Here is a 52,907-nt window from a genome sequence, read left to right as displayed (position 1 = left end):
TCGAAGGCGAAGGCGAGCATGCCGGAACGGGCCTTGTCGGTGTCGCGCCAGATCTCGGAGCGCATCGACTGGAAGCCGTTGAGCTTGCGCTCAAGGAAAGGCGAGGACGCGAACAGGGCCGTGGAGAGCGGCTGCAACGCCAGCGAGACCCGGAGCTTGCGGACCATGTCCGCCTCGCTGGCGAAGTCGAGATTGACCTGCACGGTCGAGGTCCGGAACATCATGTCGAGGCCCATCGTGCCGACCTTCGGCATGTAGTTCGCCATGATCTTGTAGCGGCCCTTCGGCATCACCGGCGTCTCGGCGCGGGTCCAGAGCGGCGAGGCGCCCAGCGCGACGAAGCCGATATCGTGCGGGGCAGCCACCGCCTTCACGTCGGCGAGATGGGCCTGCAACTCGGCCTCCGTCTCGTGCAGCGTCGCCAGCGGCGCGCCCGACAACTCGAACTGCCCGCCCGGCTCCAGCGAGATTGCGCCGCCGCCATCCGGCCCAGCCAGGCCGATGATATGGCCGGCATCCACGATCGGCTCCCAGCCGAGCCGCTGCTGCATGCCTTCGAGCAGGGCGCGGATGCCGCCGGCACCGCCACGACCTTCATAGGGAACGGGAGCGAGATCGCTTCGGTAGAACGGGAATTTCTCGTGCTCGGTGCCGATGCGGAAGGACGAGACCGGTTTCTCGCCGGCGGCGATCCACGCAATCAGTTCGGCCTTGGAACCGATCGGGGTCGAATCGGACACGTCGCGAGCCATGGGCGCTCCGGCAGATGAGTCAGGACAACCGGCCCCCGGCACTGAGCGCGCGGAGGAAGCCGGAAGAGGATGCACAGACATAGGCGAGCGCCGGGCGCTCGACAACGACCGGGATCGTGCATTCGCGCAAAGGCGACCGGCGCTGGCGGCAGGCCTGCCGGTCCCCGCTCAAGCTCTCGGCCAGTCCCCGAGAACCGCCTGGACCAGAGCCAGCGCCGCGACCGCCGCGGTATCCGCCCGCAGGATGCGCGGGCCGAGCGAGATCGGCAGCGTGTTGGGTCGCGCACGGATCAGCATCCGCTCGGCCTCGTCGAAGCCACCTTCCGGGCCGATCAGGACAGCGAGCGGTACGGACCTATGCGCTGCCAATGCCGCGACCGGGCTCGCTTCCGCCATGCCCTCGTCGCAGAAGATCAGCAGCCGCTCCGGTGCCAGGCCCGAAAGCGCGGCTTCGAGCGGTCGCTCGGCCTCGATCGCCGGCAGGCTCAGGATGCCGCATTGCTCGGCCGCCTCGACGGCGTTGGCGCGCAGGCGATCGAGATTGAGTCGCGAAACCTGGGTGCGACGCGTCAGGACGGGCTGAAGCAGGCCCGCTCCCATCTCGACCGCTTTTTGCACCATATAGTCCAGGCGCGCGTGCTTCAGCGGAGCGAACAGGTAATGCAGGTCGGAAGCCGGCGGCTGCGGCTTCGTCTGGCGAAACAGTTCCAGGCTCGCCTGCTTGCGCCCTTCCGGCACGAGGCGCGCGAGCCATTCGCCGTCGCGGCCGTTGAAGACGAGCACCGTGCCGTCGACCCGCAAGCGCAGGACGTTCAGGAGATAATTGGCCTGCTCGCGCTCCAGCGGGAGAATCGCTGCCGGAGCGAAAGGCAAGTCGATGAAGAGCCGGTGCCGGGCGAAATCAGGGACGGACATGGGCGCAGGCGCCTCCAGAAAACGATGACAGCGTCGAGTGCGCCGTGAAAAACGCCACAATCCTCATTTAGCAGCGAGCGCTTCCCAAAAGGCCACCCATAGACTCGCAAGGGTCGTTGGCGTTAACAGCGCCTGCTGTTAAGGACGTATTTATCGATCGGCCAAGTGGGCCGGCAATCCGGAGTAAGGAAACCATGCGGCGCTGGATGGCTTCAGGTGCAATCGCGATGCTCGGTCTTGCCGTGGCTCCGTTCCTGGCGGCTGCTCCCGCAAACGCCCAGGCCTCGGGCTGCGAGCAGCTCCAGAAGCTGATCACCGAGCGCCAGTCGATCGTCTCGCGGCTTGCCGCCGCCCAGAAGGCCAAGAAGAAGATGACGCCGCAGGACGCCTGCAGCACCTTCGGCCGTCTCTCCAACAACGGCGACGCCGCGATCAAGTTTGCCAGCGCCAATCAGGACTGGTGCCAGATTCCGGCATCCTTCATCGAAGGCATGCAGGCCGACAACAAGAAGGTGGCCGGCTTCCGCACGCAGGCCTGCAATGCCGTGAAGCAGCAGGCAGCCATGCAGCGCCGCGCCCAACAGCAGCAGGCGCGCGGCGGCAGCCCGTTCGGCGGCGCCGATTCCATCACCAGCGGCGCCGGCGGCGGGATGCGCGTCCCGCAGGGCGCGCTCTGATCGACGCCCGGCGCCATGCCCGGCCCAACGCCTCCGGGGACGCTGCCGGGGCCTGACGCCCCTCTCCCCGACGCGCTCAAGGGCCATTGGGTCGACACGCGGGCGCCCCTTGCCACCCGGCCATTCCTGAAGCTCGCCCGCATCGAGCGGCCGATCGGCTGGTGGCTTCTGCTCATGCCGTGCTGGTGGGCAGCGGGGCTCGCCGCCATCGCAGCCGGCCAGCCCTACCCCAATCCCTGGCATTGCCTGCTCTTCTTCGTCGGCGCGGTGCTGATGCGCGGGGCAGGCTGCACATTCAACGACATCATCGACCGCAAACTCGATGCGGAGGTGGCCCGCACCCGCGGGCGGCCGCTGCCATCCGGGCAGGTGACGGCGAAGGCGGCCGCACTGTTCATGGTCGCGCAGGCGCTCGCCGGCCTCGTCGTGCTACTGCAATTCAACCGTTTCACGATCATCCTCGGCATCGCCTCTCTGGCGATCGTCGCGGTCTATCCGTTCATGAAGCGGATCACGAACATGCCTCAGTTCGTGCTCGGACTGGCTTTTTCCTGGGGCGGGCTGATGGGCTGGAGCGCCGTGTTCGGCCGCCTCGATCCGCCGGCCTACCTGATCTACGCCGCTTCCATCGCCTGGACGGTCGGCTACGACACGATCTACGCAATGCAGGATCTGGAAGACGACGTCATCGCCGGCATCCGGTCGAGCGCGCGCTATTTCGGCGATCACACACGCGAGGCGGTGGCCCTCTGCTTCGCGCTGGCGGCGGTCCTTACCGGAATTGCGATCTGGCTGGTCCATGGTGGGCCCGTCGCCTGGCTCGGCTTCGCGGCCTTCGCCCTGCATCTCGGGCGGCAAGTCACGCGCATCAACGGCGCGACCGCCCCCGAAGCGCTCAGGATCTTCCGGTCGAACCGCGATGCCGGCCTGCTTCTGGCAGCCGGGCTCGCGCTCGATGCGATGAGCCGCGGCTGGCTTTAGAGGATCAGTCCGTCATCCGCTCGCCGCTGACGATCACCGGCAGTTCGGCGAGGCGGCCGGTCTTGCGGCGGGTCAGGAAGCGCGGGCGGCGGCCATTGAGCAGGCCGTGGCGGCGGCGGATACGAACCGCGCCGAGCGCGACCCGGCCGATCTGCGGATAGGGCTCGCTGACCACGCCGTCGGCAGCCTCGAGCAGGAGCGGCAATCCGCTGCTCCGGCCGAAATCCCGCCAGAGCGCGACAGCGTCTTCCTGATCGACTGAGGCGACCACGATGGAGCGCCCGTCGCCGGCCGTCAAAGCCAGCTCGAAACGTTCGTCGTCGCCGGCCGGATTGGCCAGACGCAGCGCGACGCCGCGCCATTTGGCGGTACCGCGCAGGATCCGCACGGAACCGACGCGCTCAATCGCCGGAGCGACCGGCCGGGCCGGCATCGGGTTGCGGGAAACGATCGCTGTGGTTGTCGGACCGCCGGAGAGAACAGGCACAAAACCGCTCTCTCCGGCGGCCGGCGTGACGCTGGCCATCGGTTGTAACGCCTCTCTGTAATCCCTGCTGCAACGGAGCCCTCTGTCGATGCCGGGGCTCTCGTGCTTGCCTTGCGAGGATGGCCGCCAGCCGTGTCCGAGCGCTTAAGGGGTTGGGTTAAAGGAAGATGATTCCGCCCCAATCCGACCCGAAATGGCCGGTTTCCGGCCGGATGCTTGACGGAATCTTTCGATCCGTGGCCGCATTTTCGGCTTGAAACAGCGACTTTCGCGGCCGATAGGAAAGCCATGAACGCCACCACGCTACCGATCGCGGCCGAGCTGCTGAAGACCGTCGGCGAAAGCTGTCTCGAAGCCGGCACGATCGCGCTCGACCTGTTCCGGCCCGGTGCGGCGACCGCAGCACGGACCTGGTCGAAGAGCGGCGGCTCGCCCGTCACCGAAGCCGATATCGGCGTCGACACCTTCCTGCGCATCCGCCTGTCCGAACTGCTGCCGGAAGCCGCCTGGCTTTCCGAAGAGACGGTCGACGACGCCCAGCGGCTGTCGCACCGCTATGTCTGGGTCGTCGACCCGATCGACGGCACGCGCGCCTTCATGCAGGGCTCGCCGGACTGGGCCGTCTGCGTCGCGCTGCTCGACCAGGGCCTACCCGTCCTGGGCATCGTCCATGCGCCGGCCTGCAACGCTACCTATCGCGCGCTCGCCGGCAGCGGCGCGACGCTCAATGGCGAGGCCATCCGGACCTCTCCCGCAACGAGCCTCACTGGCGCGCGCATCGCCGGCCCCAAGCCGATGCTCGACGCGCTCGCGCAGTTCGAAAACTTCGAGGCGGTCGGCCGGATACCGTCGCTGGCGCTGCGGCTGACGCGCATCGCCGACGGCACGATCGATGCCGGACTGATCTCGCCGGATGCCCGCGACTGGGACCTGGCGGCCGCCGATCTCGTGCTGAGCGAAGCCGGCGGACGGCTGACGGATGGTGAGGGCCGCCCCGTCATCTATAATCGCGAAGTGCCGGTCCATGGCATGCTTGCGGCGAGCAACGGCAAGCTCGCAGCACCGTTGCAGGCTGCGATCGAGCGGCTGCGCGACGGACGGACGCAGCCCGCCTGACGATTTTTTTCATCGCTTCCGGCGCGGCCCGCTCGCTTGGGCCGCCGGGATGGCTTATGGGGGCGCCACGTCCCTCGCAGGAGAGTTCTATGAGCAACGAGCCGGAACAGAAGCAGCTTCTTCACCTCGTGCTGGGCGGCGAACTCGCCTCGCTCGACGGCATCACCTTCAAGGACCTGTCGAAGCTGGATATCGTTGGCGTCTTCCCGAACTACGCCACCGCCCACACGGCCTGGAAGGCCAAGGCCCAGCAGACCGTCGACCAGGCGCAGACGCGCTATTTCATCGTCCATCTTCACCGGTTGCTCGATCCCGAGACCGCCAAGGCCTGAGCCGGGACGAGCTTAGAACGACAGGACTCGACGACAGGACCCATGGGTTTTTCGATCCTCAAGACGCGCGTGGCGCAGGAAACGCTCGGCCGCCTGCTTGCCGGCTACCTGCGCCTCGTCCAGCGCACGAACCGGATCGTCTTCGAACCCGCCGACATCTACGACCATGTCCGGCCTGAACTGCCGGTCATCTTCGCGATGTGGCACGGCCAGCACATCATGATCCCCTTCGCGAGGCCTGACTGGATGCCGGCCTGCTCGCTGGTCTCGCGCCATGGCGATGGCGGTTTCAATGCGGTCGCGCTGCGCGAGCTCGGCATCGGAGCGATCCGGGGCTCGGGCGCGCTCGGCAAGAAGATCCGAGAGAAGGGCGGCGCCAGCGCCTTCCTCGCCATGGTCCGGCGCCTTGCAGCCGGCGATACCATGGTGCTGACCGCAGATGTGCCGAAGCGGGCCCGTGTCGTCGGCCCCGGCATCATTTCGCTGGCGCGGGCGTCAGGCCGGCCCATCCGCGCGGTCGCGGTGGTGACGAGCCGCCGCATCGATTTCAATAGCTGGGACCGCGCGTCGATCGGTCTGCCCTTCGGGCGCTGCGCCATCGTGGTCGGCGAGCCGATCCTGGTGGCGCGCGATGCCGATGAGGCGACCCAGGAAGCCGCGCGCCTCGCGCTCCAGGCCAGTCTCGACGATGTCCATGCCCGCGGCTATGCGCTCGTCGGCAGCCGCGACCCGGGCGCCGGCCTACGCGACAAGCAGCAAGCTGCCGCCGGAGCGCCGGCATGAGCGGCAAGGGCGCGATCCTCCGCAGCTATCGCTATGCGACATCCCTGCTGGAGCCGGCAGCTGCCGGGCTCCTGCTGTGGCGCAAGCGGCGCGGCAAGGAAGATCCCGAGCGCCTTGCCGAGCGGCGCGGCCACGCCAGCATCAAACGACCGAACAAGCCGCTGATCTGGCTGCACGGCGCCAGCGTCGGCGAGACTGTGACCCTGCTGCCTCTGATCGCCAGGTTGCAGAAGCGCGGCTTCGCCGTGCTGGTGACCTCGGGCACGGTCACCTCGGCCAAGCTGATGGCGGCGCGGCTGCCGGGCGGCGTGATCCACCAATATATTCCGCTCGACGTGCCGCGCTACATGCGCCGCTTCATGGATCACTGGCAGCCGGATCTGTGCCTGATCTGCGAGTCTGAAATCTGGCCGAACCTGCTGATCGAGGCACAGCGCCGCGATATCCCCGTCGTGATGGTCAACGGCCGGATGTCGGAGCGCTCCTTCGCGCGCTGGTACAAGACGCCGAAGACCTCGCGCTTTCTGCTCTCCTGCTTCGAGGCCTGCCTCGCGCAGTCGCAAGGCGATGCCGAGCGGCTGGCCCAGCTCGGTGCGCCGCGCGTCAGCGTCGCCGGCAATCTGAAATTCGACGTGCCCGCCCCGCCCGCCGATTCCGATACGCTCGCGATCCTCGACGGTCAGACGACCGGCCGCCCGGTCTGGATCGCCGCAAGCACGCATCCGGGCGAGGACGAGTTGGTGCTCGCCGCCCATCTCGCGATCAAGCCCTATCTGCCGAAGCTGCTCACCATCATCGCGCCACGCCACCCGCAGCGCGGCCCGGAGATCGAGGCGCTGGTGGAGGCAAACGACGTCCCGGTCTCGCGCCGGGCGGCGGGGGGAAGCCCGGACCGGGCCGTGGACCTCTACATCGCCGATACCGTCAACGAGCTCGGGTTGTTCTACCGTCTGTCGCAGGTCGCCTTCCTCGGCGGCTCGCTGGTCGAGGGGATCGGCGGGCACAACCCGATCGAGCCGGCCAAACTCGGCTGCGCCCTCCTGCACGGGCCGCATGTCCATAACGCCACCGAGATCTTCGCCGCGTTCGATCGCGACGGCGGCTCGCGCGAGGTCGCCGATGCGCAGGCGCTGGCCGGCGCGGTCCATCGCTGGCTGAACAACCCGGCCGAAGCCCGGCAGGCGGCGCGCGCCGCCGCACAGACCGCGGCCGAGCTCGGCGGCGCGCTGCACCGCACGTTGCACGCCATCGAGCCCCTGCTGATGCGGGTCGCGATCGGCCAACGCGACAGCGCGTCCTGATGCCACGCGCCCCGCGCTTCTGGTGGCGGGAGACACCCACGCTGCTCGCCCGGCTGCTCCAGCCGCTCGGCTTCCTCTATGGCCGGATCACCTTGCGGCGGATGCGCCAGCCTGGAACCGATGCCGGCCTGCCGGTGATCTGCGTCGGCAATTTCATCGCCGGTGGCGCCGGCAAGACACCGACGGCGATCGCAATCACCCGCCTGCTCGCGGAACGGGGCGAGAAGCCCTTCGTGCTGATGCGCGGCTATGGCGGCCGGCTCGCTGGCCCCGTCGAGGTCGATCCCGACCGGCATCGCGCCGCCGATGTCGGCGACGAGCCGCTCTTGATGGCGCGCCATGCCCGCACCGTCATCGCCCGTGACCGGGTGGCCGGCGCAAGGCTCGCGCGCGGCCTCGGCGCCAGTGTCGTCGTGATGGATGACGGGCTGCAGAACCCGTCGCTGCTTAAGCAGCTCAAGCTCGCGGTGGTCGACGGCTCAAGCGGCGCCGGCAACGGGCTGTGCCTGCCGGCCGGCCCCTTGCGCGCGCCGCTCGTCGATCAGATGGGGGAAGTTGACGCCATCGTCTTGATCGGCCGGGGAGATGCGGGCGAACGCGTTGCCGCCGTTGCCAGGGCGCTGAAGAAGCCCGTTCTTACAGCCATCCTGAAGCCTGCGGACGCCGCCGCCGCACAGTTGCGCGGACAGAAGGTCGTGGCGCTGTCAGGAATCGGCCGCCCGGAGAAGTTCAAGGAGACACTGCGCGGCATTGGAGCAGCCGTCATCGCCGAACAGGCTCATGGCGATCACCACGCCTATGGGCAGGATAATGTCGCCGCTGCACTCGCAGCAGCACGCGAGCATGGGGCGCTGGTCGTGACGACGGAGAAGGACTGGACCAAGCTCGCGCCGCTCTGGCCCGAGGATGCACGCGGGTCTCTGGTCGTGGTGCCGGTGTCGCTGGTCTTCACGGAGCCTGCCGCGATCAACCGGCTGCTTTCAGCCCTCACCAACGCCGGCTGAGAGCGGCCTTCCGTCAGGCGCGGCCGGCCCGGCGTAGCCTCAGCAGCGCGGCTTCCGACGAGGCATAGGCCTCCTGCCATTCGATCGACCAGTAGCGGAGATCGTCGAGGCGGATCGGCGCACCGGTCACCGCGCAGCGCACGAAGGCACCGGGCTTGACGACGCGGAACTCCCCGGGGCCGTAATCGACGACGGCTTCAGGGCCATGAGGCGGAAGGCGCTCGCTGATATTCATCAAAATTGCATCAAATCATTGATCGGGAAACGGAAAGCCGGGATAGTCCGAGGTTTGTGATAACCTTCTGGTCGGCGATGTCCAGTCTTCAGCGCCTCGTGGCGTTTCTGATGAGCCTTGCGCTGCTCGCAGCGCCAGCCGCCCATGCTGGCGGCTACGAGCGTGTCGTCATTCCCAGCGAGCAGGGACCGCTGACCGGCGTCTTCTATCTGCCGGCCGGCCAAGGGCCTTTCCCGGCCGTGATCGCCCTGCATGGTTGCGGGGGCTTGTGGCGCGAGCAAGGCCAACTTTCGATGCGACATGCCGATTGGGGAGAGCGGCTCGCCGGCGCCGGCTTCGCAGTGCTGATGCCGGACAGCTATGGCTCGCGCGGGCTCGGCTCGCAATGCGGCGTGAAGGACCTGACCGTGCGGGCCGGGCGCGAGCGCGTCGCCGATGCTGTGGCGGCGCGGATCTGGCTGCAGCAGCGCAACAATATCAAGCGCGATTCAATCTCCCTGCTCGGCTGGTCGAGCGGCGGCCTGACCGTGCTGACCGCGATCCGCAAGGAACAGGCCCCGACCGACGGCAAGCCGGATTTCAAGCGCGCTGCTGCCTTCTATCCCGCCTGCCGCAGCCAATCCGAATCGCCGAGCTTCTCCGCCCGCATTCCGCTGTTGATCCTGATGGGCGAGGCGGACGATTGGACGCCGGCAGCCCCCTGCAGCCACCTCGCCAAGGCCGCGCAGGCACGCGGCGAGCAGGTCGGGCTCGTGCTCTATCCCGGCGCACTGCATGATTTCGACCATCCGCGCTTGGAGGTGAAGGAGCGCGACAACATCGCATATTCTGCCAGCGGCACCGGCAAGGTCACGGTCGGCACCAATATGGCAGCGCGCGAGGACGCGCTGAAACGGATCAAGGCCTTCCTGACCGCACCCTAGATCACCGCGCGTCCGATAGGACGCGATAACGGTGATCGATCTATTTGTTATCGCATCGGACCGAAAAGTGGATTTCACTTTTCGGTCCGATGCTGTGAACCTTCAGAACAGATCGCCCTGCGTTCCCGGCGTCGGCGTCTTGCGGACGGGACGCGGCGCAGGCGTTTTCGCCCCGCCAGCCTCGCCGCCCGAGACCGTGACGCCGAAGCTGCCATCGGCGAGCTGGACCGAGAGCGCCCTACCCGGCTGAGCCGCCTCGACGCTGCGCACCAGAGCGCCGGCCTCGTCGCGGATCAGGGCATAACCGCGGGAGAGTACGGCCTCCGGCCCGAGCGAGCGGATCAATGCCCAGAGCGAGGCGAGCCGGTCGGCGCGGCGATGCAGCGCCTGACCGAAGGCGCGCTCGGCACGCTCGGCCAGTACCGTACCGCGCTCCCGGCGCAGGACCAGGCTCTGGCCGAAGGCATTGCGCGCCCGCGTCTCCAGCGTCGCGAGGCGGTCGCGGGCATTGGCGATCCGGGTGCGCTCGCCGGCAACGGCATTGCCTCTGGCGGCTGCGAGCGCGCGCCCGAAACCGTCGAGCTGCGTGCGTAGACGAACAAGCGCGAGTCGCGGCGAACGGGCGTCCAGCCGACGCGAGAGAGCCTGCAAGGCCTGCTCATGGGCACGCGCATTACGAGCCAGAGCAGGCGCCAGCCGCGTCGCCGCAAGATCGAGCCGCTGACGCGGGCCGGAGAGCACCGCCTCCGGTCCCGGCAAGGCGCGGGCGAGAGCGCGCAGATCGCTACGGCGCCGGTCCGAGAGGCGAAGCATCGCACCGGCATGGCGACGCGCGAGATCGGCGACGAAGCCCATCAGTTCCGCGCGCACCGGCACGACCTTCTCGGCCGCGCCGGTCGGCGTTGGCGCGCGCAGGTCGGCGGCGTGATCGATCAAGGTCCAGTCGGTCTCGTGGCCGACGGCGGAGACCAGCGGTATCTCCGAGGCCGCTGCGGCACGGACCACGATCTCCTCGTTGAAGCTCATCAGATCTTCGAGCGAGCCGCCGCCGCGCGCAACGATGATGACGTCCGGCCGCGGGATGCGCCCGCCCTGAGGCAAGGCGTTGAAGCCTGCTATGGCGTTGGCGACCTCGGCCGCGCTGGTCTCGCCCTGCACACGCACCGGCCAGACGAGGACATGACGGGGAAAGCGGTCCTCAAGGCGATGCAGGATGTCGCGGATGACAGCGCCGGTCGGCGAGGTCACGACACCGATGACCGAGGGCAGATAGGGGATGAGCTGCTTGCGTTCCTCGGCGAAGAGCCCCTCGGCTGCGAGACGCTTGCGGCGCTCCTCCAGCAGCGCCATCAGCGCGCCGGCCCCGGCCAGCTCCAGCGAATCGATGACGATCTGGTAGCTCGACTTGCCCGCGAAGGTGGTGATCTTGCCGGTCGCGACGACCTCCAGCCCTTCCTGCGGACGCGTCTTCAGGCGACCGAAGACGCCCTTCCAGATCACCGCGTCGATCTTGGCGTTGGTGTCCTTCAGCGAGAAATAGACATGGCCGGAGGCGACCGGGCCGCGATAGCCGGAAATCTCGCCGCGCACGCGCACGAAGCCGAAATTATCCTCGATCGTGCGCTTCAGCGCGCCGGAAAGGTCAGAGACGCTCCACTCGGGCGCATTGCCGGTCGACTGCTGCGATTCGCTGGTCATCGGCGGACCATAGCCGGCCGGACGATACAGCAGAAGCGTTGCCCGCCGGGCGCTGTGCCGCTATTGCGCCCGTGACGGAGCGGAGAGCGCAATGAAAATTCTTCTGATCGGTTCGGGCGGCCGCGAGCATGCGCTCGCCTGGGCGATTTCGGCCTCGCCGCTCTGCGACACACTGTTCATCGCGCCGGGCAATCCCGGCACGGCCCATTGCGGCGAGAATGTCGTGGTCGATATCGCCGACCATGCCGCGGTCGTGGCGTTCTGCCGGCTGCAGGGCATCCACCTCGTCGTCGTCGGGCCGGAGGGGCCGCTCGTCGCCGGCATCGCCGACGATCTCCGGGCGGCAGGGATCAAGGTGTTCGGACCGTCGAAGGCGGCGGCCCAGCTTGAGGGCTCGAAGGGCTTCACCAAGGAACTCTGCGCCGAGTTCGGCATCCCGACAGCCGGCTTCGGCCGCTTCAGTGATGCCGCTTCCGCCAAGGCCTATGTGGCGAGCCAAGGCGCGCCGATCGTGATCAAGGCCGACGGGCTCGCCGCCGGCAAGGGCGTGATCATGGCGCAGACGCTGGACGAGGCGAACGAGGCCATCGACATGATGTTCTCGGGTAGCTTCGGCGCCGCCGGGGCCGAAGTCGTGGTCGAGGAATGGATGGTCGGCGAGGAAGCCAGCTTCTTCGCGCTCTGCGACGGCACGCATGCGCTGGCGCTCGCCTCGGCGCAGGACCACAAGCGCGTCGGCGACGGCGATACCGGCCCGAATACCGGCGGCATGGGCGCCTATTCGCCAGCCCCCGTGATGACGCCCACGCTGACCGAGCGCGTCATGGCCGAGATCATCCGGCCGACGCTCGCCGGCATGGCCAAGCGCGGCACACCGTTCCAGGGCGTGCTCTTCGCCGGATTGATGATCACGGCGCAGGGGCCGAAGCTGATCGAATACAACACCCGCTTCGGCGATCCCGAATGCGAAGTGCTGATGCCGCGCCTCAAGAGCGACATCGTGCCGGCTCTGCTTGCCGCCTGCGACGGCGTGCTCGACCGGGTCGACCTGCGCTGGCGCGACGAGGCAGCTCTGACCGTCGTGCTCGCAGCGAAGGGCTATCCCGCCAAGCCGGAGACCGGCAGCGTCATCCAGGGCGTCGAGAAGGCGGAGGCACTGGATGAAGTGCTCGTCTTCCATGCCGGCACGAAGCTCTCGAACGGCGATCTCGTGGCTAATGGCGGGCGCGTGCTCAATGTCGTCGCACTCGGCAAGAGCGTCGGCGAGGCACAGGCGCGCGCCTATGAGGCGGTCGACAAGATCGACTGGCCCGGGGGCTTCTGCCGCCGCGATATCGGCTGGCAGGCGGTGAAGCGCGAGCAAGGCTGACAGGATCGTCGGCGCGGGGCACAACACCAACCGAATGCAATATTCGTTCGGTGTTGTGATTTCTCTCGCATCGACTTCAGCCGAAAACCGGTTCCCACTTTTCGGGTCGATGCCTATGCTGCCGCGCATGGCGAACATCGACAGTCTCTTCCCCGGCTTCAAGGCGCACTGGATCGACGGACCGGTCGGCAAGATCTTCGCGCGCGTCGGCGGCGAAGGCCCGCCGCTGGTGCTGATCCACGGCTTCCCGCAGACCCATGCCGAATGGCACCGGCTGGCGCCGGAACTGGCCAAGACGCACACCGTCGTCTGCCCTGACCTCCGCGGCTATGGCTGGTCGGCGGCACCGCATGGCGATGGCGGCCAAGAGACCTACACCAAGCGCGGCATGGGCGAGGATATCGTCGCGGTGATGCAGGCGCTCGGCCATATCCGCTTCGGCGTGATCGGCCATGATCGCGGTGCGCGCGTCGCCTATCGCCTTGCACTCGACCATCCCGGCCGCGTCGAGCGGCTCGTCCTGCTCGACATTCTGCCGACCGTCTCGATGTGGGAGGGCATGAACGCCGCCCGCGCCATGCAGGTCTATCACTGGACCTTTCTGGCACAGCCCGAGCCGACCCCGGAAAACCTGCTCAAGGCCGACCCGGTCGGCTGGCTCGACCGCACCATCGCAAGCTGGAGCCTGGCGAAGACTCTCGACCTGTTCGACCCGCTTGCGATGCAGTCCTATGCGGAATCCTTCAGCGATCCCTCGCGCACCCATGCGGCCTGCGAGGATTATCGCGCCGGTGCCACCACCGATATCGAGTACGACAAGGCCGATCTCGCCGCGAACAAGCGCATCCTCTGCCCGACGTTGGTGCTCTGGGGCGAGGCCGGCATTCCGGCCAAGGGCGCAAGCCCGCTCGAGATTTGGCGCGAGACCTTCGCACCGCAAGCCGAAGGGCAAGCGATCGACAGCGGCCACTTCCTCCCGGAAGAGAACCCGCAGGCGACGCTCGCCGCGCTGAAGCCGTTTCTGGCTCGGGCTGTGGCCTGAGCCAGAAACGAGACCAAAGGCATGCCGGGTTCCCGCACCGCCAAATCCGACCAAACCAGCGCGCCCGAAATCGCGCTCGTGCTCGGCGCGGGCGGAGCGCGCGGTTTAAGCCACATCGCCGTTCTGGAGGCTTTCGACGAGCTTGGGCTGAAGCCCACGCGCATCTCCGGCTGCTCGATCGGCGCTATCATTGCTGCGGCCTATGCCGCCGGGCTCTCCGGCCGGGAGCTACGTGAGCATGTGCTGGCAATATTTCGCGACCGGGCGCGGGTGATCGCACGCTTGCTCGATTGCCGCGTCGGCAAGCTCGCCGATCTCGTGCGCGGGCTCGGCAATCCCGTGCTGATCGACGGCGAAAGGCTACTCGACCTGTTCTGGCCGGAAGCCGTGCCAGACCGGTTCGAGGAGCTGGCGATCCCGTTCACAGCGGTTGCCGCGGACTACCACCGCCACGTCGCGGTCGCGCTGCATGATGGACCGCTGACGCCGGCCGTCGCTGCCTCGCTCGCCATTCCCGGCCTTGTGCGCCCGGTCGCACTCGGCGGGCGCGTGCTGATCGATGGCGGCGCGATCGATCCCCTGCCCTATCGGGATTGGCTGGCGCCGGGCCGCATCGTCCTCGCGGTCGATGTCAGCGCGCCGATGACCGAGCCTGGCGAGGCGCGCATTCCCGGCGCGATGGAGGCGCTGGTCGGTGCCTCGCAGATCCTGACGCGGACACTGGTCCAGCGCCTGATCGAGCAGGAGCCGCCGGACATCCTGATCCGGGCCGGCGCCGACGGCATCGGCGGGCTCGACTTCTTCAAGGCCAAGGCGATCCTCGCAGCAGCCGAGCCGATCAAGGACGAGGTCAAGCGAGCGCTGGAGCGCGCTCTCGAACAGCAGGACTGACCGGCTCCGGCGTATCGCAGCGGAAGCCGGGGAGCGCGGCTTCCAGCATCCCTCGCCCCTCCTCGGTCAGGATCACGGCGCGGCTGTCCTTGCGGCGGCGCACCCAATCCATTTCGAAGCAGCGGCAGGCGAGCGACGCCGCGAGATGGCCCGCCAGATGTGGCCGGCGCTCGCTCCAGTCGAGACAGGGCCGCAAGGCGGCACGGCGGCTCCTGGCGGTAGCGTCGGGATCGAGGCCCAGCGCCCCGAAGATCGCCTTGCCCGAGGCAGTCAGCGCATAGCCGCCCTCGCTCGCAGCAAGATGGCCACCGGCCATCAAGGCGTCGTGGATGCCGATACCGAGCCGGCCGGCGAAATGGTCGTAGCAGGTGCGGGCCTGGCTCAGTTCCGCGCCGACGCGGGACGGCAGGCGCCGGCTGGTGCCCTCAAGATTAGCCAGCACCATCAGGCCTTCGAGCGCGGTCGCGACCTCCGGCCCGGCCAGCCGGTAATAGCGGTGGCGCCCTTGCACGGCGACATCGATCAGGTTGCCCTGCATCAGCTTGGCGAGGTGGCCGCTCGCCGTCTGCGGCGCGACGCCGGCGATCCAGGCGAGTTCCTTGGCCGTCAGCGCGCGGCCATCCATCAGCGCGTGCAGCATGTTGGCGCGGGCCGGATCCCCCATCAGATGGGCGATCTCCGCGAGATAGGGACCTTGCGTGCTCATGCCGACATGATGCTCCATCCCGCCATCGCCGCAAGCGGGAACGCTACGGCGACCGCCGTAGCATCGGGTCGCGACAGCCGCCGTCAGCGATGCCACAAGCGAGGCATGGACAACACGACTCTCCTCCTCTTCATCACCGCGACCTTCGTGCTCGCCGGCTTCGTCAAGGGTGTGATCGGGCTGGGATTGCCGACCATCGCGGTCGGCATCCTCGGCGTGGTCATGGCCCCGGCGCAGGCGGCGGCGCTCCTGGTCGTACCCAACCTCGTCACCAATGGCTGGCAGATCGCGACCGGGCCGAAACTGCTGTCTACCTTGCACCGGCTCTGGCCAATGCTCGCCACGATCTGCCTGGGCACCTGGGCCGGAGCCGGGCTATTGCAGCAGCAGAAGGGTGGCAGCGCCACGCTCTGGCTGGGCGCGGCACTCATCCTCTATGCGCTGGTCGGACTCAAGGCGGCGAAGCTGCGCGTGCCCGCGCGTTGGGAAGGCTGGCTCGGCCCCGTCGTCGGTTTCACCACCGGTGTGGTCACGGCTGCGACCGGCGTGTTCGTGCTGCCGGCCGTGCCCTATCTGCAGGCGCTCGGCTTCGACAAGGACGAGCTGGTGCAGGCGCTCGGCATCTCCTTCATCGTCTCGACGCTGGCGCTCTCCTTCGGCCTGATCGGGGCCGGCGCTCTCAACGGCACCGTCGCCTGGCAGTCGCTGCTCGCTCTGGTACCGGCCCTGATCGGCATGGGCGGTGGGCAGTTCATCCGCAGCCGCATCTCGCCCGCGACCTTCAAGATCTGCTTCTTCGCCGGGCTGCTGGCTTTGGGCGCCTATCTCTGCTGGCGCAGCCTCGGCTGATGGTCCGGCCCTTGCTTGGGCAAGCGGGGCGGCATCGCCGGGCTTAACCAAGCGTTCACCATACGGGCGCAGCCTCGACGGGCAGCAACAGGAGCGCCTCGCATGGATGCCTTCACCATGGTCGTCATGGCCTGCGTCGCTGGCGAGGCGCATTGCGCGACCAGCCGCATCAGCGAAATGGATTTCACCACCGTGCAGGCCTGCGAAGCACGGGTCGACGACACCATCCGTTCGATGACGAAAGAATTCGGCAAGCGACCTGAGTTCAAGGGCCGGCAAGTGACCTACGACGTCTCCTGCATGGACCGCGCGCAGCTCGCGGCGAAGTTCGGTATCGCCTCGTCGGATACCTGAGCCTCAGCGCCGCTCGCGGAAGAAATCCCGGAGCAGGGCCGCGGCTTCCGTCTCGCGCAACCCGCCATAAATCTCCGGCACATGGTGGCAAGTCGGGCTCTCATAGAGCCTGACGCCGTTCTCGACCGCGCCGCCCTTCGGATCGCCTGCACCGAAATAGAGCCGCCTGATCCGCGAAAACGAGATCGCCGCCGCGCACATCGGGCAGGGTTCGAGCGTGACGTAGAGGTCGCAGCCGATCAGGCGCTCGCTGCCGATCGCGTTGCAGGCGAGTCGGAGCGCCAGCATCTCGGCATGGGCGGTCGGGTCCTTCAGTTCCAGCGTGCGGTTGCCGGCGCTGGCGAGAAGCGTTCCGTCACGCACCACGACCGCGCCGACCGGCACCTCGCCGCGCAAAGCAGCGGCCTTCGCCTCGTCGAAGGCGAGCGCCATGGCGTCGATCGTGGATGAGTGTTGCGGCGGCGACATCGAAAACCCCGGTTTTGGCGCTCGCAGCAAGGGAAAGCCTCTGCTACAAGCGCCGGTCATAGCGAATAAGCGAGCCAGGCCTTTCCCGCAAAGCGGTTGTGCTCGGCCGGCTCAGGAGCAACCATGAAAGACGACGACAACAACAGAGGCCGCGGCCCGCGCAAGGGTGGCGGCGCCGGCGGCCGTGGCCCCGGCGGCAAAGGCTTCGGTGGCAAGAGTTTCGGCGGTCGCTCCGGCGGCGAGGGCCGCGGCCCTGCGCGCGATGGCGAACGCAAGCCCTTCCGCGGCCATTCGGCCGGCGACGAACGTCCGGCCCGCCGTTTCGAGCGCCCTGCAGGCGCCGAGGGTGACGCTCCGCGCCCGCGCCGCTTCGATGGCGACCGCCCGGTCCGCACCAGGGCCGAGGGCGAAGGCCGCGGCTTCCGCGAGCGTTCGGGTGAAGAGCGTCCGCGCCGCCCGGCCCGCACGGGCGATCGCCCCTTCGCCGGCCGTGATCGGCCGCAAGGCGACCGGCCGCCGCGTGGCGAGGGCCGCGATGGCGAGAAGCGCTTTTCGCGTCCGCGCGGGCCACGCTTCGAGGGCCAGGATGACCGTCCGCGCCGCCCGCGCGAGGCTCAGCCCGAGCGCAAGCTGATCACGGCGGAGGAGCCGGAGCGCATTGCCAAGGTGATGGCGCGGGCCGGCGTCGCCTCGCGCCGCGACAGCGAGGCGATGATCGCGGAAGGCCGCGTCAGCGTGAACGGCACTGTGCTGGAAAGCCCGGCCTTCGACGTGAAGCCGACCGATATCGTGCTGATCGACGGCGAGCCCTTGCCGGCCCGCGAGCGCACGCGGCTGTGGCTCTACCACAAGCCCCGCGGCGTGGTGACGACCAATTTCGACCCGGAAGGCCGCCCGACCGTCTTCGACGTGCTGCCGGAAGACCTGCCGCGCGTGCTGACCATCGGCCGGCTCGACATCAACACCGAAGGCCTGCTGCTGCTGACTAACGATGGCGGGCTGGCGCGCGTGCTGGAACTGCCGGAGACCGGCTGGCTGCGCCGCTACCGCGTGCGCGCCTTTGGCGAGGTCACGCAGGACGTGCTCGACACGGTCAAGGACGGCGTCACCATCGACGGCATCCAGTACGGGCCGGTGACCGCCCGCTTCGAGCGCCAGCAGGGCTTCAACACCTGGCTGACGGTCGATCTGCGCGAGGGCAAGAACCGCGAGGTCAAGACCGTGCTCGAGCATCTCGGGCTGACGGTGAACCGGCTGATCCGCATCTCCTTCGGCCCGTTCCAACTCGGCGAGCTTGAAGAGGGCGAGGTCGACGAGATCCGTTCGCGCGTGCTGCAGGACCAGCTCGGCACCGAACTCGCGGCCAAGGCCGGCGCCGATTTCGAATCGCCGCGACGCGACGCTCTGCCCGCCGCGCCGCGTCCGGCCCCGGCTGGCGACGACCGCCCGCGCCGCCGCCGCGAAGTCGACGAGGATGAACACGAGGCGCGCCGCGATGCCGTGCGCGAATTGCGCGGCGACAAGCCCTGGACCCGCACGACCTGGCGCGATGCCGAGGCCGAGCCGCAGCGCGCCCGCAAGGCGCCGCCGCGCCGCGGCGCCGATCCGAAGCTGGAACGGCAGGAGCGCGAGGCGACCGGCGAGGTGAAGCGTCGCCGCGATACGCCGATCGCCGACCCCAAGGGTCGGCGCGTGCTGGTCGAGCGCGTCAGCGCCCCGGTGGCCGAGGAACGCGACGCGCCCGCCCGCGAGAGCAAGCGCAGGCCGGACCGCATGCCGCGCCAGCAGCGCGGTGCCCAAGAGCGCGGGGGCGACGAGATGCGCACGTCGCGTCCCCTCTCGCGCACCGGCGGTGACGAACGGCCGGCCCGGCGCCCGCGCAGCGAGGCCGGCGGACGCGATCGCGGCGGTGATCATCCCTGGGAAGATCGCGCCCCGCGTGGCGACCGTCCCGACCGCCCCCCACGCGACGGCGCCGAGCGCCCTGCCCGCGCCTTCCGCGAGCGCTCGGCTGAAGATCGGCCGCGCGGCCGCAGCTTCGGCGACAAGCCGGGCGGCAAGGGCTTCGGGCCGCGCTCCTCGGATCGTCCCACCGGCGGCGGGCGGCCCTTCGGCGGCAAGCCGGGCGGTGGCCGCGGGCCGCGCCCCGGTGGCGGCGGCAAGGGACCGCGTCCATCCGGCGGCGGCAAGCGCGACTAAGCGATGCGGATCGTCGGCGGACGCTTGGGCGGCCGGCCTCTGGCCGGCCCGAAACCGGGGATCGGCAGCATCCGGCCGACCTCGGACCGTTTGCGCGAATCCCTGTTCAACGTGCTCGTCCATGCTTATGGCGACACGGTCGAGGGCGCACGCGTGCTCGACCTCTTCGCCGGCACGGGCGCGCTCGGCTTCGAGGCCTTGTCGCGCGGCGCAGGCTTCGCGCTGCTGGTCGATGACGGCACGGAGGCACGCGGCATCATCCGCGAGAACCAGATGACGCTCGGTCTCGCCGGCTTCAGCCGGATCTTCCGCCGCGACGCCACAAAGCTCGGCCCGATCACCGGCATGGCGCCGTTCGGCCTCGTCTTCTGCGACCCGCCCTATCGCAAGGGTCTGGGCGAGAAGGCGTTGGTCTCAGCCCGTGAAGGCGGCTGGCTCGCGCCGGAGGCGCTGATCGTGCTGGAAGAGGCAGCCGATGCCGAGATCGGCCTGCCCGACGGCTTCGGGGAGCTGGAGCGGCGGGCTTATGGCGAGACGCAGGTTCTGCTGCTGCGGGTCGCGTAGGCGAGCGCCGCGAGACCTTATCCCCGGCTGCATTTCCGCGCTTAATCTCCGCATCCGCCGCGGAGACCTAGCGCCGGATGCCAATCCTCCAATCAACTGAACCTTGCGGGCCCGTGCTGATGGCTCGCCGCCGCGCGTTCGCGTGCCATGCCGCGGGCGAGCGCATGATGCGGGCCCTCGCCCGCCTGCGAGCGCTCGTCGAGAAAGGCGGTTTCAACCCTGACCAGCCGCGCGTACCAGCGGGCAGCCCCGAGGGCGGGTAATGGGCCGGCAGCGAAGGCTCCGGCGAGAGCCGACAGCCCGGTATCGGGCACAATCGCGGTCCGGCGCTCAACCTGCCTCAAGCGAGCCCCTCGAAAACACAGGCTGCGAAGGCGCTGGCCCGTGCGATCGCGCTCCAAGCGCTACGACGCGCTGGCCCGGTCGGCGCAATCCTCACCACGATCGGAGTCGGGCATTGGCTTTACTCGGAATACCAAGCCATTCGATCCTATCAGGACGAGCCGAAATCCCTTGGTGAGCTTCAGGAGCATGTCGGCAAGAAGCGGGCTGGCTACGACGACCATCACATCGTCGAACAGGGCGCCGGATCTCGCGAAGGTTTCGCGCGCTCGGATATCGATGGCCTGGACAACGTGGTCAGCATCCCCCGATACAAGCACCATGACATCACGGGATGGTATGCAAAGAAAAACCCCGAATACGGCAATCTAGCACCTCGGGACTATCTTCGAAACCGGAGTTGGGCGGAGCACGTGGAAATCGGACATCGAGCCCTCAGGCGTTTCAAGGTCTTAAAATGACTCCGTCAAAGCTAAAATTACTTACAAATGAAGAGCTTAAAAACCTCTTCGAACAACTTTGCGTCAAACAATACGACGACTTGGAGGGCAATGCGATCGCCAGTTACAACAGGCGATACGATAAAATCCTAGCCATCCAGAGCGAGCTCAAATCCCGCCCAGGAGACCAACGGCGAATCCTTATGAGCTTGTTTGGACACCCCAACATGCAAGTCCGCCTGACGGCCGCGCATGCCAATTTGGCAGTCGATTACATCGCCGCAAGGCGCGAGCTGCAGGCCATCGTTGATTCACAATGGTTTCCACAAGCCGGCGACGCCGGTATGACGCTCGAAAATCTTGATTCCGGCTTCTACCGGCCGACTTGAGCTTCAGCCAGACTGGGAGCGGCACTACGTACGGCAAGCCTTCCTATCCCCCGCCCGGCTCATATCGGAGCATCCCCGCGATCCTCGGCTTTGAACCCGCGGGCATATCGCTAGTATGATTGATGCCGTCCTTGACTTGCAGCTCCCGGAAATCGAAGGGGCTGGCGCCGTCGATGCAGGCGACGTTGACCCCAAGCTCGCCGGGGCTCGAACGCCGCTGGTGATGGGTGTAGATGCCGCAGCCCAGGCAGAAATAGTGCTTCGCCGTCCGGGTGTTGAACTGGTACTCGCCGAGCTTGTCCTCGCCCGCGACGATCCGGACCTCGCTCGCCGAAACGACCACCGCGCCGCGCATGCGGCAGAACGAGCAATCGCAGCGCCGCGCAGTGTTCATGCCGTCGGTTAAGGTCGCTTCGAAGCGGACGCTTTTGCAGTGACAGGCTGCCTGAACGATCGTCTCGCCTGCCATCGCCGTCTCCTCGCTTGCTATTCCGGCGCCTTATACGCGCTCAGCGCCGCCCGAACAGCTTCTCGATATCCGAGAGCTTCAGTTCGACATAGGTCGGCCGGCCGTGGTTGCATTGGCCGGAATTGGGCGTGATCTCCATCTCGCGCAAAAGCGCGTCCATCTCCTCGGGGCGCATGCGGCGGCCGGCGCGGACCGAATTGTGGCAGGCCATCGTCGCCAGCACATGGTCGAGCCGGCGCTCCAATGAGCCGGCCGTGCCGTGCTCGGCCAGCGCGTCGGCGACATCGCGGACGAGACGCTGGAGATTGCCGCCGGCGAGCTGGCTCGGCGCCTCGCGCACCAGAACCGCGCCGGGTCCGAAGGATTCGAGGACAAGGCCGAGGCTTTCGAGCTCGCCGCCCGCCGCGATCAGGCGGTCGGCATCGACTGGGTCGAGCTCGACCACTTCGGGCAGCAGCAGAGGCTGGCGGGCGATGCCGTTGCGGGCGCGCTCGGCCTTGAGGCGCTCATAGACCAGCCGCTCATGGGCGGCGTGCTGGTCGACGATGACGACGCCCTCGCGGGTCTGGGCGACGATATAGGTTTCGTGGACCTGGGCGCGGGCCGCGCCAAGCGGCCGGTCGAGCGCGTCGGGCGAAGGCTCAGCGAGATGCGCGCGGGCATCGGCTGAGGGCGCGGCGAAATCCGAGAAGCCGGATTGCGGGGCGCTCATCGGGAGCGGGGCTGGCGCATTCCAGCTTGACGCCTGGGAAAAGGAAGGACGCGGGATCGCATTGCCGCTGCCGCCCATCGAGAGCACGGCGCGGAAGGCATCGAGCGTGCGGGCGCCGCCCGTGGTGGTGGCGCGATGGCCGGCGGCGGCGAGCGCCGCCTTCAGTCCGGAGACGACGAGGCCGCGCACCAGGGCGGGATCGCGGAAACGCACCTCGCTCTTGGCGGGGTGGACGTTGACGTCGACCGAGCGCGGGTCGCAACCGATATCGAGGAAGAGCACCGGATGCCGGTCCGAGGGCACGACATCGGCATAGGCGCCGCGCACCGCCGAGAGCAGCAGCTTGTCGCGCACCGGCCGGCCATTGACGGAAAGATGCACGCCGGCCGAGGTGCCTCGATGGAATGTCGGCAGGCCGGCGAAGCCGGAGATGCCGAAGCCTTCGCGCTCGGCTTCGATGCGCAATGCGTTCTCGGGGAAGTCACGGCCGAGCGCCCGGCCGAGACGGCGCAGCAACCCCTCCTCGCCGATCGGCTCGGCCGGCCAGTCGAAGGCGCTGATATGCTCGCCTTCGAGCGAGAAGCGGATTTCGGGATGGGCGATGGCGAGGCGCCGGAGCATCTCGGAGACGGCCTGCGCCTCGGCGCGGTCGCTCTTGAGGAATTTCAGGCGGGCCGGGGTGAAGATGAAGAGGTCCGAGACCTCGATGCGCGTACCGGGCGCCGCAGCGACGGGGCGGACGACGCCCTTCTCGCCGGCCTCGACGACGAGGCTGGAGCCCTGCGCGGCATCGCGCCGTCGCGTCGCGATCGAGAGCCGGGCGACCGAGCCGATCGAAGGCAAGGCCTCGCCGCGGAAGCCCAGCGTGTCGATGGCGAAGAGGTCGCCGTCGGGGAGCTTCGAGGTGGCATGCCGGTCGACCGCGAGCTCGAGGTCATCGGGCGTCATACCGGCGCCGTCATCTACGACGCGGATCAGTTCGCGCCCGCCGCCCTGGATGGTGACGGCGATCGAACGCGCGCCGGCATCGATCGCGTTCTCGACGAGTTCCTTCACGGCCGCAGCCGGCCGCTCGATTACCTCGCCGGCGGCGATGCGATCGACCAGAACAGGATCGAGGCGGCGGACGGTCATGGGATCTTCGTCGTTACGGGGCTTCGCGTCAGCGAAGAGCCCGGGATCCATGAACACCGGAGCCCGCCAAGAAGGGCTGCTGCGGTCGAGAGAACCATGCTGGACCTGCGGTTATGGGTTCCGGGCTCAAGCCTGCGGCTTGCCCCGGAATGACGGCGAGGCAGGCCGAACCGACTCAGGCCCGCCCTTCGGCAAGATAGCGCTTGGCGAGGAGCTTCGCCTCCTCCACAGCCGGCTGGTCGAACGGGTCCACGCCCATGGCGTAACCGGTCAGGATCGTCTCCAGCATGAAATGCATCAGCATCTCGCCATGGCTAGTCTCGTCGATGCGCTCGACATGGAAGCGGCGGACCGCGCAGCCATTCTTGGCGAAGGTATCGATCATGGCGATGCCTTGCGCCGCCACCATGTCGCCGATCGTCTTGCCGGCGAAATCGGCCTGGCCGATCTTCTCGGCGAGAGCGGCGTCGATCTGCGGCCCCTTGCCCTTCACACCGGTCGTCACAACCGTAAAGAACTTGTCCTTGGGCCCGGCGAGATAGAGCTGCTGCTGCGAATGCTGGTCGACCGGGCCGAGCGCGCCGACGGGCTGCGTGCCCTGCCCGTCCTTGCCGAGGCTCTCGGCCCAGAGCTGCATCCACCAGCGGGTGAGCAAGGCAAGCTTGTCGGCATAGGGCATGAGCACGGCGATGTTCTTGCCCGAGCGCATGGCGGCGAGATGCAGGGCGGCACCAATTGCAGCCGGCGTCTCGCGAACGTCCTTGCCGGCGAAGAGCGGGGCGACCGCCCGGCTGGCACCGAGCCGAAGCGCTTCGATATCGAGGCCGAGTACGGCAGCCGGCAGAAGGCCGCAATTGGTCAGCACCGAGTAACGCCCGCCGACATCGGTATGATGCTCGAGGAAAGGCGTGCCGAAGGGTTCGAGCAACGCGCGCAGCGGATGCAGCTTGCCGGGCTTGGCCGGTTCGGACAGGCCCTCGAAATGCTGGCCGATCTGCTGGTCGCTGAGATGCGCGCCGCGCAAGGCCTCGATCGCCGCGATCGACTGCAGCAGGGTCTCGCCGGTGCCACCCGATTTCGAGATGGCGACGAATTTGGTGGTCTTGAGCGGCAGCTTGGCGAGCAGGGCCGCGTAGGTCGCCGGGTCGAGATTGTCGATGAAATGGACATGCGGGCCGGGCGTGAACTGCGAGAGGCCAGCAATGCCGTAGCCGGTGAGCTGTGCCAGGGTCTGACCGCCGAGGCTGGAGCCGCCAGTGCCGAGCACCAGGACATCGGTCGTGCCGCCGGATTTCAACCGATTGGCTGCAGCCTTCACGGGGCCGAGATCGGCCGTGTCGCTCGGCAGCTTCAGCAGTGGCAGCGTGCCGTCCTTGGCCTGCCCCTGCAATTTCGCCAGCGCGGGCTTGAGATCGGCCAGCGCAGCCTCGAAGGCCGCGTCGGGAATGCCTCCCTTGCCGACCTTGGATTCGAGCGCGAGATCGAAGCTTTGCTGGAGCATGAACCTATCCGTAGCGACGAGAAGACGAAGTCTATTTCAGACCAGCCCGACGGGCTTGCCAACCGCCTGCACGAGCAGGTCGGGGTTGCCGAAGAGGCGCTGCGCGACGCGCTTGACGTCGGCGAGCGTCACCGCGGCGAAAAGACCGTTGCGGCGGGCGAGGAAATCCGGCGTGTCGCCGCGCAAAGCGAGCGCCAGCAACTCCCCGGCGATCTTCGGCGAGGTGTCGAAGCGCAGCGGGTAGGAGCCGATGATATAGCGCTTGGCCTCCTCGACCTCGTGCTCGGTCGGGCCTTCCTCGGCGAGCTTCAGCATCTCCTCGCGGATCACCTTCATGGACTCAGCCGCGCGGTCGTTGCGAGTGGCGGTGCCGCCGACCAGCATGGCGCTCTCGCGCAACGGCATCAGGCTGGAGGAGACGCCATAGGCGAGGCCGCGCTTCTCGCGCACTTCCATGAAGAGGCGCGAGGTGAAGGCCGAGCCGCCGAGGATATGGTTCAGCACGCTGGCAGTGATGAAATCCGGATCGTCCCACATCAGGCCGGGACCGACGAAGCGCAGCACGGTCTGCGGAACGTCGAGATCGATGACATGGGTCTGGCCGAGCCCCTGGATCGGCAGGGGCTGCGCCGGGCGCTGGCGCGCCTCGCCCTTGGGCAGGCCGCCGAAGAGCGCATCGAGCCGGCCGGCGAGCTCGGCAGCGGTGATGTCGCCGACCACGACGATCCTGAGCCCGGCGCGGTCGAGCAGCACCGGCCGCAGCGCCTTGAGCGCAGGCGCTTCCAGCCGGGAGACGCTGTCGATATCGCCCTTCTCGGGCCGGCCATAGGCATGGCCCGGGAAGGCCGCAGCATAGAGGGCGTTGCGGCACATCACCTCGGGATTCTTCGCCTGGCGCTGCAAGCCGGCGATGATCTGCGCTCGGACGCGGGCGACGGCATCGGCATCGAAGCGCGGCTGGTTGAGCGCCAGCCCGAGGAGCTCGAAGGCGGTGTCGCGATGCGTCGAGAGCGTCTGAAGATAGCCGTGGAAATCGTCACGGCGGGCATCGAAGCCGAGGCTGATGGCATGGTCGGCCATCCGGCCCTGGAAGGCCTCGGCATCGAGATCGCCTGCACCCTCGTCGAGCAGGCCGGAGATCAGATAGGCGCTGCCGGCAGCATTGTCGGGATCGCGGCTGGCACCGCCATCGAAGGCGAAATCGACGGCGATCAGCGGCAGGCTGTGCTCCTCGACCAGCCAGGCCTCGACGCCGCCGGGCGAGCGGACGGTCTGGACGGCGATGGCGGGGCCGGCGGTATTGAGCTTGGGCGTCGGAATCGGGGCGTTCATGTCACTTCCTGTCGGCGGGACGCGAGGCCTCGCCCATTCAACCAAGGGACGGCGGCGTCAGGCCGGGAGCAGCAGGCCGGTGACGCTGCGGTCAGGCTTGAGATAGCGGCGGGCCGCCTCGACCACGGCCTCGCGGCCGACCGCCTCGATGCGCTCAGGCCAGGCGAGCACGTCCGCGACGGTTTCGCCGACCGCCAGCGCCGAGCCGAAGATGCGGGCGAGCGAGGACTGGTTATCGCGGGCGAAGACCGTCTCGGCGACCAGCCGGGTGCGGGCGCGGGCCAATTCGAGCTCGCTCGGCCCATCCGCCAGGAAGGCGGCGAGCGCCGCATCGAGCCCAGCCTCCATCGCCGCCATCTCGACGCCGGGGCGCGGGCTGGCGGAAAGCTGGAAGGCGGCGCGATCGACCATCGAGCCCATGAAATAGGCGCTGGCGCCAGCGGCCAGCTCGTCCTCGACGCAAAGCTTGCGATAAAGCCGCGAGGTGGTGCCGCCGCCGAGGATTTCGGCAACGAGCTCCAGCGCGAGAACGTCCTCACGTTCGCCGGTCGTATAGGTCGGCGTCAGCCAGCCGCGACGCAGCGAGGGCTGCTGCACGCGCGCGTCGTTGAGCTGCACGCGGCGCGAGGCCCGCGGCTCCGGCTCGATCGGGCGGGAACGGACGGGGGCCGCGCCGCGGGCCGCGATCTTGCCGTAAGTCTCTTCGGCGAGGCGGCGGACCTCGGCGGAATCTGTGTCGCCGGCGACGACGAGGATTGCGTTTTCCGGCGTGTAGAACCGTTGGTAATAAGCGAAAGCATCATCGCGGTTCAGCCGCTCGATCTCGTGCTCCCAGCCGATGATCGGCGTGCCGTAGGGGTGATGAAAGAACAGCGAAGCGGAAAATTCCTCGCCGAGCTGGGCCGCGGGGTCGGAATCGACACGCATGCGCCGCTCCTCCAGCACCACGTCACGCTCCGGTCCAACGACGGTCTCGTCGAAGGAGAGGCCGGTCATCCGGTCAGCCTCGTAATCCATCATCGCGCGCAGATGCTCTTTCGGTACCCGCTGGAAATAGGCGGTGTAGTCGAAGGAGGTGAAGGCGTTCTCCTGGCCGCCATAGCCAGCGACGATCTTGGAGAATTCGCCTGCCGGCCAGCGCGCGGTGCCCTTGAACATCAGGTGTTCGAGGAAATGCGCGATGCCGGACTTTCCGGCCGGATCATCGGCCGAACCGTTGCGATACCAGACCATGTGGGTGACGACCGGCGCACGCCGATCCCTTACAACGACGACATCGAGGCCATTGGCCAACCGAAACGTTTCGACCGGATCCGCCAGATCGGTCCGGTGCGCATGACTGTTCACCTCAGGTCGTCTCCACGCTCAAACAAGAAAGGGCGGGCACGATGCGCCCGCCCCTATAGCCAACTTGGTCAAGCCATCGCGTTTCGGCAAGAGGCGGCATCGCCGCCATGCGGCCGTCTCAACGGTTTATCATGGGCTTCTGACCCGTCACGAACGCGCGCTCGCCGGAGGACTGCGTGTCCTCGACCGGGCCGCCCGCGCCGGGGCCGAGCGCGGCGGTACCAGCCGGGCGGCGATAGCCGGTCGGCGGCTCGGTCAGCGTGCGGCGCGGCGGCTCGGAGCCGTAGGAGAGCTGTTTCTCAGCCTCCTCGTTGTAATGCGCGGCCTGTTCCTTGCCGATGCGGATCGGCTGGATGACGTTGCTGTAGACGTCGTTCTCCCGATAGGGAGCGGCGGTCTGCTGCGACGCGGTGGTGCTGCGGCCGCGGCGGATTTCCTCGGCGGACAATAGCGGGTTGTCCTTCACGCCGTCGGCGGGAACGTAGCGGCGGTTCTTGTCTTCCTTGCGGCGCTGCACGTCCGGATCCTTCGGCCAGGCGGCGTTGCGCGTGCTCGCGGGTTGCTGCGGCGGCGGCAGGTTCGAATTCGGCGGAACGACCAGCGGAGCGCGCTCACGATAGTCGATATCGGCCCCGTCGCCCTTGCCGAAGGTGCCTTCCATCAGGTTCTTGAACAGCATGCCGTCCTGCGCAAAGGCGGGCGACGCCCCGAGCATCAGCCCGCCGGCGATGAGCAGATGAGCCACGCGAATGCGTTCGGCCATGTCAAATCTCCCTTCGGACGATCTCGTCCGGTGATTTCGCATCGGCTTCGCCCGAAAACCGCGCCCCACTTTTCGAGCCGATGCTCTAGAACCCAGACGAACGGCAAAACAATGGCGAGGCCGTCGTTAAGCTGTGTTTTCCGCGCTCGGGCGAAAGGACTCATATAGCAGGCCGAGCACCCCGACAACGATCGCGACGTCAGCGATGTTGAAGATATACCAGCTAAAGCTGCCCCAATGGAAATGAACGAAGTCGACGACCGCGCCATAGACGGCACGATCGAGCCCGTTGCCGAGCGCCCCGCCGATGATCAGCGCGAGGCTGAACACCGTGAAGCGCCGCTGCTCGCGCCACATCCAGCGCCACAGCCAGATGGCAGCGACAAAGGAGATGATCACGAGGAACCAGCGGCCGATATCCGTGCCCTGCTGGAACAGGCCGTAGGAGATGCCCCGGTTCCAGGCGAGGACGATCGTCAGGAAGGATGCGAGGTCGAACGGCCCGTTCTGCGCCAACCCGACGCTGTAGAGCAGCCAGCATTTCAAGAGCTGATCGGCGATGAAGACGATCAGCACCGTGGCAAGGCCGAAACGACGGGCAGGCGTCATCAGGCGCGCACTCCCAGCTCCTTCAGAGCCTTGGCGTCGCGCGGCGTCACCTGGGGATAAGCCTTGTCGGCCGTCGCCGGATCGAAATACTTCCAGGAGCGAGCGCATTTGATGCCCCCCGCGCGATGCGGCACGACCGCGACGCCGGGCACATCGGCAAGACGGAAAGCGTCGGCCGGCCCCTCCCCGCTCTCGACGCGGATGCCGGAGGTGATGCTGATCTCGGCGAGATCGGCGCCCGACAAGGCGGCATAGAGATCGCTGTCGGAGACGAAGACCTGCGGCGCCGCTTCAAGCGAGGAGCCGATCCGCTTGGCTGCGCGCTCAAGCTCCAGCGCGCCGGTGACGACGCGGCGCACGCGGCGGATCTTGGCCCAGCGTTCGGCGAGCTCCGGATCGAGCCAGCTCGCCTTCGCTTCGACGAAGCGTTCGAGATGGACCGAGCCCTCGCCCGCCTTCTTCTCGGGATAGCGATCGAGCCAGGCTTCCTCGGCCGTGAAGACCAGGATCGGCGCGAGCCAGGTCGTGAGACACCGGAAGAGATGGTCGACGACGGTCAACGCGCTCTTGCGGACATGGCTGGAGAGCGGATCGCAATAGAGCGCGTCCTTGCGCACGTCGAAATAGAAGGCCGAGAGCTCGGTGTTCATGAACTGCGAGAGCAGGAACACGACCTTCTTGTAGTCGTAGGTGCGATAGGCTTCCTCGACCTGCGGGCCGAGCTCGGCGAGCCGGTGCAGCATCAGCCGCTCCAGTTCCGGCATGGACTGCACCTCGGAAACGCGGATGTCCTCGTTGAAATGGGCGAGCGTGCCGAGCATCCAGCGCATGGTGTTGCGCAGCTTGCGATAGGTCTCGACGAAGGTCTTGAGGATCTCCTTGCCGATGCGCAGGTCGTCCGAATAATCGGCCGCCGCGACCCAGAGGCGCAGGATATCGGCGCCGGAATCCTGGATGACGGTCTGGGGGGCAGTGACGTTGCCCTTCGACTTCGACATCTTCTCGCCCTTCTCGTCCAGGCAGAAGCCGTGGGTGAGGACGACGTCGAACGGCGCGCGGCCGCGCGTGCCGCAGCTTTCCAAGAGGCTCGAATGGAACCAGCCGCGATGCTGGTCCGAGCCTTCGAGATACATCACCTTGTCCTTGCCGCCATCGACGATGCGGTGCGTCTTCAGGTCGGCGCGCTTCTCCAGCGTGAAGGCATGGGTGGAGCCGGAATCGAACCAGACGTCGAGCACGTCGGTGACGCGCTCGTACCGCGTCGGATCATAGCCGAAGGGCTTCAGAAAGCGGGCGCCGTCCATATCGGTGAACCAGGCATCCGCGCCCTCGGCCTCGAAGGCTTCCGCGATCGCGGCGTTGACCTTGGCGTCAACCAGGATCTCCTTCGTCTCCTTCTCGACGAAAACGGTGATCGGCACGCCCCAGGCGCGCTGGCGCGAGACGACCCAGTCCGGACGGTTGGCGATCATGCCGTTGATGCGATTCTCGCCGGCGGCGGGAACCCACTCCGTCTCCTTGATCGCCTTCAGCGCGCGGTTGCGCAACGTATCGGCATTGCCGCCCGCGACCGGCTGCGGATCGGCCGCATTCGACGCGCCGGCCTCGCCGATCGGCTTGTCCATGGCGATGAACCATTGCGGCGTGTTGCGGAAGATCACCGGCTTCTTCGAGCGCCAGCTATGCGGATACTGATGTTTCAGGCGGCCGCGCGCGATGATGTTGCCGGCCTCGACCAGCGCCTTGATGACGACGTCGTTGGCGTTGCCCTTGTCGCCCTTGTCGGTGATGACCTGCGCGCCCTCGAAGCCCGGCGCCTCCGTGGTGAAGCGGCCATCGGCATCGACGGTGTAAGGGATGCGGGTCTCGATGCCGCGCTCGGTGAGTTGGCGGCCATTGGCCATCCAGACGTCGAAGTCCTCGCGGCCATGGCTTGGCGCGGTGTGGACGAAGCCCGTACCGGCCTCGTCGGTGACATGGTCGCCGTCGAGCAGCGGGACGACGAAGTCGTAGCCACGGCCGCGCAGCGGGTGGGCGGTGGTCAGCGCCGCGAGATCATCGGCGGAGACATCCGCGACGAGCTCGAAAGCCTCGACCTTCGCCGCTTTGAATACGCTCTCGGCGAGGTTCTTGGCGAGGATATAGGTCGCGCCGGTCTTGGCCCAGTTGTTCTCGGGCGCAGCCGTGACCTTGTAGAGGCCATAAGCGACCTTGTTGCTGTAGGAGATCGCGCGGTTGCCCGGGATCGTCCAGGGCGTAGTCGTCCAGATGACAATGGAGGCGCCGGCAAGCGCGGCCGGGCCGTTCAGCACCGGGAACGGCACGAAGATCGTATCGCTCGTGTGCTCCTCGTACTCGACCTCGGCCTCGGCCAGCGCAGTCTTCTCGACCACCGACCACATCACCGGCTTGGAGCCGCGATAGAGCTGGCCGGTCTCGGCGAATTTCATGATCTCGCGGGCGATCTGCGCCTCTGCGGGATAGGCCATGGTCAGATAGGGATTGGCCCAGTCGCCCTCGACGCCGAGGCGCTTGAACTCCTCGCGCTGGACATCGACCCAGTGCTCGGCGAAGGAGCGACACTCCTTGCGGAACTCGACGACGGGGACGTCGTCCTTGTTCAGGCCCTTGGCGCGATACTGCTCCTCGATCTTCCACTCGATCGGCAGGCCGTGGCAGTCCCAACCCGGCACGTAGTTGGAATCGTAGCCGAGCATCTGCTGCGAGCGCGTGACGAGGTCCTTGAGGACCTTGTTCAGCGCGTGGCCGATATGGATGTTGCCGTTGGCATAGGGAGGGCCGTCATGCAGGACGAAACGGTCCCTGCCCTGCCCAGCCTCGCGCAGCTTGCGGTAGAGATCCATCTTCGCCCAGCGGGCCAGCAATTCCGGCTCGCGCTGCGGCAGGCCGGCGCGCATCGGGAATTCGGTCTGGGGCAGGAAGAGCGTCTGCGAATAATCGACGCCGTCGGCAGCGGTCTCGGCGGCTTTGGCAGTGTTGGTCTTGTCGGTCATCATCCGGCTCGGACAGTCGGGACGGCGAGCCGGTCAGGGGCTTCGGGCGTCCACGCGTAAAACGGGAAAAGCGGTCTTCAACCCGGACTGCGCAAGCGCCCGCGCTTGTCTAGCGCGAGGCGGCAGCCGGGCCCGTAATTCGCCGGGAAAGATCGATCAGCATGGCGCGTTCTGCGGGCATGCAGGGCTTCTAGCAGGCGCGGCTCAAGGAAGGAAGGCCGGCGTCTTCGCCAGAATGTCGCGTGCGCGGGCGCTGTCGGCATCCATCTGGACGATCAGGGCCTCCAGCGAATCGAATTTCTCCTCGCCGCGCAGCCAGTCGACGAAGGCGACATCGACGCGCTGGCCATAGAGATCCCCAGAGAAGTCGAAGACGAAGGTTTCGAGCCGTGGCGCACCGTCATCGAAGGTCGGGCGGCGGCCGAAGCTCGCGACGCCGTCATGCCAGACCCCGTCGATCTTCATGCGGACGGCATAGATGCCGTGGCGCAGCTTGCAGTCGCGCGCGAGCTGCATATTGGCGGTGGGGTAGCCGAGCTCGCGGCCACGCTTGTCGCCATGGGCAATGAGGCCGCGCACCAGCCAGGGCCGCCCCAGGAAGGTCGCAGCGCGCGCGACATCGCCGGCTTCCAGCGCGGAGCGGATCAGGGTCGAGGAGACCGGCTCGCCCTGCCAGGAATAGGGCGCCACGACAGACACGGGCACGCCGGCAGCGAGGCCATGGGCCTGGAGCATCTCCGGCGATCCGGTGCGCCCCTTGCCGAAATGGAAATCGTAGCCGCAGACGAGACCGACGGCGCCGAGCCTGCCGATCAGCAGGTCATCGACGAATTGCTCCGCGGGAAGCGCTGCGATCTCGCGATCGAAAGGTAGGACGAAGACCTGCGGCAGGCCGGCATCGGCCAGCAGTTCCAGCTTGAGCTGCGGCGAGGTCAGGCGGAAAATCGGTTCCTCGGGCCGAAAGATACTGCGCGGGTGCGGCTCGAAGGTGAAGGCGGCGGGCCTGCTTCCAAGTTCGGTAGCAAGAGCCGCAGCGCGGTGCGCCAGCTCGGCATGGCCGCGATGGACGCCGTCGAAATTGCCCAGCGCCAGCACGGCACCGCGCAAGGCATCCGGAAGGGACTTGTCGAGGTCGAGGACCACGGCCGTCGGCTCGGGGCGCGCGGGCGCATCGGCTTGGGATGGCATCAATCGGAAACGTCCACCTGCCCCAGCAAACGGAGCGATGACCGTCTTTGCGGCGAAGGCCGGCGGGGCGTCAAGGCCGCGAGCCGGCGGGAAGCGTCATCCGCGCGGCTTCGGCGGCATCGCGACCCAGGCCTCGCCCTCCATCACGGCCTTGCCGTCGACGAGGCATTCGCAGAAGAAACGGGCCCTACGGCGCTCGGCCACGAGCTCGACAACCTCGACGCGGGCGGTGACCACATCGCCGATCTTGACCGGCGCGAGAAAGGTCAAGGTCTGGGAGAGATAGACCGCGCCCGGCCCCGGCAGGCGCGTACCGAGCAGGGCGGAGACCAGGCTCGCCGTCAGCATGCCATGGGCGATCCGCTGCCCGAATTTGGTGGTGGCAGCGAAATCGTCGCTGAGATGGATCGGATTGGCGTCGCCGGAGAGTTCGGCGAAGAGCGCGATGTCCCGCTCCATCACGGTCCGCATCAGGCTTTCGCTGCGGCCGACGACCAGATCCTCGAAGGCATGGACAGTGTAGAGCCCGCCGGGCATCGGCTGAACGGTCATGGATTTCGCGCGGCCCGTGGGCCTGTGCCCTCCTGTCTGCGATCCGGTTAAGCATCTCGCAACCGCAACATCGGCGCAATTGGACTTTGGTGCGGCGCACGCATCTCTCCTTGCGTCAGTTCGCAATCAGATTAACCGGTTCGCAAGGCGGGCCGGCTATCTACTCAGCAAGCGGCACGGCGCTGGTATCTCCCAGCACCGCGACCGTCATGCCTGGAGCATCAGAATGGCTCTCGACCCGTCCATGCCGATCCTCGTCGTCGACGATTACCAGACGATGGTCCGCATCATCCGGAACCTGCTGAAGCAGCTCGGCTTCGAGAATGTCGACGATGCCTCGGACGGCTCGGCTGCGATCTCGAAGATGCGCGACAAGAAATACGGTCTCGTGATCTCCGACTGGAACATGGAGCCGATGAGCGGCTTCGAGCTGCTCCAGAAGGTCCGCGAGGAGACGGCGCTGTCGGAAACGCCGTTCATCATCGTCACCGCCGAGTCGAAGACCGAGAACGTCGTCGCGGCGAAGAAGGCCGGCGTCAGCAACTATATCGTCAAGCCGTTCAACGCGCAGACGCTGAAGACCAAGATCGAATCGGTCTGCGCCGCGGCCTGACCCGCTTCACCAGACCAGATGCGGCATCGCGTAGGCCGGGCGATGCGTCTGCCGGCCGAACCAGCCGTGACGCTCCTCCCATGACGCTTCCATCAGATCCTGAGCGTGGATGCCGGCCAGCACCATGATGCCGGCCGCACCGAAGGCATCGGCACCGGCGATGTCGGTACGGATGGCATCGCCGACCGCGCAGATCCTATCGCGGGCGATCGGGGCGCCGCGCGCCTTCTCGGCCGCCGCCACCGCCGCCTCGTAGATCGGCCGATGCGGCTTGCCGGCATAGATCACCCGGCCGCCGATCTCCTCATAGGCCAGGGCGATCGAGCCCGCGCAGGGGATGATGCGCCCGCCACGCTCGACGACGAGATCGGGATTGGCGCAGATCAGAGGCAAATCGCGCTTGGCGAAGCCGGCGAGCAGATCGGCATAGCTCGCCGCGGTGTCCTTCTCGTCGTCGAACAGGCCCGTGCAGAGCACATAGGCCGCCTCGTAGGGGGAGGTCTCGCGCACGTCGAGCCCGGCGATCAACGGGAGGTCGCGATCGGGGCCGAGCCGATACATCGGTTGGCCGGCGCGCTCGCGGATCAGCGAGCGGCAGACATCACCCGATGTCACGATCGCGTCCCAGGCCTCGCGCGGCACGGCGAAACCGTCGAGCTGGCCGATGATCACGTCCGCCGGACGCGGCGCGTTGGTGACAAGCACCACGCTGATGCCATGCTGGCGCATCCGCATCAGCGCGGCGACGGCGTCGCGATAGGCGGCAACGCCGTTATGGACGACGCCCCAGACATCGCACAGGCAGAGATCGAAGCGATCCGCGACCTCGGAGAAGCCCGCAAGCGGAAGGGTGGAAGCGATCCCCGATGACGACACTGTCTCGATCTCCGGCAACTGGAGCACGATGCCCCCTATGAGCGAAGGGCAAGCTTCGCCTCTCGAAGGCCTGATCTAGACGGGATTCGCCGGGAGCGGAACCGGAGAGTGCGGGAGAGTGTCGCGCGTCAGGCGCTGGCGCGACGCAGGACAGCCCGGAAAGGCAGCCGCTCGGGACGCGCTTCCTGCGGCGCAACTTCCGGAGGCGCGGGCGGGGCCGGCACACGCCTGTCCTGGCCAAGCAGCCGGTCGACGATATTCAGCGGCGGACGCGCAGCTTCGGCCGGCACAGGCGGCGGTAACGGCGCGGCAGCGGCTACAGCAGCGGTGGCAGGCTCCGGCTCGGCGAAGACCTCGGGCTTGACCGGGCGCGGCGGCGAGAAGGCCAGCCCCTGCCCCATCGTGGCACCGAGCTCGATCATGTCGGCTGCGGCCGGATTGTCCTCGACCTGATCGGCGACGAGCGTGATCGACATCCGAGCCAACAAGGCCGCGAGGTCACCGGCATCGATATCGCTCTGGACCCGCCCCTCGACATGAGCCTGGAGCAAGGCGGCCGGCGCCTTCACAAAGCGGATGCCGCGATCGAACAGGGCGCGCGGATCGAGACGCAAATCCACCAGCTGGTCGAGCGCGAAACGCACGCCATTTGCCGACATGGCGCCAAGCAGGCCGAGGCTGGTCGGATCGAGCTCGCGGAAGACGGCTTGCGGCATCTCGATGACCAGATGGGCGGTATGGTCGCGATATTTGTCGAGGATGCGGGTCAAAGTCGCCAGCGCCCGCGACGAGCTCCAGGTCGCACGGCTGAAATTGCAGGAGACGAAGATGCCGCCATCCTTCGAACCGAGATGGCGCGCGATCGCCAGGGCGCGTGTCAGGACGAGCGCATCCAGCGTCGGCCCGAAGCCGCGCGTCTCGACGGTCTCGATGAATTCATGCGGCAGGAGGAGCGTGCTCTCGTCCAGCCGCAGGCGCGCCAGCGCCTCATAGCCGCTGGTCCGGCGCTGCGGCAGCGAGACGATCGGCTGGAGATGGACCTCGAGACGCCCCTCACTCAGAGCCTTGCCGATCAGGGCAGCCCGCTCGGCCTCGGCCTCCTCTCGCGCGGCAGCGGCGGCAGCGGCGCGCTCGGCAGAGAGCTTCTCGGCCCTTGCCCGGCGCGCGGCTTCAGGGTCGAGCACGACCTCGGGCGCCGCTGTCGGAGCCGGAAGCGCGACGGGGGCAGGCTCCGGCAAGCGCGCCAGAACGTTCTCATGGTCGGCCAGCGTCGTCGCGACCTGATGGATCAGGTCTCCGAGCAGGCCGACTTCCGCTGTCAACTCATGGATGGCAGCGCGCGCCGGCGCAGCATCGGCGTCCCGCATCGGCATCTGCTCGACGCGCTGCGACAGGGCGTCGAGGCGAATGGCATTGGTGGCGAGCCGGACCTTGACCTCGCCGAGGCCCGCCATAGCCTGCTCGTGGCGCGCCAAGCCGCGCCGCTCGAAGGCTCGCATCGCCAGCATGCAGCCGGCGCCGCCGGCCAGAAGACCGAGGCCTGCGCCAAGACCGCCGGGAAGCAGGATCGCGACTGCAGCACCGGCCGACAGGCCGGTCACGGCGCCAGCGAGAGGATGCAGAGCTTTGAGGCGGGCAGGTGCCACGGCAGCGTTCGCGCTACGTCAAGGAATCGGAATGGGGAAACGAATCACGGTCTTACGCCGTAGATTAACCTTGCCGGCGCGGTTATGCGAGCGATCCGCCTCAGTTCCGCCACATCCGGCGCTGCCGCCGCGGCTTACGGCTTGTTCAGCCCGAGCTTAGTCAGGATCCGGTCGACCACCGACACGGCAAATCCGCGCCTCTCCAGAAAGGCGCGCGGGTCCCGCGCGAAGAGCGGGGATGCCTCGTTCAATAGCGCGAGAGCCTTTGCCCGTCTGTCGGCATCGGCATCGGCCGCAGCATCGAGCGCCTGGCCGAGGAGGCTGAGCGGGCTCGAATCCACAGCCAGCATCGCGGCATAATTTTCCGAGGCCTTGCCCGCGCCGACCAGATATCCGCCGAGATACGCATAGAAATCATAGCGTGCCGGGCGAGCGACGCTGAGCGAGATCGCGCGCTCCAGCAGCGGCAAGCCTTCGGGCGCGCGATCGAGCCGGACATATAAAGAGCCGACATCCGCCAGGATATCCGGATCATAGGGGTTCCGGGCCTGTGCCTCGCGGGCCATCTGGATCGCGTCGTCGGTCGCGCCGCGCAGCACCAGCACCTTCATCAATGCCTGATAGGCCCGCGCGCCGGACGGCGCGAGTCGGATCGCCGTCAACGCGGCGGCGAGCGCGCGGTCGAGCGGCCGCCGTTGATGATCCGCATCGTCCGGCTGGGCATTGTCCTGCTGAGCCGGACCGGCGTGCTCGCCCAGCGTCATGATCGCGAGGTGAGCCCAGGCCGGGTAGAAGCCCGGATCCTGCTCGACCAGCTGCGACAGGCAGAGCCGCGCCGCCAGATGCATCTCGGGCACCATGGAACGGCGGGCATCGAAGGCCTTCAAGATGCAGCGGGTGGCGGGAGACGATACGAACTGGCGCGCATCCGCGGGAATGATGCCGAAGGGCTCGGCCAACCGCGTCGCCAGCCGCCGCGCCATATCGGCGAGATCACTTTCCTGCAGCGTTGCGAGCGAGGAACGGCTCGATGATGTCGTCCAGACAATTCTCCCGTCCCGAACGAAGCGCAGGCGGGCAAGCCCTACCGCTCCGCTGTCGAGCCCCTGCGCGTCGATCTCGATGACGTAATCGACCTCATCGGCAAGGATCGCGCCGGGGAGCGGTGCCTTGATCGTCACGATGTCGTCAAACCGCGCCATCGCATCGACGAGCAGCGCAGAGAAACGCTGAAGCACCGCGGAGAGCTTTGGATCGGAAGGCGGGCTGGGAATGGTGATGGCGACCTGCACGAGGCGAAGCCCCGCCGCCTCGGGCCGCGCACCCGCGGCCTGCTCCACCACGGCGGGCTTCGGCGCCTGCGACATCATTGGCCCGCGCGTCGGCGCCAGATACCACCAGCCGAGTGCGAGCAGACCTAGCGCCAGAGCGACAACGGTCAACCCGGTCCAGCGGCGCGCGGCGCGCCGATCCGGCTCTGGCGCCTCGTCCGTGGCCTCGAGGATGCCCCGGTTCCCCTCCCCGCCGAACCATGTGAAGACCGGGACATAGCCGCCGACCGGCATCGAAATCTGCACGGGGTCGTCGCGGCCTTCGCTGGCGTAATATTGCGCCAATGCCCGTCTCAACCGCCCGGCCTCGACGCGGACGATGGGGTCGAGCTGGGGGTTGAAATCGGCGGGACGTCCGAGCCCCTCGACCGCGATCGTGTAGCCCTTGAGTTCGGCCGCACGGCCATCGACCGTGCGTTCGACGACGAAGCTCAGGAATGCGGAGAGCTGCGGGGCGGCACGAAAGGCATCCGAGACAAGGACGCGATCGAGCCCTGCGCGGATGATCGCCGCCGCCCGTACGTCCAGCCGTCCAGGATCGTCTGCGCTTTCCGCCATCGGGGTCCGTTCGATCTGCGCCCCTCGGGGGGAGTTTACGCCATTGGCGACCTAAGGTCATCTGCAGGCGGCTACGAGCCGCCATCCACCGAACGCAGCCTTGGGGCGCCATGATGGCGATTTACAGGCCCGTGGCTCCTGCTAGCTTCCACCAAGGTTAATCCACAGGGGCCTTCGCATGACGTCAGCATCCTCCGCCATCGCCACGCCGAACGACCTCGAAGCCTACTGGATGCCGTTCACGGCGAACCGGTCGTTCAAGAAGAACCCGCGCATGGTCGCCCGGGCCGAGGGCATGTTCTACTACACGCCGGACAACAAGCCGGTCATGGATGGCACCGCGGGCCTCTGGTGCTGCAATGCCGGCCATGCCCGCGAGCCGATCATCCAGGCGATCCAGGCGCAGGCGCGCGACCTCGATTACGCCCCGTCCTTCCAGTACGGCCATCCCAAGGTCTTCGCCGCCGCGGCGCGGATCGCGGCGCTGGCGCCGGGCGACCTCGACCATGTCTTCTTCGCGGGCTCGGGCTCGGAAGCGGCCGACTCGGCGCTCAAGATCGCGCTCGCCTACTGGAACGTCTCGGGAAAGGCCGCCAAGACCCGCCTGATCGGCCGCGAGCGCGGCTATCATGGCGTCGGTTTCGGCGGCATCTCGGTTGGCGGCATGTCGAACAACCGCAAGTTCTTCGGCTCGCTGCTCACCGGCGTCGACCATCTCGCCCATACCTATGATCGCGAGAAGCAGGCCTTCAGCAAGGGCGAGCCGGAATACGGCGCGCATTTCGCCGATGACCTCGAACGCATCGTCGCGCTGCACGACGCCTCCACCATCGCCGCCGTGATCGTGGAGCCGATGGCGGGCTCGACCGGCGCGCTGCCGCCGCCGAAGGGCTATCTCAAGCGCCTGCGCGAGATCTGCGACAAGCACGGCATCCTCTTGATCTTCGACGAGGTCATCACCGGGTTCGGGCGGCTGGGCTTCGCCTTCGCCGCCGAGCGCTACGGCGTGATCCCCGACATGATCACCTTCGCCAAGGGCGTGACCTCAGGCACCGTGCCGATGGGCGGCGTGATCGTGCGCAAGCATATCTACGACGCCTTCATGGGCGGCCCGGACAACGTCATCGAGCTGTTCCACGGCTATACCTATTCGGGCCATCCGCTGGCGGCTGCCGCCGCGCTCGCCTCGCTCGACATCTATCGCGACGAAGGCCTGTTCGAGCGGGCGCGCGCGATGGAAGGCGCCTGGGCCGACGCCGTGATGAGCCTGAAGGGGGAGCCGAACGTCGTCGACATCCGCACGCTCGGCATGGTTGGCGCCGTCGACCTCGCCCCACGCGCGGAAGGCCCCGGCAAGCGCGGCTACGAGGTGATCGAGCGTGCCTTCCACGAGGAAGGGCTGATGATCCGCACCGCGGCCGACACGATCGCCTTCTCGCCGCCGCTGATCATCACGGAGTCGCAGCTGGACGAACTGATCGGCAAGCTGCGCCGGGTGATCCGGTCTGTGGCGCACTAGCCGTATAAAGGCGCTGGTGCCCTCAGCAACCCAAGGCCGAAGGGCTGCCTCCGTTGGGGAGGCGGCCCTTCGTGCATGTGTCAGCGCGCGACGCGCCAGGCGATCAGCAGAGCGAGCAAGGCCGGCACGGCGAAGACCAGAACGAGGATCGGCAATTCCTCGCGCACGGAGTAGCCTGCCTTGGTGACCCGACCCACATGTTGACCAAGGTGACTGCAAGCCAAGCCGGCACGAAAAGCTTGGCCGCGAGACCGTAATCCGGCTGAGCTCCGCCCCACAGCTTGCCGAAGAGCAGGAACAGACCGAGCAACACGACGCCACCGCCGATCACCATCGCCATATGCATCTGCCTGCTCCTCACCGTCGAACCATCGGAAACAGATACCGCGAGCCCCAGACGCCCGGACGATATCCGGGCGAAGGCAGCAGAAGCTTGCCAGCGCTCAACCGCGCCGCAGCTTGTTATACCGCGCGATCAGCCTGTCGCGTTTGAGCCGCGACAGGCGATCGATCCAGAAGATGCCGTCCAGCTGGTCGATCTCGTGCTGGTGGCAGACGGCGAGCAGGCCGTTCGCCTCCTCGACCTGCTCCACGCCGTCGAGATCGTGATAGCGCACGCGGACATGGGCGTGCCGTTCCAGCTCGTCGGTGGCGCCGGGCATCGAGACGCTGCCCTCGACATGACGGATGGTCTCTCGCGAGACGCCGTCCAGTACCGGATTGGCGTAGGTCCGGACGTCGCCCGGTGTCAGCTCCAGCACGACCAACCGCAGCGACACGCCGATATGCGGCGCGGTGATGCCGATGCCTGGCGCCGCCCGCATCGTGTCGAGCAAATCGGCGGCAAGCTCGCGCAGATCGGCATCGAAGCGCGTGACCGCGGTGGCGGCCACGCGCAGGCGCGGGTCGGGAAAGCGCAGGATCGGCCGGAGGGCCATGACGGCCCGCCCGCTCAGGCCGCCTTCTTCTCCGCCGGGCCGTAGAAGCTCTCGCCGGTCTTGGCCATGCGCTTCAGCAGGCGGTTCGGCTTGAAGCGCTCGCCATGAGCCTTGGCCAGCTTCTCGCAGAGCTTCACGAAGGCAGCCGCGCCCATATTGTCGATATAGGAGAGCGTGCCGCCCGAGTAAGGCGCGAAACCGAAGCCGATGATCGAGCCGACATCGGCCTCGCGCGGATCGGTGACGACGCCTTCCTCATAGGTCTTCGCGGCTTCCAGAGCCTGCGTCACCAGGAGGCGGTGCTTCAGCTCCTCCATATCGACGCTGTCGGGATCGAGCCGCTTGCCGACCAGATCGGCAAGGCCCGGCCAGAGCCGCTTCGGCCCGGCTTCCGGATAGTCGTAGAAGCCCTTGCGGTTCTTGCGGCCGAGGCGGCCATGCTTCTCGACCATGTCGGCGAGCAGCTTCTCCTGCGCCGGATCGACGGCGCCCTCGCCGAGCTGAGCCTTGGTCGCCTTCAGCACCTTGTAGGCGAGATCGACCGCGACCTCGTCATTGAGCGAGAGCGGCCCAACCGGCATGCCGGCCTGCTTGCCCGCAGCCTCGATCATCGCCGGCGGCACGCCTTCCATCAGCATCAGATGGCCTTCGCGGATGTAGTTGCCGACGCAGCGATTAGCATAGAAGCCCCGCGTGTCATTCACGACGATCGGCGTCTTTTTGATGGCGCGGACGAAGTCCAGCGCCATGGCGAGCGCCTTCTTGCCGGTCTTCCTGGCCATGATGACCTCGACCAGCAGCATCTTCTCGACCGGCGAGAAGAAATGGATGCCTATGAAGTTCTTCGGCCGCTGGCTGGTTTGGGCAAGGCCGGTGATCGGCAGCGTCGAGGTGTTGGAGCCGAAGATCGTGCGCGGGCCGACCACGGCCTCGACCTTGGCGATGACCTCGGCCTTGACCTTCGGGTCCTCGAAGACGGCCTCGACGATCAGGTCGCAACCCTTGAGATCGGCATAATCGGCCGAGGCCTTGATGCGGCCGAGCAGCGCGTCGCGGTCGGCGGTCTTGGCGCGGCCCTTCATAATCTGGTCGGAGACCAGCTTGTGCGAATAGGCCTTGCCCTTCTCGGCAGCCTCGATGTCCCTGTCGACCAGCACGACCTCAAGGCCGGCATTGGCCGTGACATAGGCGATGCCGGCGCCCATGAAGCCGGCGCCGATAACGCCGACCTTCTTGAGCTTCGAAGGCGGCACGTCAGCCGGGCGACGGGCGCCCTTGTTCAATTCCTGCATCGAGACGAAGAGCGAGCGGATCATCGAGGCCGCCTCCTTCGTCCGGAGGATCTTGGCGAAGTAGCGGCTCTCGACCTTGAGGCCGAGATCGATCGGGAGCTGCAGCCCCTCATAGACCGCCGAGAGGATGGCGCGGGCGGCCGGATAGTTGTCGTTGGTCTCGCGGCGATAGATCGCGTTGGCCGGCGGCCAGATCTGCATGCCAGCCGGCGAGTGCACTTTGTTGGAGGGCAGCTTGAAGCCCTTCTGGTCCCAGGGCTGCGTCGCCTGCGGATTGGCCTTGAGCCAGTCCTTGGCGTTCTGGACGATGTCGGCGCGCGGGGCGACAGCATGGACGAGGCCCATATTGCGCGCCGGCAGGGGCTTCACCTGCTCGCCCTTGAACATCATCTGGAGCGCGTCGCCGGTCTGCATCAGGCGGGCCACGCGCTGGGTGCCGCCGGCGCCGGGGAAGAGACCGACCTTGATCTCGGGCAGGCCGACGCGGGTCGAAGCATCGTCCGAGACGACGCGGTACTGGCAGGAGAGCGAGAGCTCGAAGGCGCCGCCGAGGCAGACGCCGTGGATCGCGGCAGCGAAGGGTTTTCCGCAGGTTTCGAGCTTGCGATAGAGCAGCGAGAGCTTGCGACTCTCGTCGAAGAAGCTCTGCATCGCGACCGCCTCGCCCTTCTCCTTGGCGAGCTTCACATAGAGGTCGCGCAGGCCCTGGAGCATGGTCAGGTCGGCGCCGCCGGAGAAGCTCTCCTTGCCGGAGGTGATGACGCAGCCCTTGATGGCTTCATCGCCCGCGACCTTGTCGACGATCTGGTTGAGCTCTTCCATCACCTCGGGGGTGATGACGTTCATCGAGCGGCCGGGCATGTCCCAGGTCGCGACGGCGATGCCGTCGGCGTCGGCCTCGAAGCGGAAATTGGTGAGGTTCATGGACGGTCCCTCCGGTGGGTCGGGTCATCCCGGACGCCGCATCGCGGCGATCCGGGATCGTCATCAGGAAAAGGCGGTGTTCGGGCGTTCTCTCGTCACGCGGTCCCGTGTCTGCGCAGCGGCACTGCGTGCCGCAGCGCGCACGGGATGACGCCTGTCACACCCGCTCGATGATGGTGGCGACGCCCATGCCGACGGCGACGCAGAGCGTCACCAGCGCGGTCTGCTTGTCCTGACGCTCCAATTCGTCGAGCACGGTGCCGAGCACCATTGCGCCGGTCGCGCCGAGCGGATGGCCCATGGCGATGGCGCCGCCGTTGACGTTGAGAATGGCGTCGTCGATATCGAGCGCCTGCTGGTAGCGCAGCACGACCGAGGAAAAGGCTTCGTTCAATTCGAAGAGGTCGATATCCCCAATCGACATGCCGGCCTTCTTCAGCACGCGCTCGGTGACGTCGACCGGGCCGGTCAGCATCAGCGCGAGATCGGAGCCGACCGTGGCGAAGGCCTTGATGCGGGCGCGCGGCTTCAGGCCGGCGACCTTGCCAGCCTTCTTCGAGCCGACAAGCACGGCGGCCGCGCCATCGACGATGCCCGAGGAATTGCCGGCATGGTGGACGTGGTTGACGAACTCGACATCCGGGTGCGCCGCTGTCGCGACCGCATCGAAGCCGCCCATCTCGCCCATCTGGACGAAGGAAGCCTTGAGCGCGGCCAGTGCCTGCATGTCGGTGCTCGGGCGGATCGTCTCGTCATGGTCGAGGATGACGAGGCCGTTGACGTCGGTGACGGGGATCACCGAGTTCTTGAAGCGGCCCTCCGTCCAGGCTCGGGCGGCGCGCTGGTGCGAGCGCACGGCGAAGCCATCGACATCGTCACGCGAGAAGCCGTACTTGGTCGCGATCAGGTCGGCCGCGACGCCCTGCGGCATGAAATAGGTGTCGATCGCGACGCTTGGGTCGACCGCGATGCCGAAGCCGGACGCGCCCATGCCGACGCGCGACATCGACTCGACGCCGCCGCCGATCGCCATCTCCTTCTGGCCGGACATGACCTGCGCCGCGGCGAGGTTCACCGCATCGAGACCCGAGGCGCAGAAGCGGTTGATCTGCACGCCCGGCACTTCCTTGCCGTAGCCGGCCTTGAGCGCGACGGTGCGGGCGATGTCGGCGCCGGCCTCGCCGACCGGGTCGACGCAGCCCATCACCACGTCCTCGACGAGGAGCGGATCGAGATCGTTGCGGTCCTTGATCGCGCGCAGAGCCTGGGTGCCGAGCTCGATCGCGGTTACTTCGTGAAGCGAGCCGTCGGCCTTGCCCTTGCCGCGCGGCGTCCGGACGTGGTCGTAGATGAATGCGTCTGCCATCGAGGGATCTCCCTGGCCTGCCGCGACCGGCGGCTTGTTGTCGTGCCGGACGTCGTGGCCGGGCTTGAACCGACCATCTTCCTATCCAGCGAACTCATCAAGAGATGCCCGGGGCGAGCCCGGACATGACGGTTACTCGATCAGAACTGCTCGACGCTGAGCGCCATGGTCGTGTCGGCGCCGGAGGTGATGCGCGCCAGATGGGCGGCGGTTTCCGGCAAGGTGCGCTCCATGAAGAAGCGGGCCGTAACCAGCTTGCCGCTCATCCGCTCGTCGGCGCCGGCCTTGAGCTTCTCCTGCGCGGCCTTGGCCATCTTCACCCACATGTAACCGAGGGAGACGAGACCAAGCAGGTGCATGAAGTCGCTGGCGCCGGCACCGGCATTGTCCGGCTTGGCGAGCGCGTTGTTCATGAACCACATCGCCGCTTGCTGGAGATGGCCGAGCGAGACCTGGAGCGGCCCGAGCAGCGGCTTCAGCGCCTCGTCCTCAGCGTTCTCCTTCAGGAAGCCGCCGACCTCGTTGAAGAAGGCCATGATGCCGCGGCCACCGTCGCGGCCGAGCTTGCGGCCGACGAGATCCATCGCCTGCACGCCGTTGGCGCCTTCATAGATCATGGCGATGCGGGCATCGCGGACGAACTGCTCGACGCCGGTCTCGGCGATATAGCCATGGCCGCCGAACATCTGCTGCGCCTTCACGGCGTTGTCGAAGCCGATATCGGTGAGCACGCCCTTGAGCACCGGCGTCATCAAACCGAGCTGGTCGTCGGCCGCCTGGCGCTCGGCCGCATCGCCGGAGCGATGGGCGATGTCGGATTTCAGAGCGTTCCAGAGCACGAAGGCGCGGGCGGCCTCGTTGAAGGCCTTGATCGACATCAGCGTGCGGCGCACGTCGGGATGGACGATGATCGGATCGGCCGGCTTGGCCGGCTCCTTGGCGCCGGTCAGCGCGCGGCCTTGCAGACGCTCCTTCGCATAGGCGACGGCGTTCTGGTAGGCGACCTCGGACTGGGCCAGGCCCTGGATCGCGACGCCGAGTCGGGCCTCGTTCATCATCACGAACATGGCGTTGAGGCCCTTGTTCTCGGCCCCGACCAGCCAGCCCTGCGCGCCGTCATAGTTCATGACGCAGGTCGCGTTGCCGTGGATGCCCATCTTGTGCTCGATCGAGCCGCAGGAGACGCCGTTATTGGCGCCGACCGAGCCGTCTTCGCCCAGCTTGTTGCGCGGCACGACGAAGAGCGAAATGCCCTTCACACCGGCCGGCGCGCCCTCGATGCGGGCGAGCACGAGATGGATGATGTTCCCGGTGATGTCCTGCTCGCCGGCCGAGATGAAGATCTTGGTGCCGGAGATGGCATAGGAGCCGTCGCCATTCGGCACGGCCTTGGTCTTGAGCAGGCCGAGATCGGTGCCGCAATGCGGCTCGGTCAGGTTCATCGTGCCCGACCAGGTGCCGTCGATCATCTTCGGCAGATAGGTCTGCTTGATCTCGTCGGAGCCATGGACATAGAGCGCGGCGATCGCGCCCATGGTCAGGCCCGGATACATCGCGAAGGCCATGTTCGCGGCCGAGGCATATTCGTTCATCACGGCGCCGAGCGTGTAGGGCAGGCCCTGGCCGCCATATTCCGGATCCATGGCAAGGCCGATCCAGCCGCCTCCGGCATAAGCCCGATAGGCTTCCTTGAAGCCCTTCGGCGTGGTGACGCGGCCGTCCGCGTGGCGAGTGCAGCCTTCCTGGTCGCCGGAATAGTTGATCGGCTGAAGGACCTCCTCGCAGAGCTTGGCGCCCTCACCGAGCACGGCTTCAATCACGTCCGCGGACGCGTCGGCGAAACCCGGCAGATTGTTGTAGCGCTCGATATTGAAGACGTCGTTGAGCAGGAAAAGCGTGTCGTCGACGGGTGCCTTGTAGACCGGCATCGGATCCTCCCTCTCGTCGCAAAGGCGGCGCCTGATCGCTATCGCCGCATCAAGATAGTTCACATATAAACAATCTTGATGAAGTTGCAACTGTGGCGATGCGATTTTGTCGGCCATGCGACAGAGAGATGTGGCGCAGCGCATGAAAAAAACCCCGGCGGAGCCGGGGCTTTATGGAGATGTCGCTGTCATCCCGTGCGCGCAGCGGCATAGAATGCCGCTGCGCGCACGGGATGACAGCCTTGAGTTCGCGCCGCTCAGGCCTTGCCGAGGCGGGAGAGCGAGGCTTCGAGCTCGGCGATCGCGCTTTCGATCTCCGCGCGCTGGCTGCGCAGCAGATCGAGCTGCTCGACGATCTGCTCGCGACTGAGCTGGAGACCACCGACGGAAGCGGCCGCGTCGCCGCTGCCACCCTTCTTGTCCTCGTTGGCGAGCATCGCGCGGATTTCGACGAGCGTGAAACCGAGCTGCTTGCCCTTGAGGATCAGGGCGAGACGGGCGCGATCACGTGCCGAATAGATGCGCGTCATGCCGGAACGGCTCGGCGCGATAAGGCCCCGCGACTCGTAGAAGCGGAGCGTGCGCAGCGTCACGCCGAAATCGCGGGCGAGATCGCTGATGGTGAAATCGCCGGGCTGATCGGCGTCTGCGGAGCGGGTTTCATGAATCGGAGAACCCGCCATAGCCAAGCTTTGGCGTGACATGAAAGCTGCAATCCTTGCGATTGGATCGAATCGCCGGCCCATATGGCGGCCTCGATCGGTGCCGTAGTGATAGGGAAGGAGCTCTCGCTGCGTCAGGTAATACGGCGCCGCAGTGGGGTAAGTTACCGTTACATGGCCCAAACGAGGCGCTGCCCATACGGCATTCGGACAAAATTAACGATCCGCGCCCGGCTTATTAACCTGCTGTTTACCATGCCGGCCAATTGTCGGGAACGCGCAGCGGCGTCGTGGCTTCGACAACGGTTATTTCACGATCTGCCAAAGGTTCGCGCGGAAGGCGACGGCATCAGGGGGCCTCGCCTGCCGCTGACAAGGTTCCCCTTAGGCGAGCGAGATCATGGCCAATAGCTTGCCCTGGAGCGTGAAGGGCGTCGATCCCCGGACACGCGATGCGGCCAAGTCGGCGGCCCGCCGGGCAGGCATGACGCTGGGCGAATGGCTGGACCACAAGATTCGCGACGAAAGCGACGAGGCCCCTGCCCCGCCGGCCTCGCCGGCACCGGAACAGCTCGACATCACCGCTCTGTCGGAGCGGCTGGCACGCCTTTCCCAGGGCCAGACGGAGACCGCCCCGCGGCGCCCCGCCCCGAATCCCTCGCGCGAGGCGATCGACGGCCTCGTCAGCCAGGCTGCGGCGCTTGAAAGCCTGACGCGTGAAGCCAATGCCCGGACCGCCGGTGCGCTGGATTCGATCACCCGCTGGATCGAGAAGACCGAGGATCGCCTGTCGTCGAGCGAGCGCGGCTCCGCCGAGCGCCAGGAACGTGCGACCAACGTCATCGCAGACGCGATCAAGACGATGGGCGAGCGCATCGCCGAAATCGAGCGCCGCAACCTCGAGACTCATCAGCCCCGTGCGGAGCAGGCACCCCGCCTCGCCTTCAGCCGCGAGGGCCTCGCCGCCGCCGTCACCGATATCCGCACGCGCCAGCGCTTCCTCGACACGGACGAGGCGGTCGCCCCGCGGCAGCCCGCGGTCGCGCCCGAGCGCATCTCTGCCCTGCGGGAGGACCTGCGCGAGATCGGGTCCCGGCTTTCCCATGAGACCCGCCGGCCCGCCCAGACGCAGCGTCCGACTGCCCCGTTCCGAACCGCCGATACCAGCGCCATCGAAGCCAAGATCGGCATGCTGGCGGATCGTCTGGACCGGTTCGACCGCCGCGACCAGTTCGAGCCCCTGCTCAAGCCGCTGACCCGTATCGAGGCGGAAGTGTCGCGCCTGTCGCAGGACCGGGCCGGCGAAAGCTACCAGCGCTTCCAGCTGGAGATCGCGCATCTGGCCGCCAAGGTCGATGCACTGGCAACCCGCGGCGGCCAGGTCACCAATCTGGATCCCGTGCGGCGCGATATCGCGGAGCTGAGGGATCTCCTGGGCGCCAGTGGACAGGACCACAAGCTGGAGAACCTCTCCGAGCAGGTCGCCACGCTCGGCTTCGAGATCGGTCGACTGCGCGAGGTCCAGCCCGATATGGGCGAGATGCGCAGCCTGGCGAACGCGATCGACGACGTGCGCGGTGCGGTTCTGTCGCATCGTGGAGAGTTTCCTGGCGCGGGCCTGCTCGCATCGCTGGCCACGCAGGTCGAAGCCCTGTCGCGGAAATTCGACGAAGTCGTCTCCCAGAAGCTCGACGAAGCCAATGCGACGCGGCAGAGCGACTATCTCGCCAGCCGCATCGACATGCTGCAGCAGCATATCGAAACGCTTGCCGAACAGGGACCGTCCGCCGTCACGCGCCAGATCGAGGCACTTTCCGGCCGGATCGAGAGCCTGGCGGCATCGAGCCAGCTGACGCGCATGGTCGGCGAGGGCGGGGCCGCAGTCGACCTCAACCCGATCGAGCAGATGCTGCGCCATCTCGCCGAGAAGATCGACGAGGCCGGCGCGCCCGGCGCGAACGCCGAATCCTTCGATGCTCTGGAGCGGCAGATTTCCGGCATCGCCAGTCGCCTCGACGAGGCCTCCGCGACGCGCTCGGCCGAGAACGGCATGGAGCGCACGCTGCAGGATCTCGTCGTCCACCTGCGCTCGATGCGCGAGGAAACGGCTGCCGAGCGCGCCGCTCTCGTCCAGGCCGCCAACACCGCGGTCTCCGGCAAGGGCATTGCCGAATTGTCGAGCCTGGTCACCGGCCTGCGCGACAACCACGTCTCTTCCGACAGCCAGACGCGGGACGCGCTCGGCGCCGTACATGTCTCGCTCGAGACGATCATGTCGCGGCTCGCGAGCCTCGAAGCCGAATTGCAGGGCGAGCGCCGCCCGCCCGCCGGCACCCTGGCAGCTGCGATGCGCGGTGACGATGCTGCGGTCCGGGCCAAGTCTGTGCCCTCTCGCGATGGCGCGAGCCTGTCCGTCGGCGCTGCCGCGCAGGACCGCTTCGCCGCGCCGGGCAAGGAGCCTGCGCGCAGCGAGCCGACCCTGCCCGCGAGCACCGCCTTCGACATCCCGCTCGAGCCCGGCTCCGGGCGCCCGCGCCCCGAGGCCGCAGCTGGCACTGGCCAGGATGCGCAATCGGTCCGCCAGAGCCTGATCGCCGCTGCGCGCCGCTCCGCCAAGGCCGCCAGCGAGGCTGCCGCCGCCTCTCCCTCCCCCACGGCGGAGCCAGCGGCCAAGAACCCTGGCCGCCTCAAGGAGATCCTGGAGAAGCGCAAGCGCCCGCTGCTGCTCGGCCTCGCTGCGCTGATCCTCGCCATGGGCACTGCGCATCTGGTGACGAACTCGCTGCGCGGCGACGGCAACAAGACCGCCAACAACGAAGCCCGCAGCCTGGTCACCCCGCCCGCCGCACAGCCGGAAGCGCCGGCCACGGCCCCTGCGCAGACTCCCGCCAAGGACCAGTCCTCGGCGCTGCCCGCTACCCCGCAGGATGCTTCCGCTCAGGCGGCCACCGGCAATGCCAATGCCATGCCCGAGCGTTCCGTGACCGCTGCGGCCGCTCCCACCCTCCCGCCTGCGGCAGAAACCGCGCCTGCGGCAGCGCCCGCTGCTCCAGCCGAACAGCAAACCCAAGTCGTGACCGGCATCGGCGACCTGCCGGCCGGCTTCGGCAGCGCTGGCCTGCGCAAGGCGGCGCAGGATGGCGATGCGCGCGCGGTCTACGAACTCGCGAGCAAGGCCGCCGACGGCCCGGCCAACCAGCGCGATCCCAAGCTGGCGCTGCGCCTGTTCGAGCGCGCCGCGGTGGCAGGCCTGGCTCCGGCTCAATTCCGCGTCGGCAACATGTTCGAGAAAGGCATCGGAACGCAGCGGGACCTCGGCCTCGCTCGGATCTGGTACCAGCGCGCCGCCGAGCGCGGCAATGCCAAGGCGATGCACAACCTCGCCGTGCTCCATGCCGAGGGCGCCGCCGGCAAGCCGGACTATGCCATGGCGACCGAGTGGTTCCGCCGCGCAGCCGAGCTCGGCGTCCGCGACAGCCAGTACAATCTTGCCGTGCTGCTCGGGCGTGGCCTCGGCGCGCCGACCGATCTCGCCCAGTCCTTCGTCTGGTTCTCGGTCGCCGCCAGCCAGGGCGACGAGGATGCCGGCCGCAAGCGCGACGAGGTGGCCCAGCGCCTGAAAGCGGAAGACCTGGCCGCGGCCAAGGCGCTCGCGGCAAGCTGGAAGCCCAAGACGCTCGACGCCACCGCCAACGAGGTGACGCCGCCAGCCAAGGGCTGGGATCCTCAGCCGACCGCAGCGGTTGCGAAACCGGCCAAGCAGTCCCGGATCTGAGCCGCGTAGCGCAACGTCATGCTTTCGACGTGTTGACGCGGCACGAAGAACGATAGTTTCCTAGGGGCGGGCCGGAAGCGGCCCGCCTTTCCATTTCAAGAACCTGCCTTTTCAGGACCTTGTCTTAACCCGGACAGCCTAGTCTGGGACCCATCAGGCGCAGGCTATCGGCCAAGCGCCAGCCTTGCGAGGGGTAAGCGTGCAGATCTACCTGCCGATCGCCGAGCTGCCGATCAGCGTGCTGATGGTTCTCGGCCTGAGTGGTGCGGTGGGCTTCATCTCCGGCCTGTTCGGCGTCGGCGGCGGCTTCCTGCTGACCCCGCTCCTGATCTTCCTCGACATCCCGCCGGCGGTGGCGGTCGCGACCGTCGCAGCACAGGTCGCAGGGTCCTCGATGACCGGCGTCCTCACCTATCTTCGGCGCAAGGCGCTCGATCTCAAGCTCGGCGGCGTGCTGGTCAGCGGCGGCATTGTCGGCACGGTCCTCGGCGTGTTGTTCTTCAACACGATGAAACGGCTCGGCCAGCTCGAGCTCGTGATCACGCTGTCCTATGTCACGCTGTTCTCGATCATCGGCGGACTGATGCTCTACGACGCGCTGCGCGCCATGCTGCGCGTCCGGGCCGGCAAGCCGGCGCGGCTGAAACGGCGCGGCGGCATGCATCCCTGGTGGATGGGCCTGCCGTTTCGTGTGCGCTTCTACCGCTCCGGCCTTTATTGCAGCGTCGTTCCCATCGCACTGCTCGCGGTGATCATCGGCTTCATTGGCGCCGTGCTCGGCGTCGGCGGCGGCTTCATCCTGGTGCCCGGCCTGATCTATTTCTTCCGGATTCCGCCTGCCGTCGTCGTCGGCACCTCGCTGTTCCAGATCCTGGTGACGATGACAGGCGCCACGCTTCTGCATGCCGTGACCAACCAGTCGGTCGACATCGTGCTCGCCGTCCTGCTGCTTCTTGGCGGCGTGATCGGCGCGCAATTCGGCGGCCGCGCGGCGCGCAACCTCAATGTCGAATCCTTCCGCCTGCTGCTGGCGCTGCTGATCCTGTCGGTCGGCCTGCGCTTCGCCATCGAACTCTTCATCCCACCGAGCGAGCCCTTCTCGGTCGTCGTGCCGGAGAGCGCGCGATGAGGTGGCTTATCGCAACACTCGCTGCTGTCTTGGTCGGGCTCACGGCAGGCGCCGTCCGCGCCGAGACGCTGATCGCGGCGATGTCGAGCCACCAGATCCAGATCACCTCGAACTATACCGGTAGCCAGCTCACCGTGTTCGGGCTGGTCGAACGCGACGGCCGGACGGTCGCGCGCGGCGATCCCTATGACATCATCGTCACGGTGCGTGGGCCGCGGCGCATGCTGCTGGTGCGCGAGAAGGAACGGCTCGGCCCGATCTGGATCAACCGGACGCAGCGGCGCTTCGCCGACAATCCGGTCTTCCTGCATGTCGCCACCAACCGGCCGATCGCGGAAATGATGAGCAACGAGACGGCGCGGCGCGACCGGATCGGCCTCGTCAATGCCGAGCGCCCGTCGGGCGACTGGGTCGATCTCGACCCCGGCGCGCGGCGCTTTCGCGAAAGCCTCGTCCGGATCATGCAGGGCAAGGGTCTCTACGACTACGAGGAGCGTGGCGTCACCTTCCTGTCGAGCGCCATGTTCAGTTCACCGGTCGACATCCCCGCAACGGCCCCGACCGGCTCCTACACCGTCGACATCGTGCTCTATTCCGGCGGCGTGCCGCTGGCGCGGCAGCAGACCAATTTCGAGGTGATCAAGACCGGCATCGAACAGCGACTGGCCTCGGGGGCCTATGACTGGGCCGTTCTCTACGGCCTCGCCACGATCCTCCTGGCACTTTTCCTCGGCTGGGGTGCGAGCGTGATCTTCCGGCGCGACTAGAGCAGCTCGACATAGGGCAGGAAGGGCGCGGTATCGCCCGCCGCCAACTGCGCAACATCCTCGGCCAGCACGACGAGCCCATCGGACTGTGCCAACGAAGCGAGCGAGCCTGCTCCTTCGCCGGGATGCCTGCGGGCGATCGCGA

General features: G+C 67.5%; 47 protein-coding genes (1 of these 47 cut by a window edge). 21 read left to right on the top strand and 26 right to left on the bottom strand.

Features of this window, described 5'->3' with window-relative positions:
- Together Q0Q36_RS09100 and Q0Q36_RS09095 are read right to left on the bottom strand one after the other, a co-directional pair.
- On the bottom strand, positions 1-752 hold a 752-nt coding region (locus tag Q0Q36_RS09100; protein WP_293797500.1), incomplete at its 3' end, for a glutamate-cysteine ligase family protein.
- A gap of 168 nt (positions 753-920) precedes the next feature.
- Positions 921-1,667, bottom strand: a complete 747-nt coding sequence (locus Q0Q36_RS09095; RefSeq protein WP_293797499.1) for a 16S rRNA (uracil(1498)-N(3))-methyltransferase — start codon at positions 1,665-1,667, stop codon at positions 921-923.
- A gap of 206 nt (positions 1,668-1,873) precedes the next feature.
- Here Q0Q36_RS09095 and Q0Q36_RS09090 point away from each other — a divergent pair, with 206 nt between their 5' ends.
- Together Q0Q36_RS09090 and ubiA are read left to right on the top strand one after the other, a co-directional pair.
- Positions 1,874-2,344 (top strand): hypothetical protein, encoded by a 471-nt coding sequence (locus Q0Q36_RS09090; protein ID WP_293797497.1) that lies wholly within the window; start codon positions 1,874-1,876, stop codon positions 2,342-2,344.
- Between the two features lie 15 nt (positions 2,345-2,359).
- Entirely contained in the window at positions 2,360-3,325 is a 966-nt protein-coding gene (gene ubiA / locus Q0Q36_RS09085) for a 4-hydroxybenzoate octaprenyltransferase (protein WP_293797495.1), read from the top strand.
- A gap of 4 nt (positions 3,326-3,329) precedes the next feature.
- Here ubiA and Q0Q36_RS09080 read toward each other — a convergent pair whose 3' ends face one another.
- Positions 3,330-3,851: a DUF6101 family protein gene (locus tag Q0Q36_RS09080; RefSeq protein ID WP_293797494.1), complete on the bottom strand. Its 522-nt coding sequence runs from the start codon at positions 3,849-3,851 to the stop codon at positions 3,330-3,332.
- A gap of 249 nt (positions 3,852-4,100) precedes the next feature.
- Here Q0Q36_RS09080 and Q0Q36_RS09075 point away from each other — a divergent pair, with 249 nt between their 5' ends.
- The 5 genes from Q0Q36_RS09075 to lpxK all read left to right on the top strand — a co-directional run bounded on the left by Q0Q36_RS09075 (position 4,101) and on the right by lpxK (position 8,348).
- Positions 4,101-4,928, top strand: a complete 828-nt coding sequence (locus Q0Q36_RS09075; protein WP_293797493.1) for a 3'(2'),5'-bisphosphate nucleotidase CysQ — start codon at positions 4,101-4,103, stop codon at positions 4,926-4,928.
- Between the two features lie 89 nt (positions 4,929-5,017).
- The gene (locus tag Q0Q36_RS09070; RefSeq protein ID WP_293797490.1) at positions 5,018-5,260 is read left to right on the top strand and encodes a DUF4170 domain-containing protein; all 243 of its coding nucleotides are present in this window, start codon (positions 5,018-5,020) and stop codon (positions 5,258-5,260) included.
- A 42-nt stretch (positions 5,261-5,302) separates the two neighbouring features.
- Positions 5,303-6,043: a lysophospholipid acyltransferase family protein gene (locus Q0Q36_RS09065; RefSeq protein WP_293797488.1), complete on the top strand. Its 741-nt coding sequence runs from the start codon at positions 5,303-5,305 to the stop codon at positions 6,041-6,043.
- A complete protein-coding gene (locus Q0Q36_RS09060; RefSeq protein ID WP_293797485.1) occupies positions 6,040-7,344 on the top strand; it encodes a 3-deoxy-D-manno-octulosonic acid transferase in 1,305 nt (434 codons plus the stop codon). The genes Q0Q36_RS09065 and Q0Q36_RS09060 overlap by 4 nt, the downstream gene beginning before the upstream one ends.
- A complete protein-coding gene (lpxK, locus tag Q0Q36_RS09055) occupies positions 7,344-8,348 on the top strand; it encodes a tetraacyldisaccharide 4'-kinase (protein ID WP_293797484.1) in 1,005 nt (334 codons plus the stop codon). Before Q0Q36_RS09060 ends, lpxK begins: the two co-directional genes overlap by 1 nt.
- A gap of 13 nt (positions 8,349-8,361) precedes the next feature.
- Here the strand turns inward: lpxK and Q0Q36_RS09050 are convergent, their stop codons facing one another.
- Positions 8,362-8,583, bottom strand: coding sequence for a DUF2093 domain-containing protein (locus Q0Q36_RS09050; RefSeq protein ID WP_061964934.1), 222 nt, complete (start codon positions 8,581-8,583; stop codon positions 8,362-8,364).
- 110 nt (positions 8,584-8,693) lie between these two features.
- Here Q0Q36_RS09050 and Q0Q36_RS09045 point away from each other — a divergent pair, with 110 nt between their 5' ends.
- Positions 8,694-9,506: a dienelactone hydrolase family protein gene (locus Q0Q36_RS09045; protein ID WP_293797481.1), complete on the top strand. Its 813-nt coding sequence runs from the start codon at positions 8,694-8,696 to the stop codon at positions 9,504-9,506.
- A gap of 102 nt (positions 9,507-9,608) precedes the next feature.
- Here the strand turns inward: Q0Q36_RS09045 and xseA are convergent, their stop codons facing one another.
- Positions 9,609-11,204, bottom strand: a complete 1,596-nt coding sequence (xseA, locus tag Q0Q36_RS09040) for an exodeoxyribonuclease VII large subunit (RefSeq protein ID WP_293797480.1) — start codon at positions 11,202-11,204, stop codon at positions 9,609-9,611.
- A gap of 91 nt (positions 11,205-11,295) precedes the next feature.
- Between xseA and purD the strand changes: the two genes are divergently transcribed.
- From purD to Q0Q36_RS09025, 3 genes are all read left to right on the top strand, one after another.
- Positions 11,296-12,573 (top strand): phosphoribosylamine--glycine ligase, encoded by a 1,278-nt coding sequence (purD, locus tag Q0Q36_RS09035; RefSeq protein WP_293797479.1) that lies wholly within the window; start codon positions 11,296-11,298, stop codon positions 12,571-12,573.
- A 127-nt stretch (positions 12,574-12,700) separates the two neighbouring features.
- Positions 12,701-13,615 carry an alpha/beta hydrolase gene (locus Q0Q36_RS09030; RefSeq protein WP_293797477.1) on the top strand — a complete coding sequence of 305 codons (915 nt, stop codon included), beginning with the start codon at positions 12,701-12,703 and terminating at the stop codon, positions 13,613-13,615.
- A gap of 21 nt (positions 13,616-13,636) precedes the next feature.
- Positions 13,637-14,506, top strand: coding sequence for a patatin-like phospholipase family protein (locus Q0Q36_RS09025; RefSeq protein ID WP_293797475.1), 870 nt, complete (start codon positions 13,637-13,639; stop codon positions 14,504-14,506).
- Here the strand turns inward: Q0Q36_RS09025 and Q0Q36_RS09020 are convergent.
- On the bottom strand, positions 14,466-15,212 hold the full coding sequence (locus Q0Q36_RS09020) for a helix-turn-helix transcriptional regulator (protein WP_293797473.1): 747 nt from the start codon (positions 15,210-15,212) through the stop codon (positions 14,466-14,468). The genes Q0Q36_RS09025 and Q0Q36_RS09020 overlap by 41 nt on opposite strands.
- Positions 15,213-15,317: 105 nt before the next feature.
- Here Q0Q36_RS09020 and Q0Q36_RS09015 point away from each other — a divergent pair, with 105 nt between their 5' ends.
- Both Q0Q36_RS09015 and Q0Q36_RS09010 read left to right on the top strand, forming a co-directional pair.
- Positions 15,318-16,061 carry a sulfite exporter TauE/SafE family protein gene (locus tag Q0Q36_RS09015; protein ID WP_293797471.1) on the top strand — a complete coding sequence of 248 codons (744 nt, stop codon included), beginning with the start codon at positions 15,318-15,320 and terminating at the stop codon, positions 16,059-16,061.
- 102 nt (positions 16,062-16,163) lie between these two features.
- A complete protein-coding gene (locus Q0Q36_RS09010) occupies positions 16,164-16,415 on the top strand; it encodes a hypothetical protein (RefSeq protein ID WP_293797469.1) in 252 nt (83 codons plus the stop codon).
- Positions 16,416-16,418: 3 nt separating this feature from the next.
- On the opposite strand, the gene Q0Q36_RS09005 is transcribed toward Q0Q36_RS09010, so the two are convergent.
- Positions 16,419-16,883, bottom strand: coding sequence for a nucleoside deaminase (locus Q0Q36_RS09005; protein ID WP_293797468.1), 465 nt, complete (start codon positions 16,881-16,883; stop codon positions 16,419-16,421).
- A gap of 630 nt (positions 16,884-17,513) precedes the next feature.
- On the opposite strand from Q0Q36_RS09005, the gene Q0Q36_RS09000 reads away from it, so the two are divergent.
- The 3 genes from Q0Q36_RS09000 (at position 17,514) to Q0Q36_RS08990 (ending at position 20,817) form a co-directional block, all read left to right on the top strand.
- Entirely contained in the window at positions 17,514-19,082 is a 1,569-nt protein-coding gene (locus tag Q0Q36_RS09000) for a pseudouridine synthase (protein WP_293797510.1), read from the top strand.
- A 3-nt stretch (positions 19,083-19,085) separates the two neighbouring features.
- Positions 19,086-19,646 carry a 16S rRNA (guanine(966)-N(2))-methyltransferase RsmD gene (gene rsmD, locus Q0Q36_RS08995; RefSeq protein ID WP_293797467.1) on the top strand — a complete coding sequence of 187 codons (561 nt, stop codon included), beginning with the start codon at positions 19,086-19,088 and terminating at the stop codon, positions 19,644-19,646.
- Positions 19,647-20,445: 799 nt separating this feature from the next.
- Positions 20,446-20,817: a DUF2019 domain-containing protein gene (locus Q0Q36_RS08990; protein WP_293797466.1), complete on the top strand. Its 372-nt coding sequence runs from the start codon at positions 20,446-20,448 to the stop codon at positions 20,815-20,817.
- Between the two features lie 43 nt (positions 20,818-20,860).
- On the opposite strand, the gene Q0Q36_RS08985 is transcribed toward Q0Q36_RS08990, so the two are convergent.
- The 10 genes from Q0Q36_RS08985 to Q0Q36_RS08940 all read right to left on the bottom strand — a co-directional run bounded on the left by Q0Q36_RS08985 (position 20,861) and on the right by Q0Q36_RS08940 (position 33,438).
- Positions 20,861-21,286, bottom strand: a complete 426-nt coding sequence (locus Q0Q36_RS08985) for a GFA family protein (protein WP_293797464.1) — start codon at positions 21,284-21,286, stop codon at positions 20,861-20,863.
- A gap of 40 nt (positions 21,287-21,326) precedes the next feature.
- Entirely contained in the window at positions 21,327-23,132 is a 1,806-nt protein-coding gene (gene mutL / locus Q0Q36_RS08980; RefSeq protein WP_293797463.1) for a DNA mismatch repair endonuclease MutL, read from the bottom strand.
- Between the two features lie 175 nt (positions 23,133-23,307).
- Positions 23,308-24,633: a glucose-6-phosphate isomerase gene (locus Q0Q36_RS08975; RefSeq protein ID WP_293797462.1), complete on the bottom strand. Its 1,326-nt coding sequence runs from the start codon at positions 24,631-24,633 to the stop codon at positions 23,308-23,310.
- A 36-nt stretch (positions 24,634-24,669) separates the two neighbouring features.
- Positions 24,670-25,965: a pitrilysin family protein gene (locus tag Q0Q36_RS08970; RefSeq protein WP_293797460.1), complete on the bottom strand. Its 1,296-nt coding sequence runs from the start codon at positions 25,963-25,965 to the stop codon at positions 24,670-24,672.
- Between the two features lie 57 nt (positions 25,966-26,022).
- Complete coding sequence (locus Q0Q36_RS08965; RefSeq protein WP_293797458.1) at positions 26,023-27,312, bottom strand: pitrilysin family protein; 1,290 nt, start codon at positions 27,310-27,312, stop codon at positions 26,023-26,025.
- A gap of 118 nt (positions 27,313-27,430) precedes the next feature.
- Positions 27,431-28,075, bottom strand: a complete 645-nt coding sequence (locus Q0Q36_RS08960) for a hypothetical protein (protein ID WP_293797456.1) — start codon at positions 28,073-28,075, stop codon at positions 27,431-27,433.
- Positions 28,076-28,201: 126 nt separating this feature from the next.
- A complete protein-coding gene (gene lspA, locus Q0Q36_RS08955) occupies positions 28,202-28,684 on the bottom strand; it encodes a signal peptidase II (protein WP_293797455.1) in 483 nt (160 codons plus the stop codon).
- Positions 28,684-31,698, bottom strand: coding sequence for an isoleucine--tRNA ligase (gene ileS, locus Q0Q36_RS08950; protein ID WP_293797454.1), 3,015 nt, complete (start codon positions 31,696-31,698; stop codon positions 28,684-28,686). The genes lspA and ileS overlap by 1 nt, the downstream gene beginning before the upstream one ends.
- Positions 31,699-31,902: 204 nt before the next feature.
- The gene (locus tag Q0Q36_RS08945) at positions 31,903-32,886 is read right to left on the bottom strand and encodes a bifunctional riboflavin kinase/FAD synthetase (protein WP_293797453.1); all 984 of its coding nucleotides are present in this window, start codon (positions 32,884-32,886) and stop codon (positions 31,903-31,905) included.
- A gap of 96 nt (positions 32,887-32,982) precedes the next feature.
- Positions 32,983-33,438, bottom strand: a complete 456-nt coding sequence (locus Q0Q36_RS08940) for a MaoC family dehydratase (protein WP_293797452.1) — start codon at positions 33,436-33,438, stop codon at positions 32,983-32,985.
- A 226-nt stretch (positions 33,439-33,664) separates the two neighbouring features.
- Here Q0Q36_RS08940 and Q0Q36_RS08935 point away from each other — a divergent pair, with 226 nt between their 5' ends.
- Entirely contained in the window at positions 33,665-34,051 is a 387-nt protein-coding gene (locus Q0Q36_RS08935) for a response regulator (RefSeq protein ID WP_257732403.1), read from the top strand.
- A gap of 6 nt (positions 34,052-34,057) precedes the next feature.
- On the opposite strand, the gene Q0Q36_RS08930 is transcribed toward Q0Q36_RS08935, so the two are convergent.
- From Q0Q36_RS08930 to Q0Q36_RS08920, 3 genes are all read right to left on the bottom strand, one after another.
- Positions 34,058-34,954, bottom strand: a complete 897-nt coding sequence (locus Q0Q36_RS08930; RefSeq protein WP_293797451.1) for a TIGR01459 family HAD-type hydrolase — start codon at positions 34,952-34,954, stop codon at positions 34,058-34,060.
- A 101-nt stretch (positions 34,955-35,055) separates the two neighbouring features.
- Positions 35,056-36,573, bottom strand: a complete 1,518-nt coding sequence (locus Q0Q36_RS08925) for an EAL domain-containing protein (protein ID WP_293797450.1) — start codon at positions 36,571-36,573, stop codon at positions 35,056-35,058.
- A 134-nt stretch (positions 36,574-36,707) separates the two neighbouring features.
- On the bottom strand, positions 36,708-38,462 hold the full coding sequence (locus tag Q0Q36_RS08920) for a hypothetical protein (RefSeq protein WP_293797449.1): 1,755 nt from the start codon (positions 38,460-38,462) through the stop codon (positions 36,708-36,710).
- A 178-nt stretch (positions 38,463-38,640) separates the two neighbouring features.
- Here Q0Q36_RS08920 and Q0Q36_RS08915 point away from each other — a divergent pair, with 178 nt between their 5' ends.
- A complete protein-coding gene (locus tag Q0Q36_RS08915; protein ID WP_293797448.1) occupies positions 38,641-39,981 on the top strand; it encodes an aspartate aminotransferase family protein in 1,341 nt (446 codons plus the stop codon).
- A 443-nt stretch (positions 39,982-40,424) separates the two neighbouring features.
- Here the strand turns inward: Q0Q36_RS08915 and Q0Q36_RS08910 are convergent, their stop codons facing one another.
- The 5 genes from Q0Q36_RS08910 to Q0Q36_RS08890 form a co-directional block, all read right to left on the bottom strand.
- Positions 40,425-40,919: a peptide deformylase gene (locus Q0Q36_RS08910; RefSeq protein ID WP_293797447.1), complete on the bottom strand. Its 495-nt coding sequence runs from the start codon at positions 40,917-40,919 to the stop codon at positions 40,425-40,427.
- 14 nt (positions 40,920-40,933) lie between these two features.
- Positions 40,934-43,135: a 3-hydroxyacyl-CoA dehydrogenase NAD-binding domain-containing protein gene (locus tag Q0Q36_RS08905; RefSeq protein WP_293797446.1), complete on the bottom strand. Its 2,202-nt coding sequence runs from the start codon at positions 43,133-43,135 to the stop codon at positions 40,934-40,936.
- Positions 43,136-43,292: 157 nt separating this feature from the next.
- Complete coding sequence (locus tag Q0Q36_RS08900; protein WP_293797445.1) at positions 43,293-44,501, bottom strand: acetyl-CoA C-acetyltransferase; 1,209 nt, start codon at positions 44,499-44,501, stop codon at positions 43,293-43,295.
- A gap of 140 nt (positions 44,502-44,641) precedes the next feature.
- Complete coding sequence (locus Q0Q36_RS08895; protein ID WP_293797443.1) at positions 44,642-46,429, bottom strand: acyl-CoA dehydrogenase C-terminal domain-containing protein; 1,788 nt, start codon at positions 46,427-46,429, stop codon at positions 44,642-44,644.
- Between the two features lie 257 nt (positions 46,430-46,686).
- A complete protein-coding gene (locus Q0Q36_RS08890) occupies positions 46,687-47,112 on the bottom strand; it encodes a MerR family DNA-binding transcriptional regulator (RefSeq protein WP_293797441.1) in 426 nt (141 codons plus the stop codon).
- Between the two features lie 379 nt (positions 47,113-47,491).
- Here Q0Q36_RS08890 and Q0Q36_RS08885 point away from each other — a divergent pair, with 379 nt between their 5' ends.
- From Q0Q36_RS08885 to Q0Q36_RS08875, 3 genes are all read left to right on the top strand, one after another.
- The gene (locus Q0Q36_RS08885; protein ID WP_293797439.1) at positions 47,492-50,866 is read left to right on the top strand and encodes a hypothetical protein; all 3,375 of its coding nucleotides are present in this window, start codon (positions 47,492-47,494) and stop codon (positions 50,864-50,866) included.
- A 199-nt stretch (positions 50,867-51,065) separates the two neighbouring features.
- On the top strand, positions 51,066-51,995 hold the full coding sequence (locus Q0Q36_RS08880; RefSeq protein ID WP_293797437.1) for a sulfite exporter TauE/SafE family protein: 930 nt from the start codon (positions 51,066-51,068) through the stop codon (positions 51,993-51,995).
- Complete coding sequence (locus Q0Q36_RS08875; protein WP_293797435.1) at positions 51,992-52,762, top strand: TIGR02186 family protein; 771 nt, start codon at positions 51,992-51,994, stop codon at positions 52,760-52,762. Before Q0Q36_RS08880 ends, Q0Q36_RS08875 begins: the two co-directional genes overlap by 4 nt.
- Here Q0Q36_RS08875 and glp read toward each other — a convergent pair.
- A protein-coding gene (glp, locus tag Q0Q36_RS08870) for a gephyrin-like molybdotransferase Glp (RefSeq protein WP_367187167.1) crosses the window boundary here: on the bottom strand, positions 52,759-52,907 show its 3' end. The gene runs 1,201 nt beyond the window's last position; the window shows 149 of its 1,350 coding nt (coding positions 1,202-1,350); its start codon lies off the right edge, out of view; it ends in the stop codon at positions 52,759-52,761. The two genes, Q0Q36_RS08875 and glp, sit on opposite strands and share 4 nt — an antisense overlap.

It is taken from the genome of uncultured Allobosea sp. (assembly GCF_945957345.1).
Taxonomy (GTDB): Bacteria; Pseudomonadota; Alphaproteobacteria; order Rhizobiales; family Beijerinckiaceae; genus Allobosea.
This window is presented reverse-complemented; position numbering and strand designations above follow the sequence as displayed.

What these genes read in the sequence shown, in the direction of transcription:
- Q0Q36_RS09095 (WP_293797499.1), bottom strand. Translation starts at nt 1,667, where the DNA reads ATGTCCGTCCCTGATTTCGCCCGGCACCGGCTCTTCATCGACTTGCCT.
- Q0Q36_RS09090 (WP_293797497.1), top strand. Translation starts at nt 1,874, where the DNA reads ATGGCTTCAGGTGCAATCGCGATGCTCGGTCTTGCCGTGGCTCCGTTC.
- ubiA (WP_293797495.1), top strand. Translation starts at nt 2,360, where the DNA reads ATGCCCGGCCCAACGCCTCCGGGGACGCTGCCGGGGCCTGACGCCCCT.
- Q0Q36_RS09080 (WP_293797494.1), bottom strand. Translation starts at nt 3,851, where the DNA reads ATGGCCAGCGTCACGCCGGCCGCCGGAGAGAGCGGTTTTGTGCCTGTT.
- Q0Q36_RS09075 (WP_293797493.1), top strand. Translation starts at nt 4,101, where the DNA reads ATGAACGCCACCACGCTACCGATCGCGGCCGAGCTGCTGAAGACCGTC.
- Q0Q36_RS09070 (WP_293797490.1), top strand. Translation starts at nt 5,018, where the DNA reads ATGAGCAACGAGCCGGAACAGAAGCAGCTTCTTCACCTCGTGCTGGGC.
- Q0Q36_RS09065 (WP_293797488.1), top strand. Translation starts at nt 5,303, where the DNA reads ATGGGTTTTTCGATCCTCAAGACGCGCGTGGCGCAGGAAACGCTCGGC.
- Q0Q36_RS09060 (WP_293797485.1), top strand. Translation starts at nt 6,040, where the DNA reads ATGAGCGGCAAGGGCGCGATCCTCCGCAGCTATCGCTATGCGACATCC.
- lpxK (WP_293797484.1), top strand. Translation starts at nt 7,344, where the DNA reads ATGCCACGCGCCCCGCGCTTCTGGTGGCGGGAGACACCCACGCTGCTC.
- Q0Q36_RS09050 (WP_061964934.1), bottom strand. Translation starts at nt 8,583, where the DNA reads ATGAATATCAGCGAGCGCCTTCCGCCTCATGGCCCTGAAGCCGTCGTC.
- Q0Q36_RS09045 (WP_293797481.1), top strand. Translation starts at nt 8,694, where the DNA reads ATGAGCCTTGCGCTGCTCGCAGCGCCAGCCGCCCATGCTGGCGGCTAC.
- xseA (WP_293797480.1), bottom strand. Translation starts at nt 11,204, where the DNA reads ATGACCAGCGAATCGCAGCAGTCGACCGGCAATGCGCCCGAGTGGAGC.
- purD (WP_293797479.1), top strand. Translation starts at nt 11,296, where the DNA reads ATGAAAATTCTTCTGATCGGTTCGGGCGGCCGCGAGCATGCGCTCGCC.
- Q0Q36_RS09030 (WP_293797477.1), top strand. Translation starts at nt 12,701, where the DNA reads ATGGCGAACATCGACAGTCTCTTCCCCGGCTTCAAGGCGCACTGGATC.
- Q0Q36_RS09025 (WP_293797475.1), top strand. Translation starts at nt 13,637, where the DNA reads ATGCCGGGTTCCCGCACCGCCAAATCCGACCAAACCAGCGCGCCCGAA.
- Q0Q36_RS09020 (WP_293797473.1), bottom strand. Translation starts at nt 15,212, where the DNA reads ATGAGCACGCAAGGTCCCTATCTCGCGGAGATCGCCCATCTGATGGGG.
- Q0Q36_RS09015 (WP_293797471.1), top strand. Translation starts at nt 15,318, where the DNA reads ATGGACAACACGACTCTCCTCCTCTTCATCACCGCGACCTTCGTGCTC.
- Q0Q36_RS09010 (WP_293797469.1), top strand. Translation starts at nt 16,164, where the DNA reads ATGGATGCCTTCACCATGGTCGTCATGGCCTGCGTCGCTGGCGAGGCG.
- Q0Q36_RS09005 (WP_293797468.1), bottom strand. Translation starts at nt 16,883, where the DNA reads ATGTCGCCGCCGCAACACTCATCCACGATCGACGCCATGGCGCTCGCC.
- rsmD (WP_293797467.1), top strand. Translation starts at nt 19,086, where the DNA reads ATGCGGATCGTCGGCGGACGCTTGGGCGGCCGGCCTCTGGCCGGCCCG.
- Q0Q36_RS08990 (WP_293797466.1), top strand. Translation starts at nt 20,446, where the DNA reads ATGACTCCGTCAAAGCTAAAATTACTTACAAATGAAGAGCTTAAAAAC.
- Q0Q36_RS08985 (WP_293797464.1), bottom strand. Translation starts at nt 21,286, where the DNA reads ATGGCAGGCGAGACGATCGTTCAGGCAGCCTGTCACTGCAAAAGCGTC.
- mutL (WP_293797463.1), bottom strand. Translation starts at nt 23,132, where the DNA reads ATGACCGTCCGCCGCCTCGATCCTGTTCTGGTCGATCGCATCGCCGCC.
- Q0Q36_RS08975 (WP_293797462.1), bottom strand. Translation starts at nt 24,633, where the DNA reads ATGCTCCAGCAAAGCTTCGATCTCGCGCTCGAATCCAAGGTCGGCAAG.
- Q0Q36_RS08970 (WP_293797460.1), bottom strand. Translation starts at nt 25,965, where the DNA reads ATGAACGCCCCGATTCCGACGCCCAAGCTCAATACCGCCGGCCCCGCC.
- Q0Q36_RS08960 (WP_293797456.1), bottom strand. Translation starts at nt 28,075, where the DNA reads ATGGCCGAACGCATTCGCGTGGCTCATCTGCTCATCGCCGGCGGGCTG.
- lspA (WP_293797455.1), bottom strand. Translation starts at nt 28,684, where the DNA reads ATGACGCCTGCCCGTCGTTTCGGCCTTGCCACGGTGCTGATCGTCTTC.
- ileS (WP_293797454.1), bottom strand. Translation starts at nt 31,698, where the DNA reads ATGACCGACAAGACCAACACTGCCAAAGCCGCCGAGACCGCTGCCGAC.
- Q0Q36_RS08945 (WP_293797453.1), bottom strand. Translation starts at nt 32,886, where the DNA reads ATGCCATCCCAAGCCGATGCGCCCGCGCGCCCCGAGCCGACGGCCGTG.
- Q0Q36_RS08940 (WP_293797452.1), bottom strand. Translation starts at nt 33,438, where the DNA reads ATGACCGTTCAGCCGATGCCCGGCGGGCTCTACACTGTCCATGCCTTC.
- Q0Q36_RS08935 (WP_257732403.1), top strand. Translation starts at nt 33,665, where the DNA reads ATGGCTCTCGACCCGTCCATGCCGATCCTCGTCGTCGACGATTACCAG.
- Q0Q36_RS08920 (WP_293797449.1), bottom strand. Translation starts at nt 38,462, where the DNA reads ATGGCGGAAAGCGCAGACGATCCTGGACGGCTGGACGTACGGGCGGCG.
- Q0Q36_RS08915 (WP_293797448.1), top strand. Translation starts at nt 38,641, where the DNA reads ATGACGTCAGCATCCTCCGCCATCGCCACGCCGAACGACCTCGAAGCC.
- Q0Q36_RS08910 (WP_293797447.1), bottom strand. Translation starts at nt 40,919, where the DNA reads ATGGCCCTCCGGCCGATCCTGCGCTTTCCCGACCCGCGCCTGCGCGTG.
- Q0Q36_RS08905 (WP_293797446.1), bottom strand. Translation starts at nt 43,135, where the DNA reads ATGAACCTCACCAATTTCCGCTTCGAGGCCGACGCCGACGGCATCGCC.
- Q0Q36_RS08900 (WP_293797445.1), bottom strand. Translation starts at nt 44,501, where the DNA reads ATGGCAGACGCATTCATCTACGACCACGTCCGGACGCCGCGCGGCAAG.
- Q0Q36_RS08895 (WP_293797443.1), bottom strand. Translation starts at nt 46,429, where the DNA reads ATGCCGGTCTACAAGGCACCCGTCGACGACACGCTTTTCCTGCTCAAC.
- Q0Q36_RS08890 (WP_293797441.1), bottom strand. Translation starts at nt 47,112, where the DNA reads ATGGCGGGTTCTCCGATTCATGAAACCCGCTCCGCAGACGCCGATCAG.
- Q0Q36_RS08885 (WP_293797439.1), top strand. Translation starts at nt 47,492, where the DNA reads ATGGCCAATAGCTTGCCCTGGAGCGTGAAGGGCGTCGATCCCCGGACA.
- Q0Q36_RS08875 (WP_293797435.1), top strand. Translation starts at nt 51,992, where the DNA reads ATGAGGTGGCTTATCGCAACACTCGCTGCTGTCTTGGTCGGGCTCACG.